Raw genomic sequence first — 57,671 nt, forward strand, 5'->3', positions numbered from 1 at the left:
CGGGTGCGACGCGGGTCGACTCGGACGAGCTGACGGGTGCGGCCGGAGCCGTCTCTGGCGGGGACACGCCGTCGGCCGCCGCCGTGGAGTCGCCGTCCGAAGTCGACGGCTCGGCGACCCGTGACCAGCGCACCCGGCATCGCCGGATGGCTGCGGAGTTCGAAGCCGACTCGGCGGCTCCCTCCGCGCAGCAGGAGTCGCAGGTCGAGCCCACGCCAGGCCAACCTTCGGCATCCGCACCCGAGGACCAGGCGCCGGAGGCCGAGGCACTCGACGTGCCGGCCGGGGGCGGTTCGCGACTGCTGCGGCGGTTCCGGGTCGACCTGCCGTCCGAAGGCTTCGGGTCCAGACCACCCGCACAACCTGAAATCGATGTGCGCTATCTCGCCGACAGGGTCGAGCATGCCCGGCGCTCGATCTTCAGTGAGTCGAGTGACGGGGGAAGCGTCCGGCGACCCGTCTCCGCGCTGTCGCACGTCTCGGCCCAGCCGTCAGTGGTTGAGGCCTCGATCGACGACGCGTCCGTCGACGATGGGACGGCACCGTGGTACATCGGGCACGGTGCCAGCGGCGCGTTCAGTGTCCAGTCGGCCGGCTGGGAGAGCGAAGCCGCGCTCGCCCAGGAGATCGTGGGGGAGCTGCCAGCTCTGCCGGAAGGGCTCCCGGGGGGCACCGACGCCGAGGAGACGACGCTGCGCCAGGGGATGCAGGACCAACTCGCCGCACTGCTCCGGGTCGAACGGCCGGCGGTTGACGCCCAGTTGGACGCCACGGCCGAACCCACCGCGCCGGACGACACCGACGCGAGCACCGTCGCCGACCGGGCACTCGGCGAGGAGAACACCGAGAAGTGGCGCGACCTGCTGCGCGAGGGCTGGCTCGGGGTGATTTCCGACCGGTTGGTGCGGATCAGGCCCAGGCTGCACGCCCCGAGGGCGACGACGGGCGACGCGTCGAGCGGGAGTCAGCTCGACCTTCCCCGTACGTCGACCACAAGCAGCACCACCAGCAGACGGCAGGCGGTACCGCGCGGCGTCGCCGGAACGTTGAGTACGGCGGCCAGCTTCGCGGTCAACTATCTCTCTCCGCTGCCTGGTGTGCGCCCGGGAACCAGCAGCACGGAGCACCGTTCGACGGTCGAGTCGTACGCGATCATTTCGGGACGGAGTCTCCGTGCGGACACCGCTGTCAGCTTCGTTAGCGGGGTGGCTTTCGAGATCTCAGTGGACGGAGTCCGCTGGGGCGAGCCGGTGCCGGTGCCGGCCGAACGTGGCCTGCTGATCGTCGATTTGCCCGAGCAGAGAGCTGGCCAGGACCCCCGACTGCGCCAGGCGCCCCTGGTCGGGCCTGCCGACGGTGCGCGGCCGGGGCCAGCGGTGGCCCGCGAGACATTGACTGCTATCAACTTCGCGAATGCCGAGCGACACCTGATCGGGAGGTTGCGGGAGGGCGGCCTTTCGGCCGCCTCCACCGCGGAGATCGTCCGACAGGTCGTGAGCCAGTTGCTCAACGAGCAGACCGCGAGCGAACGCAGCCGTTGGTTGCTGAGCGGTGTGGACAGCACTGATCTGCTGGTGGCACCGGTCGAGGGGGGACAACAGTTCCAGGGGTACGTCACCGTCGAGCTCACCCTGCGGGAGCTGCAACGTCTCGGTGCGACTCCGGACGGCACGGTCCAGGACGATCTGGGAGTCGCCCGCGGGGTGTCGGCGGGCTGGGATGAATCCTCCTCCTTCGCCGTCACCGGGGCACTGGGCTTGAACACGACGGGTGCGGGCGGCGGCGTCGAGGGTGGTTTTGGCCCGCGCGTGAACAAGAAGTGGGGACGCGCGACGGCGCAGGATCTCAGCATCGAGGGCATGAACCGCACGCTGCTCAGCCGGATGACACCGCAGGTCCGCTACCGGGCGTCGGCAACGGTGCGGGTCAGCGTCACGTCGAGCACCCACCGGTTCGACCCGGTGACCGCACCCACCGAGGCCGAGATCAGGGTGCCGGCGACCGAGACGGATGCCTTCGAGCGGGCCCACTTCGGCGCACCGATCGACACCGGGGCCGTGCCGGTTCGGTTCCGGCCACTGATCACGCCGATCCTGGAGCAGCCGCCGGCACCGACGACGGCGGACCAGATCGCCCAGCAGTTGGGCCCGAGTCGCCCGGACGCGCCCCAGGTCCGCGTACCGTACCGGCTGGCGGTGCCGCAGCCCGACGAGCCATTGATCCTGGCTGCGCGCAGGGGCGACGGCCCGGGCACCACCAGCAGCCTGCCCGGCGGGTCGCGGGTCGCGCCGCTCGTGCTGGCGGTGCTGCGGGCCACGATCGATCCCGGCGCCGTCACCCTGAACCCCGACCAATGGGGAGAGGTACAGCGAGGCGTCTACCTCCACTACGGGACGCCCGCGCTCGAAGGTGCCCCAGGGCGGCTCCGGACCGGCATCTTCGCCACCTTCGAGGTCGGCGGGAGGCGGCACTCGGTGCTCGTCGTCGGGTATCCGAGGCAATGGCTCGACAGCCAGTCGTACCGGATGACGATCAGCAGGGAGGCGATGCGCGCGGCCGGATCGGGGGCCGGGGTCACCGTCACGCAGTCGGCGGGTGTCGGCCTCGCGGCGGGTCTCACCGTCGCGGCGGGTGATGCCAACCCAATCTCGCTCAACGCGCTGCAGACCGACCTCTCGCTGGTACAGAGCACCGAGCGCTCGCAGTCTCGGGTGGCCCGGAGCTATCGGCGTACGACGACCAACGGCATGGTGCGGGAGCACACGTACGAGATGGTCTACGAGGTCGTCGTACGGCCGGACGGCGGCGAACGGTCGACGTGGCTGATCGACGGGCCGGACGTCCGCCAGCAGGTGGTCGTGGCCGAGGAACACCTACCGCAGCAGCGGGTCACCGAAGCGGCGGCGGCAGCAGTGCAGACCCGGACCTACCTGCCCGGCACACCGCCACCGGTCAGCGCACCAAGGGTTCCGCTCGACACACTCGGCATCTCCGGGGTCTTTCCGCGCTTCGCGGATCTGCCGGAGCTGGCGGCGCTGGTGGCCCGCCTCTACGGGAGGCTCCACAACCGCTCCGAGAGCTGGTATCTGGAGCCGATGAACTGGCCCGAGGCGGTGTGGAACCTGGGGGTGTCCACCGAACTCGAGGCCAACCTCGCCGCCTTGGTCGGGCGGAGCTCACCCTGGTTCGTTCCGCTCGGGAGCCTGGACGGCTGGGAGTCGGCGGCCGAGATCTCGGCCGAGGTCTCCGCGCCGGAGCACCTGCGGCACAGCGACAGCATCGTGCTCGAGCAGTACTCGCAGTTGAATGCCCACTTCGACGTGATTCAGCGGACGGAGCTGACCGGTTCGGCTGGCTCCAGCGGCAGCGGCGTCCTGCCGAGCGACTCCGCGGCGCTGAACTCTCCCGACCTTGGCTTCTCCGGCGGCACGTCCAGCAACCGGGCCACGGCCGAGGCGGTCAGATCCGGTAGCAGCGGCATCACCGGCGCCACGTACGGCGATGTTGTGCGGGCCTACCGCGCCGGACGGGTCCGATTCACCGTGCGGCTGGTCCGGTGGAACGCCTCCACCAGCGCGGACCTGCGGGCGACTCTGGACCTTGAGCACGGGCTGGAGTTCGTGGTACCGGATCGGCTGGCCGCAGATCTCGGCCTGCCGAACGCGAACCCGGTCACCCAGCCGGACCGACCCCTGCGGATCGACGTGGACCCGGTGCTCGGCACGGCGGCGAGCCGCTTCGAGCGGTTACGCGCGGACGGCCTGCGGGAGCGGATCCACGCGACGCTCGTCGAGCGGAGCCTCATCTCGCGCGACGACGACCGGCCGAACGAGCTGTGGCGAGGTATCTCCCGGGCCTTCTCCTCGGACGCGCTCGAGTCGTGGGCGCCGGCAGACCTGTTCGGATCGGGTGTGCACGGCTGGTTCCTGGCACCCGGGGCGTTGAACGGGATCGGTTTTGTCTTTGTCCGGATCACCGGGCACCTCGGTGCGCCGCTGTCGGACCACAGCCGGCCGGAGACGAGCCTGACCATCCACGACGAGGCGATCGATGCCGTGGAGGAGAGCGAGTCGTCGGGGTGGTCCGCTCGGGGAGGGCGTTTCGGGCTGACCCGGCGGTTGGGCGGCGGCCCCGGGGGCGGTCAGCGTACGAGCGTGCGGAACACCTTCCGGTACGGCACGTCGGGCTCGCACGAACAGCACAACGCCGTCACCTTCGTCGTCGAGATCGGCTACTCGGCCCGAATGCCGGAGGCGTTGCAGACCGTTGGCGCGGGTGCCCGATCGGTGCTCGTGGGCGTGGCGGGCTGGTTCGGGGCCGACCGGACGATGCGTACCTTCCTCGACCAACACCAGCCGTTCGTCTGGCACGAGGTGCACGAGATCGCGGGCGGTTCCGTTCGCCGGCTGCTGCCGGCGCACCTGACCAGGTCGGCGCAGGACACCAGCGAGCGATGGCTGCACCTGCTGCGCGTACCGGGGTCCGACCTGCGGCCGACGGACGCGTCACCGCCGGCCACCTCGCCGGAGTGGAACGCTCCGCCGACGGGACCGAACCTCAACACGTTGGTCTCCCAGGACCGGACCTTCGTCCCGATGGGTCTACCGGCGGCCCGCGACCTCGGGGCCGGTCTGCTCGACGCGCTCAATACGCTGGCGTCGCGACCCGAGGGGACGAATCAGGGCGCGGACCCCGCCGCCGACGTGCCGCAGGTACTCCAGGGCAACGACTCGACGTCCCGGCTGGCCCGGCTCCTGCACCAGTACCTGATGTCGGACACCGGGTTTTCGCTCGGAGACGTCCTTGTCGACCCCGCGCAGTTCACCGGCGAGCGAAACCTGCGTCCCCGCCTGGCGCAACTCCTCGCCCACCGGTACGAGCTGCCCGGCACCGGAATCCGGCTCGGCGCAGTCCTCACCGAGGTGTCGTCGCTGCTCGATGAGAACGGTCGACCGCTGCGGGCAGAGCTTGACGGACGCGGTTACGGCCAGCGGGAGACCAGCCAGATCACCATGGCCGACCCCTCAGCGGGTCGACCGGCGACGCTCGATCCCGGGCAGCGCTCGGGTCGGGGCCTGGGCGACATCATCTCGCGGGGCCCGGAGGACCGAGCGGGTTACACGTACTACCGGTACGGGATGACCGTGGTGGCGTATCTGCCGAACGGGCAGGTGGTGAACTTCGCCTATCCGGAAGGCCTGTACGGCATGAGCCGCCGACCGGCCGCCGAGTTGCTGGCGGCCCACGACCCTCGGCGGGACCGTCCCGATGCGACGGCGGATGCCGGTCCGGCGGATGCCGGCCGGGTGGAGTTGGACCGACGGTTGGTTGACGCGGTCGCTGCCCTGCCAGAGTGGGACGGACGTACGCCCGACTGTGTGATCCGGGTCGACCGGGTGTTGTCGGGGCTTGGTCTGTCGGGAGCGGTGTCCCGTGACGACGCTGAGCCTCCGGTTGATGTGGTGGCGCAGCGTCTCGGGGGTGTGTTCGGGCCGGCTGGTTTGGGCGGGTTGGCCGTGCTGGCGGCGGGGTCGGCGACGGCGGTTCACGTGGAGCGGCCGGATCGGCCGCGGCATGTGGTGTTGGTGGCGCGTCAGGTTGATGGCCGGTTGGTGTTGGTGGAGACCCAGGCTGACCGGAGCCGCCGCCTTGTGGGAGTGCGGTTGCCGGAGCCGGGTGGCGCGCCTGTCACTCTGCCGGAGGCGTTGCGTGGGCCGGTGCGGCTCGTGCTCGACGACAGCCGACATCTGCGGCAGGTGGATCTGACCGATGCGTCCGGACCGGCTGTTCATTCCAGCCGGGACGTGGTCGGCACATCGCTCACTGATGGGCTGCTGGAGGCGTCGAGCACGCGCCGAGCCGGGATGATGACCGGATCAGATGCCCACGCGAAGCTGCCAATGGAACCAAGCCGGGAAATCCGTCGCGGGGTGCGACTGGTGCCCCCGCCTCGGCGCAGCAGGGTGTCCCAGACTGAGCTTGAGCGTGCCCTGCAGGGAATTCCGGCCCGACAAGCCACGTTGCTGGTCGGCGCGGTGCTTCCGCCACCTGACGCGGTCCACGTGGAGCAAGACGAGCTGCTGTTTCTGGGTGCGGACTCTCAAGGCCACGTCCTCGCAGTGAGCGACCTGTTCGAGCATCTGGGAGCAAGCAGGATCAGCAATCAGATCCTGGTGCTCTACGTGCACGATGCCGACCGCACGCGAATGGAGTCGATTGCTGGTGCGATCCAACGATTGATCGACAACCGGCGTCTTAGGGGGAGATTGGTTCCTGCGGCGTTGGTGTTGTCCGGGCCGCCTTCGTGGCTCCGCAGCGCCGTGGCGAACCTCTTCAGTGGGCGGCAGCCGAGTGAGCAGTGGTACGTGCCCGAGCCGTTGTCCCACAATGTCAGCCACTTCGGCACGGTCGACGACGCCTTGGCCGCGGCCCGGCACCACGTGCGTCCGGCGGTTGACGTCTTTGATGAGGTGCGCCGTCGGCTGCGGGGTGAGGAGAATCCCTACGGCTTCACCGATGCCATTCTGGCAAGCTACCTCGACAGCGAACTCATCCCGCTGTTCCCCGAATATTCGGGGGAAGTGGTGAACAGCAGGCACGGCCCGACGGTTCGGGTACCGGTCGGTGAAGCGGCAACCTTCGCCGAACGAATCCGTCTCGTTCGGAACTGGCTACGTACGGGCGTGGTGAGGAGGGTGCCGGCCCAGGACCAGGCCGCGGTCGAGGTGCAGGTGCCAGGTCGGTTGCCCGGTGGCGTGGTCCGGCTACCAGCTTCCCGCCTAGGGCCGGAGCAGCCTGTCCTGGTTGTGCCGTCTCTCCACGTTCCGATCGGTCACGAGGCACAGGATCTGGACCTCTGGGTCACCGGATATGCCGGGAATCAGTGGGTGGCCCACGAAGTGTCCGTCGGGCTGTGGAACTATCTGATGACGAGCATCCCGCCGGACTCATTCGACCGGGTCGTTGTCGAATTGGGCGATATGAACCTAGATAGGGTTGACGGCCGACACGACCCGGGCACATTGGTGAGACCGTTGACCGACGGTCGCTGGTTCACGGCCGAGCAGTACGCGAACGAGCTGTTGCCTCCGCGTGGATTCGGACAGGGTTGGCCTGTCGTGGTGCTGCCGGACCTGCCGGCTGGCATCAGTTGGTTCGAGACGCCTTTTCACCGCGATTTGCAGCGGCACGCCATCGTCGTGACCCAGCGTCATGGTTACCTGTCGATTGGGGAACTTGAGGCCAACAGATATTGGCAGTCGGATCAGATCGAGCCGTCGCCGACGGGCAGCCGGTACTCGATCAGCTCGTATCGGCATCTGCGACTGGCTGACCTGCTCACCGAGGTGACCGGTGGCACTCGGCCCGGCGGTAGGGCGGTCACTGAGCAGGCTGCCATCCTGGCGCTCGCGGGAGAGGCTGTGTTCCCCGACGGGACACTGTCCCCGCCGCCAGAAGTGCTGGCCGCGGCGCGCCGTGTCTTCGATCGGGCGACGCCGCCGAGGAACAACCTGGTTCGCTGGTTGCCGCTGCCCGTTCACGGGGGCCAGGTGAGCGATTGGCTCGATGGCCAGGAACTGGCCGTGTTGCGACCAAGTGGGCACTTGGTTGATTCGGAGATCGGCGTGCCGGGTCGTTATGTGCGAGACGTTCGGATGGGGGGTGAAACGTATCCGGTGGTGGACCTCGCCGCCCTGTCTGCCACCGCGCCCCGGTTCGTCCAGGTCGAGCCGCTACGCCACCTGGTGCTACCAGGCGAGCCGGCCCGAGTCGAGGGTGACGGTGGTGTGGGTGACGGGCCTGCGCCGCCGGCTTTCGCCGACCTCTATGAGCCGCCGTCGTATGTCGAGTCGCCTGCCGATGTGGGTCGGGTCGATGCCGCGGAGTACGGACGGGTGGGGCGTGCGGAGCAGGCGCGGCTGCGGGCCGGGTTGCAGGCTTTGCCGTATCCCCTCGGGGCGGGCGATGGCACGGATTCTGGGCCGTCGCGGTCGGGTTCGCAGTCGCAGTCGCAGTCGCAGTCGCAGTCGCCGTCGCCGTCGCGGTCGGGTTCGCAGTCGCAGTCGCAGTCGCAGTCGCCGTCGCCGTCGCGGTCGGGTTCGCAGTCGCAGTCGCAGTCGCAGTCGCCGTCGCCGTCGCGGTCTCGGTTGGCGGGGTCTGTTGGGGATGGGTTGTTGCCGGTTGCTGATGATGCGCGGGCGTTGGCGAGGCACGGGCAGGGCCGGTCGGGAGGTGCGTACCCAAGGAGTTTGACGCGCGCGCTGGCCGACCCGCCCGCATTGACGGGTGCTGCCGCCGAGGCTGACCCTGGCGCGAGCGCGGACTTTTTGCGGCTTTTTGCGGCTGCCACGAGTCTCGACGATTCGCCTGGCGTCACGCGGGACCCCGTCCTGCACGTGTCCGGGTTGACGGTCTTCGCTGGGGTGAGTGCCGGGCTGCGTGCGGGCCCGGACAACCCAGGGCGTACCGACTCGTTGGTGGCTCCGCCGATGGTGCCGCTTCCGACGTCCCCGTCGACGCAGACGCTGAACTGGCTCCGGGAGCAGGCGAGGATCCTGGCAAGCGACGCCCGCCTGGCTAGGCTCTGGCCCGTCGGTCCGAACGTGATGTGGACGTTGCCTGGGTTCCCGTCCGGCGGTCCGGACCTGACGAAGCGGTTGGCGTTCGAGATCGTGGTCGCTGTTCAGGGCGATCGCGAGACGCAGGAGACCGTGGCCCAGCGGTTGGCGAGCGTGCTCAACCGGGAACTCAACCAGCGCCTCATCCGTTGGGGTCAATGGCAGTCGGTCGCGGTGAACGTGCCGGCGGCGAGGGTCACCTATTCCCTTGCGGACTCCTCAGCGGACTCGTCGACCGATTCGGTGCGGATCAGGGATCTCGGCCTGGAACAGGTGCCGCCGGCCAAGCCTCGGGAGTTGCGTGACCAGCGCAGTGACATCCGCGCCGACCGGACGGTGGAGTTGACTCGGACTCAGCGCACGTCGCAGCCGAGCGAGGAGGACCAACAAAAGATCCGGGAGACGGCCGTCGAGGTCGCGCACCTTGCCGTGACGGCACACCGGAACGGCGTCCGGGCTCCACGGGTCGAAATGGACCTCGACTACACAGAGCACCACAGCGACGAGCGCTGGGTCAATGAGTGGGGCTCAGCGGTTCAGGGCTTGTTCCATAGCGACCTTGAGTCGGCCGTCCGTGAGCAGCTTGCGCCGGAGAGCAGCATGGTCGACGCCGTCGTCAAGAGCGTCAGATTCACGCGGGCCGGTTTGCTGATCCGGGTCGGGTCGGCTGACCAGCCCCCACCAGCGGTGCTCAGGGTTGTGCTGCCGCCAGGGCTGCTGCCGGCACCGGTCCGTGACTCGGCGAACCCGGTACCGGACTATCTGAGTACGTGGTTGACGCACCCCGCGCTGGTCGACCAGGAGGGTTGGTGGCGGGCCGAGTCGCCGTTGCTCCAGGTGGACCAGATCGCACGGGCTCTGCCGGACGCGTCGTTCCGTTCGGTGCGTACCGAGTTGCGCGACGTCGCCGATCCGATCGGTCACGCCGAGTTGCTGATGGCGTACCAGACGCCGGTGGCGTACGACGTGGCCCGGGTCATCGTCACGCAGGTCGACGAGCAGGGTGTGCGGGTGAAGACACCAGTGCGGATCTTCCGCTTGCGCATTCATCTCGTTCCCGAGCCCGGGGTCCAAGATCACCTGGTGCGAGCGTTGGGATTGCGCGCGGTGTCCGCGGTGCGCAGGCTCAACGAGCGGTTGCGATTGCCCGGTGGGGACCAGTTCCATCTGCTGCTGGAGTTCACCGAGCGGGACCGGGCGCACCACGTCGTCGCCGTACCGCGCTCGATGAGCCCAGGGGTTAACGCCGATTCGGCGCACTGGCCGGTCAGCCTGCTCCGGCCCGACCGAGCCGGTGTCAACCGGTCCGCCGAAGCGACCCTGTTGCACGAGACGATGCACCTACTGGGTCTGCACGACGAGTACCCGTCCGGTCGCAGCCGCGGGCCTGCCGCTTGGCCCGTACGCGTCTTCGCCACCCTCCTGCGGCGTGCTTCGGGGGTCGGGCGGATGCCACGCCGGACTGACCTGCCGGTGGCGTTGATGGGTCATTTCACCGACGACGCGCCCGAGCTGATCGCGGTGCGGTACCTGGCGCGCATCTGGCAGATCCAGGAAAGTCAGGTCCGCGCTCCGGAAACCACTGTGGAACGCACTGCCCAGCGGATCGACGTGATCGCCCCACCGGACGGCAGCCGGTTGGAGGGAGCGCGGGCGGTGGCCTCGACTTTGCGCTGGCTGGTAGCCATCGACCCGGGCGTGCGAAACCTGCGGATTCTGAGCGACCAACCCTTCCGGGTGGAATTTGTCGGTGCGCTTCGGGCAGTTTCCGAAGCTGGTGGGCTGCAGCCGTACACGGGTCGGGTGTACACCGTGGTGCGGGCAGCGGACGAGGTCTCTTTCGTCAGCATGTTGAGGAGGCCCGCGGAGCTGAGGCACCCGGTGCTGGCCAGCCCCGAACCGTTCGTCACCGTACCCGCGGGGCATAGGCAGCTCGCAATCGACGTGAACGACTCTGCGCTGGACCTGGGCGACGGCGCCGGGCAGCCGGCCGTGCTGGTCAGGCCAGGATCGGTGGTGTCGGTCGAGCCGCAGGACACCGCCCCGCAGGACACCGCCCCGCAGGTTGCGGTCTCGGTCCGATCGGGGGGGACGTCCAGGTTGGACCGAGCGCCGGCGAGTGAGCGGCACCCCGGTGCGTCGAAGCAGCCAGCAGCAATTGCTGTTCCGCAGCTCCTGCCTGGGGTACGAATGGTGCCCCCGCCCTCGGGTAGCAAGGTGTCCAAGGCCGAGCTTGAGCAGGTCATAAGGGGACTTCCGCACCGACCACATACGTTGCTGGTCGGCGCGGTGCTGCCGCTACCTGATGCGGTCCACGTGCAGGCCAACCAGCGGCTGTATCTGGGTGCGGACACTCCCCTTCAGACCCTCACAGTGGACGGCCTGTTCGAGCAGCTGGGCGAATCCGGGATCGGCAATGAGATCCTCGTGCTCTACGTGCATGATGCCGACCAGCCGCGAATAGAGGAGATTGCCCGTGCAGTCCAAAACCTGATCGACAGTCGGCGTCTTGATGGGCGGTTTGCTCCTGCGGCGTTGGTGCTGTCCGCGCCTTCCCCACCGCCCGCGCCGCCCTCGCCGCTCAGGAGCGTCTGGACGAGGGCGGTCGGTCAGCAGCAGCCGAGTGAGCCGAGTGAACAGTGGTACGTGCCCGAGCCGTTGTCCAGCAAAGTCAGCCGCTTCAACACGATCGAGCATGCCCTGGGTGCGGCCCGGCATCACGTGCGTCCGTCGGTTGACGTCGACTATGAGGTGCGTCGTCGGCTGCGGGGCGAGGACAACGCGTACGGCTTCACCGATGCTCGTTTGGCCCGCAACCTCTACGACCGAGTGGCAGAGGTCCCCGCATACTCGGGGGAGACGGTGAACATCGTGCACGGCCCGACGATTCGGGTACCGGTCGGTCGAGCGGAAGCCTTCGCCGAACGAATCCACCTCGTTCAGGACTGGCTACGTACGCGCGTGCTGAGAGAAGTTCCGGCCCAGGACCAGGCGACCGTCGAGGTTCAGGTGCCAGATGAGTTGCCTGCTGGCGTGGTCCGGCTACCGCGTTCCGAAACGGATCCGGAGCAGGATGTCCTGGTCGTGCCGTCCTACCTGGAACGAGGTAGGGAGACGGACCTCTGGGTCACCGGATACGCCGGGAATCAGTGGGCGGCCCGAGCGCTGCCCGACGACCTATGGACGTACCTGAAGGGGAGCATCCCGCCGGACTCGCTCGACCGGGTCGTTGTCGAATTGGGCGATCCGAACCGTGAAAGGGTCGATCAACACCCACGGCTCAGCCTGCTGCGACCGATGATCGGTGGTCCCTGGTTGACCGCCGAGCAGTACGCGAAAGAGTTGCTGCCACCGCGTGAAATCGGGCAGGGGCGGCCAGTCGTGGTGCTGCCGAACGTGCCGCCCAACGTGGATTGGTTCGGGTCGCCGTTCCACCGCGAGTTGCAGCGCTACGCGATTGTGGTGACTCAGCATCGCCGTAACCTGTCGAATCGAATCGATGAGGACACCTTCTGGCGGTCCGATGAGATTCTGCCGTCGTCGATGGGCTGGAGGGAACCGGTCTCGACTGAACGGCAGCATCTGGCTGCCCTGCTCACCGAGGTGACCGGTGGCCCTCGGGCCGGCGGCAGGGGGGTCTTTGGTCCGGGCGCCATTCTGGTGCTCGCCGGGGTGGCCGAGACTTTCGGCGGGACATCGTCCCCACGTCCGGAGGTGCTAGCCGCGGCGCGCCGTGTCTTCGATCGGGCGACGCCGCCGAGGAACAACCAGGTTCTCTGGTTGCTGCTGCCCGTGCCCAGGAGCCAGGTGAGCGATTGGCTCCATAGCCAGGAACTGGCCGTGTTGCGTAAAACTGAGCGCTTGGTTGATCCGAAGATCGGCGTGCCGGGTCGTTATGTGCGAGAGGTTCGGGTGGGGGGTGAGACGTATCAGTTGGTGGACCTCGCGGCCCTGTCTGCCGCTAGGCCTCAGCTCGTCCAGCAGAAGCGAAACCGCCTACTGGTGCTACCAGGCGAGTCGGCCCAAGTCGAGGGTGTCGGTGGTGTGGGTGACGGGTCCGCGCCGCCGCCTTTCGCCGACCTCTATGAGCCGCCGTCGTATGTCGAGTCGCCTGCCGATGTGGGTCGGGTCGATGCCGCGGAGTACGGACGGGTGGGGCGTGCGGAGCAGGCGCGGCTGCGGGCCGGGTTGCAGGCTTTGCCGTATCCCCTCGGGGCGGGCGATGGCACGGATTCTGGGCCGTCGCGGTCGGGTTCGCCGTCGCAGTCGCAGTCTCGGTTGGCGGGGTCTGTTGGGGATCGGTTGTTGCCGGTTGCTGATGATGCGCGGGCGTTGGCGTTGTATCCGTGGTTGGGTTCGTTGAATGCGTCGGGTTCGGTGACGAACTGTGTGCTTTTGGCGATCTCGGTGGATGTGAATCTGGATCCGGATGAGACGTTCACGGTGCAGGAGGTTCCGGATGAGGATCTGTTGCCGGAGGCGTATTTGGTGGCGCGTCAGGGTCAGTTGTTGGGTGACCGGGCGCGGGTTTATCGGACGGATGTGGAGTCTGTTCGGGCGGTGTTGGCGGTGGCTCCGGTGGGGTCCCGGGGTGTGGTGTTGGTTCGGGATGGGGCGTCGGGTGTCGGGGTGGGGGCCTCGCATGCGTTCAACGTGGTGTTCGACGGTGGTGAGGTGCGGTTCCTTGATGCTCAGCGGGGTGGTTGGGCTCGGCTGCCGGACCAGGTCGGAAAGTTGTTCTTCCTTCCGATGAGCACGGGGATCGACGCGCCGGAGGCCTCGGATGTGGTCGACCCGGCGGCGTTGACCGGTGACACCGGCGGCGTTGCCGGCGAGGCCGAGCTCCGGATAGTTGTGCGGGTACGCCCCGACGTGGATCCCGGGTCGAGTCCGATTCTGGCAAGGCGCCGCGCCACCTCGGATGTCGAGACGTACGACATGAACGTGACTGTGGACAGGGCGTACCTGACCCAAACCAACGACGGACTCTTCCAGAGCCACCGAGCCTCTGCACCGGGAGGGAGAAGCGTTTCGGTCTTCATCCTTGAGCACAGGATTCACCCGACGATGGCTGATCAGCGCACGGACGAGGGGCTGCCATCATGGGACAACGCCCTTGCGCAACTGCGTGCGGTGGTCGAAGGGGCGACGCGGGCACCGCTCTGGAAGGGCGATTCGGATCGCGGTCATGGGCTGCCGCTGCAGGAGATCTATCGGCCCGAAGATGGATGGGAAATCACGTCACGGGGGTCGGGCGCGGAGGTGTTCGTTCCGTTCAGGACGGACACCAGCATGTACGTCCAGTGGACTGTCGACGTGCCCCTTGGTGATGGGCTCGGGCTGGCGGAATGGATCGCGGCGGAGCGCGGGCGTGATGATCAGTCGATCTACACGGAATTCCTGCGTGATGGTATCGACTTCGGTCGAGATGTTGTCGCCAGATACCTCGGCGTCGCGCCAGCTCAGGCTGACGCGCACCGGAACCTGCCGGAGGTCATGCAACTCTGGGACTTCATGACCCATACCTACACGCATGTCTCCGCCGCAGCGCAGTACGCGGCTCTCAAACCGAGGAAACTAGCGAAGAACCTGCTCCTGATCGGCCTTCGGAATCCACTATCGCTGGTCCGCGCTCATCTGCCCGAGCCGGTGCGCTTGTTCCTCGGGGCTGCCGCTTTAGACATCTCGGCTGTATGGAGTGAACGGCTCCGTGCACACCTCACCAGGTACTTCCCCGACCACGTCCAATTGGCGGAGGTAGACCTACTCGAACTCAACGGAAATCTGACGTCTCGGGTAGACCCGTTCACGATTGGCGATTATCTCAACCAAGCGCTGCTCGAGCAGCCTGGCATGGAGATTCACCAGTACGACGCAGTTGGCCTGAACAGCGGAACAGCCGATCCGAACGCGTTCACACAGCTTGTCGACAACCAGGGCCGGATGAAGACGTCCGCCGTGTACGAGCTTCGGAGGCTCAGGCGCGGGCGGCAGACGTTGGAAGGCATGGACCACGATCACAGCGCGATCGTTCACATGCTCAGCGAGCTGCGTGCCGCGGGCGAAGACAGGGAGAGGCGCGACCGATCGCCAGAGGCGGATCTGGCGTACCGGCTCAGCTCTTTGCTCGGCGTGCTGGAGGAGTGGGCATCGCCGACGGACGAGATAGGCCCAATCACCACAGGCCAGCTGACGGAGATCCTGCGGCAGGTCGGCGCAATCTCCGTCGGCTCGACCCACCCGTCGTGGCCGAAACCACTGCAAGTGGTCAGGGCGCAACTGGAGGTGGTGGCCGGAGGACTTGACACCTATGTGGAGACGCCGGGGGCCCACAGCCGGACTCCGCAGTGGCAGCAGAGCATCGGGGACATCATCGGGCAGATCGACGCCCTGCTCCGGCGCTGGCACGCTCTGGTCGAAGGAAACGCTGCCGGCGTCGCCGGGCTGGCTGCGCCCGTGAACGTCGGTAGGGGCGGCCCCACTCGGGTTCGGCGGGAGTGGCAGCTCGATGCCGGAGAGCAGAGTGGCCGCGCTCGCCGCAGTAGGCAGCAGCAGCCGTACCCAGCCGGGGGGAGACCCGGGCCGTCCAGCGGTGAGGAGCGTCACCGCGCCCGATCGGTTTCCGGGTACCCGAGTGGTTCGACGTCGCTGGCAAGCGGATTTGCAGCGCTGACGATGGGCGGTGCCGACTCCGGGACGACGTCTACCCCGGTCAGTTCCTCGTCGGGGACCTCGGTCGACGGCGCGCCGCTTCGGGTGGCTGGGCTGGCGGCCTTCGCCGGGTCGGTCGGTGCGGCCGACCCGGGCGGGGCGGTGCGACAGACACTGGACTGGCTCACGTCCCACGCGAGGTCTCAGACCAGCGATGCGGCCCTGTCGAACCTCTGGCCGGACGGGCCGGATCCGGATGAGCGTCTGGCCTTCGAGATCGTGGTCAGCGTTCACGGTGACCTTGAGACGCGGGAGACCGTGGCCCAGCGGTTGGCGAGCGCGTTCAATCGGCAGCTCAACCAGCGCCTTGTCCGTTGGGGTCAGTGGCAGGGGGCAGCAGGGGATGTGCGGCCGGCCAAGGTGACGTATCTCCTGACCGACCCGTCGGCGGATTCGTCGACAGACTGGGTACAGGTCGTGGATCTCGGCCCGGAAGAGGTGCCGCCCGCCTCGCCTCGGGTACTGCGCGGCCAGCGGGCGAACGTCTTCGACGGTCGAACGGCGGTTCTGCCGCCAGGGCTGCCGGCACCGGTCCGCGATGAGGCGAACCCTACTCCGGACTATTTGAGTACGTGGATGACGAGCCCCGCGCTGGTCACCGAGGACGGCTGGTGGCGGGCCGAGTCGCCGGTGCGGCGGGTGGACGAGATCGCTTGGGCTTTGCCGGAGGCGTCATTCCGTTCGGTGCGTACCGAGACGAACGACGTCGCCGATCCGATCGGTAACGCCGACCGGATGCTTCAAAGTTTCGTCTCGCCGGTGGCGTACGACGTGGCCCGGGTCAACGTCAGCGACGTCGATCAGCACGGTGCGCGAGTGGAGACGCCGGTACGGATCTTCCGTCTGCGCATCCATCTGGAGCGCGAGTCGGGTGTGAACCGAGGACACGTAGAAGTCCTTCAGGAGCACGCGCTGACGGCGTTGGGTTGGATCAACGAGCGGCTGCGGTTGCCCGGTGGTGACCAGTTCCATCTGCTGTTGGAGTTCACCGAGCCGGACCAGGCCCACCACGTCGTTACCGTGCCGCTAGGAATGTTCGAGGAAGGGGACTTCGCCAACCACGGGACCTGGCCGGTCGCGCTGCTGATAGGCCACCCGGCCAATCGTGGGCCCAGCGACCAGTACACGCAGTCCGTCCTGCTGCACGAGATGCTGCACCTACTGGGTCTGATCGATGAGTATCCGTCCGTGCGTAGATATGACCCGGACGCGGAACCTATTCGGATCTTCGCCGCCTTCGTGCGGAGCGCGTCGGCGGATCCTCGTTCGCAGGCGTACGACGCGTCGGCGGTCGAGCGGATGCCACGCCGAACTGATACGCCGGCGTTGATGGGGAATCTGCCCAACGACGCGCCGGAACTGATCGCGGTGCGGTACCTCGCGCGGATCTGGCAGGTCCAGGAGAGCCAGGTGCGTGCCCCGGAGACCACGGTGCGACGCACCGGCCGACGGATCGACCAGATCGACCCGCCGATCGACACCTGGACCCCGGGAGCGCTGGCGGAGGTTGAGCTGCGTCGGTTGATGCGCCTCGACCCGGGCGTGCGCAACGTGCGGATGATGGACGATGGGCGTTTCGCGGCTGACACCTCGCAGACCGCCGCCACGGTGATTGATTCCTTCGAACTGGAGTTGTATTCGGGCAAGGCGTACACCCTGGTGCCGACCGCGGACGTGGACGATTTTGTCGCGATGCTGAATGGTCCGCCGCGCTTTTGGCCCACGGTGCTGGCCAACCCCGAGCCTTTCGCCCGGATACCAGAGGGCCACACCCAAGTGGCCTTCGATCTGGACTCCGCGTATGACGTGAGCGGCGAACCCGGGCAGCCGCGGGTGCTGATCCATTCGTCCGCCTCGGACGCGTTGCTGTGGGTCGAGCGGCGGGGCGACGGTCCCCCGGTAGGTTCCGGGACCGAGGCCGACTTGGTCGGGGCTGGTGGGGTGATGTTCGCGCGGGAGATTGCGGGTAACCCGTCGGATGACGAGGTGCTTTCGGTGTTCCCGGGGTTGTCGTCGGTTAATCCGTTGTTGACGGTGGATCGGGGCTCGGGCCGTGGGTTGGCGGACAACTGTGTGATCGCCGCTATCGCCACTGACTGGTATTTGCGGGATGGGGAGCGGTATCAGGCTGGTGGGGCGGATCCGTTGCCGGTGGGGCATCTGGTGAACCATCAGCGGGAAGAGTTGGGGCTGCCGGACGATCATCCGGGGTTGGTGTGGCGGGTCACCGGGCCTGAGTCGGTGCGGGCGGCGTTCGAGCGGTCGCAGGTCGGCTCTCGGGGCATCCTGTTGGTCCGTGACAGGTTCTCTTCGATCGCGCATGCGGTGAACGTGGTGCGTACGTCGAGCGGTGTGATGTTCCTGGATGGTCAGCAGGGTCGGGCCGCGCGGCTGCCGGAGAATCTTGCGGGCCTGGAGTTGCTGCCGATGACCGCGGATGTCGCGGTTCCGCAGGACGCACAACCCGTGTCCGGCCTGGAGGCATCGGACCTCCAGGTCGGAATGATGGCGATTTCTGAGGAGGCCGATCTCAGGGGGTTCGTCAGGATTGGGGGGGGTGCCAGTCTTGGCGGCACCTATCAGGGGGCGGATGGTCGCCAGTGGAACGTCAAGGTGGCGAAGACAGATGTCCATTCGGCGAACGAGATTGCCGCGTCGGCGTTGTACCGCCTCGCCGGGGTGGACACCCCGCAGGTGCGTCGGGGCCGGAACATTCCTGGACTGGGCTCCCTGCGGGTGACCTTCGAGGCTGTCGTGCCTGGTGCCGTTGCGGATCTTCGAATGCGGATGTACGACCCGGGCTATCTCGAAGCCGTGCAGGCCGGGTTCGCGGTTGATGCCTGGTTGGCGAACTGGGCTGTTGTGGGTAACACCTGGTCCAACATCATTACCGACGGTGACGGACGCCCGCACCGTGTCGATCTTGGCCGTGCGTTGCTGTTCCGTGCTAGGGGAGTGCCGAAGGGCGATGCCTTCGGCGAGGTTCCGAACGAGCTTGAATCGTTGCGTGACCCTGTGAACGCCGAGACGGCGAAGCTGTTCGGGCAGATGACCGATGAGCAGCTGCGCGATTCCGCCAGGCGGCTCGCGAAGGTCACCGACGAGGCCATCACCGGCATCGTGACCGCGTCCGGTCTCGACGGCGACGTCGCCCGTCTGCTGATCAAGCGCCGCGATCACATTCTCGAATGGGCCGATAAGCCAGGGCTGCTAAAAGAGCCATCCGCCTTGGACGATTCGGCGGTCCCGAAACCAACGTACTTCGCGCCCAACGTCCTGAAGATGGATACCGGGTGGTATGCCCTGTCGTTCCCGGAGAAGGAAGGCAATCTCGACCCGGTACTCAACGGGATCGTCGGCATCGGCAAGGTGCTGGCCCGGTACGCGGTTGCCCAGCGCGATGGGCGACTGCCGTCTGTGCGGTTCACCGCCTACCCTCAGCCGCAGGATCACCGAAAGCGGGGGTGGAAGCCGATCGAGGTTGCTGAGCGGGTCCGGCAGAAGTTGACCAGGAGACTGTCGGGTTGGCTGGAGAAGACGTTGCGGGCACAGCCCGGCCTGGCCGGGGACGAGGCGGGAATTGTTCGCGTGCGTAAGCGGCTGGCCCGTTCTCTGGTTATCGCCGAGACCGCTGAGCGTGGCCCCGTGCAACGATTGTCGGACCCGGGCGGCGAGCTTACGTATCGCATTGATGTGCACATCGACGGCATTGAGCCGCAGTCCGATAAGTCTCTCGCGGTGACCTCAGCGCAGCCTCTTCCTGTTTTCGAGGTGATGGTGCGGCAGCATCTGGCCGAGCTGCGCGGGCTGCGGGACCAGCTGATGATGACGTCCACGACCGAGCCGGAGCACGGTGGCGACTCACCCCTGATCACGTTGCTGAGAAGCTTCAGCGGCGGGGTGTTGGACCTCCTTCAACGGTTCGCTTTCATCGCCGATGCTGGCGGTGACGCGTTGGCGGACGTCGGGGGGTTGCGTGGGCCGCTGGCGAACTGGTCGGCCGCGCTGCAACAGTATTCCGGCTATATTGCTGAGTTCGCCAGGTGGGAACGGCGCGGCGTGTTGGATGGCGCCGATATGGTTCGCCGGGCCGAGCGGCTGGTGGAGCTGTTCGACGAGTCCGCGTTGGACTGGACGCGGATCCCCTACCCCGACGACCATCTGATCTGGTACGGCAACGGGAGCGACCCCAGACACCACTTCCTTACCCTTACGAAGGCCGTGCCTCGCCGAGTCTCGGCGGACCCGCCCATCGATCCGTTCGCGGTCGCGGTGTACCGAGACAGCAACCTCGCTGAACTGCGAATCGCCGAACACTCGGACGACGGGCGCGATGTGATGATGTGGCGGACCGACCGGGAGCCGCTCTACCGGCTCGACGCACGGGACCCTGAAACGATCATCATGAGTGATGGCTTCGGGTCGTGGAGCTCCCGTGCCCCGGAAGATCTTTTCGATTACATGCTGTTCCTCGATAGGACCGCCCTGGTGTCGACCACCCGATCGAAGTCGTTCGCGGCTGAATTCGGAGGCGGTTATGTGTATGAGATCGACGCACCGGGTGGCATCGATCTGAACGCCACCCAGCGCAGATACGGCATCACAGTTCAGCTTGAGGTGGTCTTCCCGGGCGGGATCCGGTCTGAGTTCATCGTCCGCGCGTGGCAGGTGAACGCTGACGGCGAGTTGGTCGTGGCCTGGGAGAACCCCGGGTATTCGCGGGCGCGGATTGATGCGCTGGCTGCCGAGGTGCTGCCGGTGGTGCCGGTTGTTGCGGGCCCGCCGGCTGGGGATGGTTCGGGCTCGGTGGTGCCGGTGGTGGTGTCGAGTCGTCCGGGGTATGCGGGGCCGCATGATGGTGTGAGTGAGTTGCCGGAGGTGGTGCACCGGGGTGAGTTCGAGGTTGAGCATCACGATGGGTCGCCGTTTGTGCGGGTCTACACGGTGGTGTCGAATCGGCAGAATCTGCATGGTGGTGATATTGGCCAGGGTTCGGCTCAAGCTGATGTGGCTGACGTTGCGCAGGATCCCGAGTCGGGCAGGATCTTGTTCGCTGAGGGTGAGCGCCGGCGGCCGTTGACGGTTATTGGTGGGCGGCCGTTGGCGGCATTGAAGTTGGTGGGGGCGATGGCTCGTTACCAGCGGGCGTTGGGGTTGCCGGAGGGTAATGAGTCGGCGCCGTTGGTGCGGTCGTTCCTGTTGCCGTTGTCGGCGTATGAGGAGTTCACCCGCAATGCGGTTGGTGTCCCGGCGTGGGGTGCGGATCTGACGGGCGTGGCGGGCATTCGGGGTGAGTTGGAGCCGAACGTGTTCGCGGTTTCGTTCGATCAGGTCGGTGAACAGCTTGCTGCGCACGCGGTGGCTGGTTCGTTGCGGACTTTCACTGATCATCCGCGTTCGTTGCCGACGGTTGGTTCCCAGGCGGGGGCTGCCGGGGTGGTGGAGTCGTTGGGTGTGTTGCGGCAGCGGTTGGGTGTGCCGGAGCGTGAGCTCAACGCGGAGTTCGATCCGTGGCCGAGTGTTTCGGAGGTGCAGGAGGGGTCGGTCGACGCGGGGCGGCCGGCTCGGATCGCTGGTGAGTTGCGTGGGTTGTTGGTGACGTGGTGGCAGTCGCAGCAGCAGGAGTTCGACCGGCGTCATTACGCGTTGACCGAGGGTGATGACCTTCCGGTGTTCTTCCATCGGCGTCGGGCGTTGGATGGGTTCCTCGCCGCGCATGGGGTCGACCAGGCTCACGATGGTGATGTGGCGGCGTTCATGACCGCGGTGGTGGAGCCGTGGGCGGCGCAGGCGGCGATCGCGCACACCCTTGTGCAGGAGTACGAGCGGCTTCGGCAGGATCTGAACGTCACCGACGAGGTGCAGGTCGTGGACTTCACAGCCCTGCGGTTGCGGGCGGAGAGTCGCGCCGAGGCGCTCCGCCAGTTGGGCGCCGAGCTGGACCGGCTGTGGCGCGGCAACAGTCCAAGCTCGGTGCTGCAGATGGTCGACCAGCTCAGGGGGGCGCTGCCGGAGTTGTCCGGCCGGTTCGACGAAATCACGGTGTTCAACGAGTGGTATACGTACGCGGAACACGTGCAGATGGTGTTGGGGCAGTATCGGACGCTGACTGCTGCGGAACTCGGTAGCAACCCGCGTACGGCGGTGATCGCGAAGGCGATCCTGTTCCACGACATCGACAAGGTGAACGCCAAGCGGCAGTACGGCGATGACCAGGACCGGCACGATGCGGAGCCGGAACACATCCTCGCGGTCGAGTTGGTCCGGCGGTACGCGCCGTTGTTTGGTGACGAGAGTGATCTGCGGTTGGTGGTCGGTCTGGTCGACTCGGATCCGTTCGGGTTCTACCTGCGCGGGTTGCACGGGCCGCGGGAGGTGTTCTCGTACATTGCCCGGCTCGCGTTCGAGGTGGACGGTCGGGACGCGGTCGACGGACCGTTGTCCGATGGTGACGTGGTCCGGATTCAGCAGGTGTATCGGGCCGCGCACCAGTACTACCAGGCGGACTTCTCCTCCTACACCCGGCACAGCTCGTATTTCCCCAGCGGCGGTGGGCCGCAGCGCTCGGGGGAGTCAGCGTTCGACCGTTACTTCGCCGAAACCGCGGATGGGCGGTTGCGGTTGGTCGATGGTCGGTTCGAGTACGCCGGCGCGTACGCGCAGCGGATGGCGGTGTTGGATGCGGCGCTGGCCGACCCGGAGCAGATTCGGTCCTGGTATGCCGAGGTGCGGGCCGAGCAGGAGCGGGCGGCGGCGGTCGCTGAGTTGGTGTCGCGGTACGAGTTGGCTGATGACCCGCTGCGTTTGGTGACTCAGCCGGTGCGGGGCGCGCAGGGTGCCGCGTTGACGGTCGCCCGGGAATATCTGGGTGGGTCGGCCGCAGGCACCGCCGGGTCGTACACGGTCGATGACGTGGTAGCTGATTACGCGGCCCGCGACCAGACGAAGACCGAGGCGGACCTGCGCGAGCGAAGCGTGCCGGCCATCATCACCACCGCCCTGGTGAACTCGTCGCTGGCGACGGGCTCCGGCACGACGGCCCGCCCTCCGGCCGTCGGGGTGTACCCCTGGTTGGCGTCGGTGAATCCGGACAACTCCAGAACGAACTGTGTGCTCGTCGCGATTGCCGCGGACATGAGCCTGCAGCCGGGTGAGACGATGACGTGGGCGGCTCCGGACGAGAGCGCCAGGCCCGAGTCCGACCTGGTGAACTACCAGCGTCAGCAGTTGGGTCTGTCCGACGACGACGTTGCTCCGATCTACCGAACGAGTGTCACGTCGGTTCGTGAGGCGATGGCGGCGGCCCCGGCCGGGTCGCGGGGTGTGATGCTGGTTCGCCCGCGCTCCGCAGACGCGGGGGTGGGCGCCGCACACGCGTACAACGTGGTGGTGCGCGGTGACGGCGTCGTGGACTTCCTCGACGTTCAGCGCGTCGACTGGGCCCGGGAGCCGAACGAGTCCGAGCAGTCCTACTTCCTTCCGCTGAGCAAGGAAGTCGGCGTGCCTGAGGAGTCGCAGGTCGTTGATCCGGCCGAGTTGAACGGCCTCGCCGGAGGGCTCGGTCCTGAGGTCGAGCGCTCGGCAATGGTCATGCTGCGCAAGGGAGTGAAGCCCGGATACGGTCTGGTGCTGGCAAGGAGGATCGCCGACGAAGGGGTCGAGACGGAGTACGACATGGAGGCCACCCTGGATACCAAGAAGTATTTCCAGGGTGCGGACCTGCTCCTCTATCCAAACCGGGAATCGGCACCGGTGCAGGTGCGCGAAGGAGGTGTGGTTAAAAATTTCTACATCATCGAGGAAAGATCCCATCCGACGGTGGTGGATCGTCATGGCGGGGACGAGGGGCGGCCGTCCTGGGACAGCATTTTACAGGAGACGATCGACGTGGGAGACCGGTTGAAGTCGGCGCCTCGCTGGCGTTCAGCTTCAGCTGTCCGCTTGTTGGCGATTGAGGACGTCTACCCGGCCAGGGCGGGATGGGAAATCCTGCCCGAGGGCATGGGTGCGAAGATTTTTGCTCCCTACCCCGACGAGAGCTTGTACGTCCAGTGGAACGTCGGTGTGCCCATTGGTGACGGACTCGGGGTGGCAGAGTGGCTCGCACTGGACGAGAATTCCGTTTCTCCGGAAACGCAGGGAATCCTGCTCGACGGCATACAGTTCGGCCAGGACGTCGTCGCGCGGTACCTCGGTGTCACGCCGGCCGAGGTGAAGTCGTACCGGCACCTGCCGGAAGTTGCGCAACTCTGGGACTTCATGGTGCATACCTACACGCATGTCTCAGCCTCGGCCGAAGATGAGAGCGTCCGGCTGATAGGACTGACAAAGAACCTGCTCGCGGCCGGCCTTCGGAATCCGCTGTCTGTGGTCCGCGCGCAGTTGCCGGAATCGGTGCGTCTCTTCCTTGATGCCGACGCTCCGACCATCAGGCAGATGTGGGTCGATCAATTCCGTACGCACATCACTCAGCGCAGCATCTACCGCGAGGTTCAGCACCGAAAGCGGGATGACCTCGAAGTCGTCGACTTCCTCCAGCTGGAAATTAAGTCCGGCACAATCGGTCGTTATCTCGATAATGCCCTGCTTGACAACCCTCAACAACACATCAGTCAGTATGACGCCGTGGGAATGAACAGCGGGTTGTCGGAGGGCTCGAAAGTTTTCGACCGTCTTGACGATAATGAAGGTCGATTGAAGAAGTCCGCCGTATACGAGCTCCGCAAGATTCGGAGGGAACGGATATCGGTGGATGAGATGGGTGCGGACCATGACAAGATTGAAAACCTGCTCGGTGATCTGCGCGCCGAGGGTGAGCGCAGGGATCGGGTCGCTGAGACGCCGTCAGCGCGGCTGACGAAGGACATCACCGAGTTTGTTCGCGTTCTTCGTGGTCCGGCACCCGGCACCGGTCATCTGCTGGGCGAGCGCCAGCTGAACGAGATTTCCCGGCGACTGGGAGGCATCCTCGTCGGCGCTGCTCACCCCGCTTGGCCGCAACCGCTGCTGCAGACCAGGCGGCAGTTGGGGGAGGCGGCCCAGCAGGTTCATCTCTACGCCAGGACGCCGGGTGCTGACAGCACCTTCGCAGCAAGTAGGGCGCGGGAGGTTCGCAGCATTCTCGGCAGAATTGACGCGCTGCTCGCGGCCTCTCCCGCCAACGTCGCGGGGATGTCGACCGCGTTCGCCGGTCTGACCACGAGTGGTCGGCCAATCCGCTACGCCAGCCAGCCACCGACCCGACAACTGCCGGGTCTCCCGGCAGCCGGCTCCAGCGCGAGCCACGTCCCGCACACCGCCCGCTCGGGCCTTCCGGGGCATCCTGGGTCAGCTGCCCAGCCGCCACGGACGCCGGGCGAGATCGCCCGCGAGATGTGGGGGCCGCTGCCGTACCGGGGGCCGCTGCCGTACCGGGGGCCGGAGCCGTACCGGGGGCCGGAACCGTACCGGGGGCCGGAGCCGGACCCACGCCAGCGGCCGAGGCGCTGACTTCCGGCACGGCGGATGTGATGACAGGCCGTGAGATGTTCGTGACGGAATTGAACCGGACCACGTCGGCGGACGTCGTCCCGTCGCGGAGATGCTCCGGTCGGGTCCGGTGCCGCCCGACGCGCCGAGGGAAGGACCACACGCTGCAATGAGCCAGACAACCGAGAGCCGGACGGATCAGACCGGCGCTTTCCACCAGCTGTTGCTGCGGATGGCCGGCCGGCTGCCCGACGAGCTGATCGTCGAGACCCGACGCTGGCTGGCCGAGGGCGAGTTCGTGGAGATCGCCCAGGCGGTGGCCTTCGCCGCGCTCGCCGGTCGGATCGCGGTGACCGAGGCCGATGCCGCGCTGCTCACCGACGTCCTGCGTGCCGCCGGCGAGGACGTCGAGGCGCTGGCCGCGCTCGAACACTCCGATGCCGCCTCGCAACCGCTGTACGGGGCGGCGCCGGTCAGCCCCGAGGTGCTGGAGCAGTACGGCTCCGCCGTCCCGTACAGCATCGACTTGACGGTGCCGTACACCGGACCGGGCGGGATGGACGAGGTCGACGCCGCAGCTGTCGCGGCGATGGCGTCGCTGGCCACGGACGCCCCGGTTCGTGCGCTCTGGCGCGTCTGGCGGTTCCCGTCGATGGGCATCCAGCAGCCGCAGGCTCGTCGGGTGTTCCTGCTTCAGGCCGATGATGAGACGGCCCTTCCCGGGCTGGCCGTCAAGCTTCAGGACGTGCTGGCCGTCGCCGGGGAGAGCCACCCGCAGGTGGAGGCTTTTGTCGACCCCGACACGATGCCGCCCTACCAGCGGACCGCCCTCGGCTTCGCCGCGCTGCTCTGGACGGCCACACCGGGGGAGGCACCACTCGTCGTGCCGGTCTTCGACGCCGTCGAAACTGGTGCCGAACCCGGCTTCGACCCGACGCACCCCCGGCTCGACCAGGCCGAAAATGATCGCGTCGCGGACTACCTCGACGCGGGCGTGCCACTGCTGATCACGCCGGACCACGCGCCCGACGTACTCGATCCAGAGCGGCCGGAGGTGGTGCCGGCGGTGGTCCGGACCGACGGACGGTGGATCTGGACCGAAGCGACCGCTTACTACCTGCGGAGCTACGGCCTGGCGCCCGCCCCCGACCTGCTCGACGAGATCCGGGCCAACGACTATCTTCCGCCCGAGGTCGACGCGGTGGCGCTGCACCGGGCGTTGTCGGTGCTTTACGCCGCGGCCACCGAGGTCGCCACCGCCGACGACGCCGAGGTGCCCGGCGATGCCGCTCGCCCGGACGAGGCCCGGACCGAGTCGGTGGAGAGCGCTCGCGTGCACTAGTGCTCTGCTCGGGAACGTTGTGATGAGGAGGGCCAGATCGGTGACCGGGGCCATAGCCCGATCCTCGAACTTTCCGGTGTTTCCGCGCATCGTGCCAACTGTGAACGCGTGGACGGTGGACCCTGAACAGCGGGGATCGGCGTCCCGCAACCGACAACAGGGGGTTCTGATGACGGAGAATGATTCAACCGCGAAGGCCGCACTCGCCTTCCAGGCAGGCATCGAAGATCTGGCGGCGGCGATTCCCGGCTCATACCGCGAGCGGAGCGCGAACGGCACTTTGCTCGCCCTGACGCGCGCGATGGTTCCGGCGCTGAATCCCATCCTCAGTGCCGCCGCCACGCCCGATGCTGCCGAGATCGCCGCGTTGGCGGAGGTCGCCGACCGGGAGTCCGGGCCGGCGCCCTGGAGCATCCGGCTGCGCGGGGAGCCGGGCCCGGAGATCATGGAGACGGCGACGCGGTACGGCCTGACCACCACGTCCAAGCAACCGTTCATGCTCGTGTCGCTCGACGGGTACGGTCCGACGCGGCCCGAACCCGTCAGCGAGGTGCGGGTACGTCGCCTGTCGGGAGACGAGGCCGCGATCTTCGCCGCCGTACTCAGCGCGGGATTCGGCGCCCCGCCGGAGATGATCTCCGCCATCTACATGCCAGCCGTGCTGGACAGGGCCGGCACCTCGGCGTACGTGGCCGAGAACGACCGGGGGGAGGCCGTGTCGGCCGGAGTCGCATTCCTCAACGACCAGTACCTCGGCCTGGCCAACATCTCGACGGTTCCCGCATTCCAGCGTCGGGGGTACGGGCGTGCCCTCACCGAGGCGATGCTCCGCGACGGTCACACGGCGGGCGCCCAGGCCGCGTACCTGCACGCGGATGAGCCGTCCCTGCCCTTCTTCGAGAGCGTCGGATTCCGCACGACGGAGTACTGGACGATGCTCAGCGCCTTCTGAGGTCTGCGGAGAGCCGGGAGGAATCTGCACGGTCCTCCCGGCTCTCCCAGCCGTCAGCCGCGCCTGGACAACGTTGCCCCGGCGTGTCACCCAACCCGGCCAACGTTCCCGGTCAGGGCACTGGCGGCTCTACCCGCCGTGTGCTGGTCGGTGCTGGTGACCGAACCCGTCACAGCGACGGCCGGCCCGGCCACGGAAGCGCCCATGTCGGAGGGTCGAACGGCCGGACCGCGCCTGTCTCCAAATTTGCGGCCCACCGGAATTGAACCGAAGGCCGGTTTGCAGCGTCGTCGGAACGGGTGCCTTGTCGGTTTCAACGACAAGGCGTGTCACGAGCGTGTGGCGAGGCGAAGGGGGCCGCCGGTGACGGCGAAGGTACGGGCCTGGTCGAGTGTGCTGGGTTGTCTGGCACTGTTGGCGGTGCTCACGCAGACGACCAGGCCGGGTCAGGCTGAAGGAGCGGTGGCGAAACCCTGGCTGGTCCAGGTGGCCACCACGCCGTCGGCGGCTACCCCTTCCGCGTCGACGACGGCCGGTGGGTCGGCGGCGACGCCTCGGCCGACGGCCACCAACACCGTCGGCGACGAGTACCTCAAGTACTACCCGGTGACCGCCGCCGACCAGGGGGCACCGAAGAGCCTGACGGAGATCGCCGGGCGGCTGCTCGGCACCACCGGTCGGGCTAAGGACATCTACCACCTCAACGTCGGCCGGATCCAGCCCGACGGGCAGGCGCTGACCGATTCGATGCAGTTGCGCGCCGGCTGGTTGCTGGTGCTGCCCTGGGACGCGGTCGGCGAGGGTGTCCAGTACGGCCTGCTGCCCACCGAGGCACCCGTACCCGCAACAGCCGCCCCGTCACCGCAGGGTGCCGCGCCGTCGGTGGCAGCCTCGGCGCCGAAGCCCCCCGCCGGTGGCTCGTCAGCACCGCAGTCGCCTGCCGCCACCCAGCCGAGCCGGCCACCAGCGAGCGTTGCACCCCCGGCGAACCCGCCGGCCAGCGCTGCGCCGGCTCCCACGAAGGCACCCGTCCCGGCGGCTCCTCCGGCGTCCTCGCGGCCACCTGCTCCGGCGGCTCCGCCGGCTTCCGCCCCGGCGGCTCCGCCGGCTTCCGCGCAGCCACCTGCTCCGGCGGCTCCGCCGGCCTCCACCCCGGCTGCTCCACCGGCCTCCACCCCGGCGGCTCCGCCAGTTACCGGCACCCCAGGCGCGGGTGCGAAGCCGACGCCGAACGAGCACTGCACCGTGTCGCCGTCGACCAGCACCAACTCCGGGTGGGCACACGAGCGGATGGCGGCCGACCAGGCCTGGGGTCGTACCCAGGGTGAGGGTGTTCTGGTCGCGGTCATCGACTCGGGCGTCGACGCCAACCTGCCGGAGTTGTCCGGCCGGGTCGCCGTCGGCGCGGACATCCCCACGGGCAGCGGCCGGGGCAACACCGACTGCCTCGGTTCCGGCACCGCGATGGCCAGCATCGTCGCCGCCTCGCCCGGCGCGGCGGCCCCGAGTAACAAGATGGCCGGGATGGCGCCAGCGGCGACCATCCTGCCGCTGCGGGTGGTGCACAACTCACCGAAGTCCGCACCGGCTGACGCGGCAACCGCGATCGAGGTCGCGGTCTCCGCAGGTGCCAAGGTGGTCGCACTCGGGTCCTACGTGGACCTGTCCGACCCGGCCGTCCGGGACGCGATCGAATCGGCTCTCGAACATGACGTCGTGGTCGTGGCGTCGGCGCCTACCGCGGAGACGAACGCGTCGCCACAGCCGGGGATGCCCGGCCTGCTTCGGGTCGGTGGGGTCGGCGCCGAGGGCCAACCGGCGGCGAACTACCGCGCCTCCGAGGTCGACGTGACCGCACCCGGCATCGACGTGGCCAGCCTCGGGGTCAGTGGCTCGGGCCTGCGCGCCAGCAGTGGCTCGCAGTACGCGGTCGCCTTTGTGGCCGGTGCGGTGACCCTGGTCCGGTCGGCGTTCCCGAACCTCGACGCCGGCCAGGTGGTACAACGGATCAAGTCGACGGCAGACCGTGCCGGGCATGACGACCCGGATCCGGTCACCGGCTGGGGCATGATCAACCCGAACGCGGCCGTGACGATGGTGCTCGCCTCGGAGGCGCGGCCCCTCGATGCTGACGGTGGGTCCGGGCCGGGTCCGATCCGCGTTCTCACCATCGCCATGGTGGTCGTCGTCGGGCTCGCGGCTGCCGCGCTTCTCGCCCGCCGCCCGTCGGCGGCAGCAGCGGCAGCAGGGGAGGCCCCGCCGACTGCCCGCGCCGTGGGTCGCGTCGGCGTGCCGATGGAAGCGGATACGCCAGGTGGGGACGGCGCCGCATCGAAGACGGGCAGCCTCGGTGACCCGGATGGCGTACCGGACGCGGGCAGCCTGGGCAAAGTGGACGCGGCAGCCGAACCAGCGGCTGACCCGGCCACTGCGCCAAATGAACCGCTCGTCGTGCCGAAACCCGGCGCATCGAGTGGGGTGAACGACCGTGACGAACTGCGGCCAGGGAACGAAGGGACCGGTCCCAAAAAGCATCCGACCCCGTGACCGGGTGCGGTGGCGCCACCCGGACAGGGTCGGGTGGCGCCACCGCACGGAGTCCCGTCGGCCTGGGCCAGACGGGCGATAGCTGGCGCGCTGTTATCGCAGGTCAAAGGCAGAATGCTCCGGGCCTGAGGGCTGGTGGAACCGCTCCCGGTCTGTAAAACTCTTCGGATCTGAACGAGGCTGGCCGGAGGGGTTGAAGGCGGCACGAACCGATCCGGTCGGCGACAGCGTGAGGGCCATTCCGTCAAGGACGGTGTGGCCCTCGGGACTTTGACGGGAGGAGGCGTTCGTCATGGCCATCGAAATGTCGGACGGCGGCGCCGAACTCCTCAAGTGGCTCACGGGCGAGGAACTTCCCGCGACCAATCCTGACAAACTGCGTCTGATCGCACAGGCTCACCTCGACGCCGCTGATGGCGTGGAGGACGTCATACCGATCCTCGCTGCCGCGGTCGCCAGCATCAGCAGTGGTGTGGTGGGCCAATCCAGCCAGGCGTTCGTCGACATGTCGAAGGACTACCTCGGCGACGACGGCTACCTGATGATCGCGTCCCGGTACGTCCGCCGGTTGGGTGACGGTCTGGACGATACCGCCAACCAGCTCGACTACACCCAAATCATGATCGTCCTGACGATCGTCGAACTGATGGTCACCCTAGCGATCGCCGCCGCGATCGCCTGGTTCTATCCGGGCATCCTGGAAGAACTGGCGATGAGGCTGCTGGTCGACAAGTTCAAGATCGCGGTCTGGCTGGCCCGCCTGATCATCGCGGTGGCGCTCGGTCAGGTGGCCGGCGTTGGTCTGCAGGTGTTGATGGACGTGATCGCGCAAGCCGAGCTGCGACGGAGGGGCCACCAGCACGGCTGGAACTCGCAGTTGACGAAGAACGCCGCAGCGGTTGGCTCGTGGACCGGGCTGATCGGTGCGGCGATGGGCGGCGCCGGCGGGGTCCTCGGCGGGCTTAGCGGTCGGTTCCTCCGTGATGCGGCCGGGCGGGCCAGCCAACGTGTCCAGGATGCTGCGCGGGGGGTGGCCGGGGGCGCGGCGGACGGGGGCAAGGCGGTCGGAGGCGCGGCGGTCGGAGGAGCGGCGGCCGGGGGCGCGGTCAAGGGGGCATTGGGCGCTGCGGCGGATTCCGGGGCCCGGAGCGCGGCGGATGCGGTGGCCAATCAGGCCAATCGGAGCGTGTTGCACGAGTTCGTCGACAATGTTTTGTCCGAGGGGGCCGTCGAGGTCGTCGGCGAGGGCACCTTCAATATGCTCACTGGAGACGGCTGGCAGTGGAGTACGGTGCCGGTCACCGCCGTCTCCGGCATGCTCTCCGGTGCCGTTGAGGGCGCGGGGGACATCGGCGGCAGCAAACTTCGCCAGATCACCCATCCCGATGCCACAACGGATCGCAACCAGACCCGCAATCAGGGCGACCTGCCTGAAAAGACGTTGCCTCCGAGCAGCGCCCCGGCGCCTGATCCTGGCGGTCCTGGGTTTGGTGAGCCTGGTCCGGGCGGGTCCGTTCCTGGCGGGTCCGATCCTGGCCTGCCCGGAGACACCGGGGGCACGACGACCGGAACCGGCCCGTCCGCCATCCCGAGAACCGGCCCGGAGCTACCGGTCGGTGGTCGTCCCACGCCAACCACCACAGGCGACACACTCCCGTCGGGCGAACCCACCCAAGACACCACCGGGCCGACCCCGATCGTCCGGACAACCCCCAACGTCTCGGGTCCCTCGACCAGTCCGGCGACTACGACTGCCCCGACGCCGCCGTCGACGCCGACTTCACCTTCGGCGGTGGTGTCGCCGCCGTCGTCGCCGACTTCACCTTCGGCGGTGGTGTCGTCGCCGTCGTCGCCGACTTCGCCTTCGGTGGTGGTGTCGTCGCCGGCTTCGCCTTCGGCCGTGGTGACGCCGCCGTCGACGCCGGGGCAGCCTTCGGCGGTGGTGTCGCCGTCGCCGTCGCCGTCGCCGTCGCCGTCGCCGTCGACTTCGCCTTCGGCGGTGGTGTCGCCGTCGTCGTCGTCGACGCCGGCTTCGCCTTCGGCCGTGGTGACGTCGCCGTCATCGCCGGGGCAGCCTTCGACCGCACCGACGCCACCGCAGTCTCCGTCCGCGCCAGCATCTTCGGTCAACCCGCCGGCGCCGGGCGCTTCAGCGACCCAGGCGGGCACGTCGGCCGCGGCGGGCACGGCGGGCACGTCGACCCCGGCCAGCCCGGGGACCGCGACGGGTGCAGCCGGCATTGCCCGCCAGGACACCGTGCCAGCGCCGGTGCGCGGCACCACCGAGACAACGTTAACCTCGGATCGCTCCGCCGGGCCACAGCCCGTCACCAGCCCGGCAGCGCAGGCAGGACGTGCCCCCGCACCGGTGAGTCCAGTGCTGAGCGGCCCGACGAGCGCGACGGTCCCCGGCTCCGTCGCCGCCGATACCCCAGGGGCGTCGTCAACCTCAGGTACGTCGTCCACCATGGCCAGGTCGACAGCATCGGTGACGCCGCTCGTCGACGACGCCGGTCGTCCGCTGCCGTCGATGGATCAGCCGATCGCGCCGACACAGCCGATCACTGCGGCGGAACCCCACCTCACGACGGACGCGGTCACGTACGTTGATCCGGCGCAGAGCGGCTCGGCCGTCTCGACTGTGCCGATGTCCGCGCCACTTACCGCTGCGGTGACCGAGCTGGACCACCTGTCGCCGGAACAACTGGACACCCTCGACGCGTTTGCGGCCACGGTGGCGTGGGAGGCGGTGCGGCAGGCCGGCACCAGGGCGGACCCGCAACCCGTCCAGGTGAAACCGGCCCGTTCGGACCGGCCCTCCGGTCGCCCGCGTACCGCCCGAAAAAGACTGCGGGACGAGCAGGTGGCCTGGCGTATTCAGGCCGACCTGAAGGTGTTGGTGGACGCGCACCTTGCGACGTTGCGGCGCGACGGATTCGCCGGCCCGAACGTTCAGGTGTGGATGGCTGACGCCCGGGGGCGGTTGGGGACACCTCCGCAGAAGCCAACCGACGCCGGGCCCGCTTCGCCGCTCTCCGCGTGGGGGTGGGAGGTACTGCGTTCGGCCGCCGCCGAGGTGTACGTCGCGGACCGGACGCCACGGCAGAAGTCGCTGCCCCGGCTGGCCGACTGGCTGGCCACGGTCGACCCGTCGGCCGTGGCCGACACCGTTGACCAGGTCGCGGCGGCGCTCGCCGTTTTCGGCGTGCTGCACGGGCGGGTGGCGAATGGTCCACTGCCGGCGGGTCTCCTGGATCAGCCCCAACCGGCCGCGTTGGCGTCCGCCCTCGGTGGGGCGCTCACGCCGATGGGTGACGCCCGCATGGTGTTCGGCGCGGTGCGGCGTACGCCGGGCGCGATGGCCCTGATCGAGACGCCGGGCGACCCGAGCCGGGTCTTCTGGCTCCTGGCCGATGACCGGACCGGCACGGTCATCCCCCGGTACGTCGACCCGGCCGCGCCTGGATCGCTCGTCCGGGCAGCCCGGGCACCGGGACCGGCGTCCGACGGATGGGGTCGGGCGATGGCGCTGCCCGGCGCCCGGGTGCTGGTACTTGATCCCGCCGGGCGGCCGACCACTTCTGCGGCACTGCTCGCCGCCGTGCCCACCCCGTCGATGAACCGGTCAGAGCGTGGCGGCTTCGGGCCGGACCGCACCCTGGACGCGTTGCTCATCCCGAGGCTCGCGGGGGCCGTACCGGGAGCTTTGCGGGTCCGCTTTCCGGGGCGGCCGGCGCGAACGTTCCCCGAGGATCAGCCGTCCGCTGGCCGTCCGGTCGTCGCTCCCGAGCCGCCGACGATCCCACCTGCCCCCCGCGTCGTGACCCCGGCGCTCGCGCCCACGGTGCTGTCGGCGGTGCCGAACAGTAGTGCCGAGGCGGCCGTACCGGCGACGACTTCGCCCCAGGGGCTCCAGGCCGGTGCGCAGGAGACGACACCGGAGTCGGTCGCCCCCGCCCCGGTGTGGTCGTTTGTCCGCGCCGACCCGACAGAGGCGAGTCAAGTTCGGAGGACCGTTTCGCGGGCGGTGTGGATGTTGAACATGCCGGCCACCCCGACTGACCCGGAAGGCTGGTCCGCAGGGCTGGTCAACCGAACTCGGGAGCTCATGGTTGGGGCCGGGCTGCCCGTTGACGACGACCATCCGATGATTCGGGCACTGGCCGAAGAACCGGAGACGTTCCTGCAATCGCGGCGCGCGTTCGACGTGCGGGTTCCGCACCGCGGTTGGTATGGGCGGGGAACGTTCCAGACGGTCTGGGTCGAGTTGGTACCCCGTCCTCAAGGCGACGACCTGGTACGCAAGGACGTGCGATCCGCAGTGGACCGGTACAGCCGGGACCGCGTGGCCAATGAGCAGAACAGGGATCCGGGCGAAGGTTCGATGTGGCACGTCGCAGTGCCGCTGCAGGCTGCCGGCGTACCGCTGACACTGAATTTTGGGGTGAGCGACGCGGGGATGCACCACGGTGCCAGTACGTCGGCCGCGGCCGTCGACTATCAGGTGGTGTACGGCGACAACGAGTCGTTCCTGGTGGAATCGGAGCTGGACCTGGTCGTTCACCGCGGCCAGATGGACGGCCCGCCCATCATCCAAGAGTCGGTGGGCAGGCACTGGTTCCGGGTCAGCAAGCGGCTCGCGCTCATGGACCTGGACGAATCCGGTGCCCCCCCGATTCAGCTGGACGACTCTGCGCGCAGCCTGTTGGCGACCAACATGGCCGCGTTGCAGGTGATCGACGACGGTGCGGCCGCCCGGCAGGCGGTGAGTTTGTTGAGCGATGTGCCGGTCGTCGAGCCGGGTAGTGACGGCCGGCAGGATGTCCGTAACCAGTGGTCGAGCCTGCAGCTCAGGCGGCTGCTCAGCGGCACCCTGGCCCCGCAGGCGGTCGCCAGCCGGGAATGGTTCGGCATGCCGCGGGCCGCCGGCGGGCTGGTCGCGAAGGTCCGGTTGGTCTCCATGCAGTCGGTCGGCACGCCGGGTGGACCCACCCGTCTGCGGCAGCAGCCGATTTTCGGCAGCGACTCCGGAACGAGCATGGAGAGCGGTTCGGGTGGGCGGGCGCGGGCCATGGTCAGCGCGTTCATACCCTTCGTGCGGTTCTCCGTCGGACCGGTCGTGACCCGTGGCAGCTCGGTCAGTGCCGGAACGTCGTCGGGTAGCAACAGCCGGGTCAGCCAGGAGGCGCAGACACCGAGCGTCGTCGTCAGGACCAAGTACGAGCTGACGCTCGCGCGGGCGACCTTCCGCAACCGGCTGCGTTTCTGGGTCAGCCGTGGGCCGACACGGGGGAGCGAGACGGTCACGTTGAACGTGATCGAGGAGGTGCCGGCCGGTGTCTACCGGGCGGCGGCCACACCACCGGCCACGCTGGCGAGCGTTGCGACGGACTCCGATACCGCGGCGGAGCCGCAGGTGGAGCCGTTGACGGAGACGTCCGAGAGAGCCGGACCATTGCCGCCGGCGGCAATGCCCACGGTCCCACGCCCTGCTCCGCCTACCACGCCCACGGTGCCGACGCCGGACCGGTTGATGGTCGATCGGGTGCGGACCATGGCGGTGCGCGAGGAGGCCCGGCACCTTCCCCGTTACATGTGGAACGACGATCGGTTGCGGGTCGGCCAAACCACGTTGTTGGGCGCGCGGGAAATCTCCGACCGCGTCGCCGAGGCCGTGCAGGACATCCTGGCGCTGCCGGAGAACGCGGAGTTCCGCGATCTGCTGCCCGACTGGAACCTGCCCAAGACCAAGAAGAGGGTGATCCGGCAGGTCCTGCAGGCGCTGACCAACCAGGAGAGCTTGGACCTGCAGAGCGGTCCGACCAGGATCGCCGCCGAGGTGCTCACCTTCACTACCGACCAGGTGGTCGTGCGGCTGGAGATGCCGGACAACAGCATCCGCCGAAGCTTGGCCGTGGTGATCTCTGCGCGTCGGACTCAGCCGGGCACCGAGCCGGAGTATCTCGGCGTACGGGACGAGAACCAGGAACCGCCCGCTGCGGGAGAGCCAGCAAAGAGGACACTCGAAGCGATCAAGGAGGCGGACGAGAAGTCCGCCGATGTTGACGCCGAGAGTGCAGACGCCCTGGTCCAGCGAGTGAAGCCGGTGGTCCGTATCCTACCGCCGGCTAGACAGCGCCATCGACGGGCGAAGTGGGGCTCGTTCCGGCTCAGCGGGGGGATGTCCACCGCTGTCGGCGTGGACCTCGACGTCCGTGCTGCGCGACTGATCAATCTCGGCGCCCGCGGACGCTACACACAGGCGCGTAGGACCACGACGAGCAGCGGTAGCGAGGAGGTGTTCCTGGACTACGGTGACGCCGCCCAGGCACTCTTCGCCGACCAGCAGGAAATCACGGTCGAGGTTCACGCGCTCGACGAGGTGACCGGGACGGTTCGGAACCTGTGGCGTCGGGCACGCGGCAGCACGCCCACCGCCCGGCGGATGACCGGTGATGGGCTGGGCCAGTTCCGGCACTGGTTGGTCTTCGAGGTCTCGAAGGACATGACCCTCGACGACGCGCGGATGGTCAGCGCACCGCCGATCGAGTTGCAACGGCCACAGGTTCAGGCAATCCAGACCCAGGGGCGGGGGGCGCAAGTCTTCGGTCTACCTCTGGAGGTGCCATCCGCGGATCTCGTCGTCAACTGGGACCACGTCTCGTACGTGCATGGTGCCGAACAGCTTCGTGCCGCGGTCGCACAGGTGATCACCGAGGCGCGGGACGCCATGGTCGCGGCCGGGGCGATCGCCCGTGGTACCTCCGTCGGGGTGGCCACGCCGGGAAGCAGTTCGCACCTGCAACTGAATCGGCAGATCAACGCGGATCGGCTGGCCGCCGCCCTGCCCAGCATGTCCCGACAGGCAGTCCAGTTGTACGACCTGGGCGAAATCATCGGCGATCCGTCGATCCAGGGCACTCTTTACGTCCGGGCGATCGTACGCAAGACCAAGACCAGGCCGGGCCCACAGGGAGTCGTGCCGCACGGTGGTGAGCACAGTGTCACCGGCTCGCTGAGTATCAGCGGCTCCCGTTCCAGGGGTGGCCAGGTCGCGGCTTCCGGTGGCCTCAGCTATGGGGACAGCGTTGGGTCGGCATCGCTTGGCGGGGCGGTAATGCAGCGCCGTACGCTCCGGTACAGCACGACGAAGACACTCGGGCTCGCTGGTGAGATCGAGCGGAACAACACCTGGGACCCAGGTTCCGGTGTTGCCGTACCCATCATCGCGGAAGAAATCGAGTTCGAGGTCTACGGGACGCTGTTCAACCCGAAGTGGCGCGCCCACGATCGGCCCTTCTCGGCCAGCCGACGCGTCACCGGCGTGACGGCGATCGGCATGATGATGGCCGACACCGCCCGCCGTGGCGGTGTTCTCGACCCGCTGCTGGAACCTGCCCCCAACGAACCGAAGATGAGCCTGCCGAGACTGCTCAATTCGGATTCGCAACAGGCACTCACCCTTCCGGCCGGCCCGTTGCCCCTGCCGCCGCGCAACCTCGGCGCTGGCCAACCCCTCAATCTGCGCCCGCTGGGCATGGAGGTGGTCAAGTGGTTGAGCGAGATCAAACTGCCACAGACAATCGTCTGGGGCGATGGCGTGCGCCTGATCGAGAACGACGCGGTTGGCCGGGAGAACATCGCGGTCATTTTGAATCACACCAGTGTCGAGTACCTGGCAGGGCACTGGGGCACGATCACCGACGGTGGTGTGTCGTTCCTCCTGACCTATCCCGGCGCGGTTGCCCGCGATCACGTGCAGGTGATCATGCAGATGGTGGCGGCCCAGGATGAAAACGGGAGGGCGATCGAGCCGGAGATCCATCGGGTGTTCGCGAGTCCGCTGAACATCGAAATGGACGTGTTCGGAGGTGTCTCGCGCACCAAGAGAACCGGTTTGGGTCACACCAAGGTCAACATCGCCACCTTCGAGCCAGGCGGGTCGGGAGGGGAGAGCGGTGCACGTTCCGGTGGCGGTGACGTGTCCGCACTGAGCGGGACGTCGCGCTACACGGGTCGGATGAAAAGCGTCTCCGATCAGCAGATGACCATTGTCGAGCTCGGCGGCGCGTGGGCCGAGATGCGGCAGCACGCAAAAATTGAGCTGCGGGCGTACCACGCCGGCAGACTACTCGGTGCGCCGCTGCAGATCGACCAGGATCTGCAGTTGGACCGCTTCGCCACTCACCTGTCCACGCGGGCCCCCGGGCCGGCGGAGGTGCTGCCGGATCCCTCCGTGGTGCTGCTGCCGCGTGCGCCGAGCCTCGAACAGGCAGCGGATTGGCAGTCCGGAACAGTGCCGCTGCCAAACGAGCAGTCCACTGCGATTGGGTTGCCGGCGCAGTTCCAGGTGCTCGATTTCCGCGGAGCGATGCTGGTCCAGGCTGCCGCCGCGTTCGCCTTGAGCGCGGCTGGCGCTCCGGACCGGGTAACCCGCCTTGGCGGCCGTACCGCCCACCAACTGATCACTGCGCTCGGGCAGCCGCTGCTGTGGGGTTCCGCCCACCAGCGGATGGCCGGTGCGGTCGAGATTCCGATCGAGGACCTCCACATCCTCGGATCGCGGATGACGATATTCGCGTACTCCCGGGTGGTGGCCGCCAAGCTGAAGGGGATCTCGCCGCCGGCCTACATCGACTCGCATCGGTTTGCCAGGACGATGACCGGCATGGATGCAGGGATGGGCCGGATCGACACGCTGGCCGCCTCCGCTGGCGGCAGCGGCAAGCCGGTCGAGGACACCCCCGTCAACAGTAGTGCCGAGCAGGCGCCAGGTCAGAGCGTCAAGGATCCATTGGCGCAGTGGGGCGGCAGCGATCTTCGGGACCCGACCGCGCAGCAGTATGGCGGCGGCGGGATGTGGTGGGGCGGGTCTCCGGGCGGGAAGGACGCCGGCGCCGCACACGGTGGCTTCAACGATTTCACCATGTCACGCGTCGGTGACCCGACAGCGCTTGTCGAATGGACCGAGGAGATTCTCCTCGTAGCCGAGGTCCCGCATGTCCTGGGCACCAGGCATGCTGCCGTGAAGGTCACCCTGCCAGAGTCCACACCGGTCCTGATGAACTTGCTCGACGCGTCCGTCCACCTCGGTTTCGCCGACAATCAAGAGGCGAGGGTCCAACTGGCCCGGGTCAATTCGGCCGGGATGGCGCTGCATCAGGCGTTCACCGAATGGCAGGGGATCAGTCGTCAGTTCGAGAATGCGCGGCTTGACATCGAACTGGCACGGCGGGCGAACGGCGGTGACGCGGTGGCCGGCCCCCAATCCGCGTCGACGTTCGACGAGCAGGACGTAACCAACGGGCCGTTGGCCAAGGCCTACCGGGCGCGACAGCAGGACTGGTACGCCAAGAAGAAGGAGTTGGACGAGCAAATCGACCGACTGCGCCAAATTGTCGAGCAGTGGGAGACACCGGCTGAGGCCGTGCCCCCGGCTGAGGTCGTGCCGTCGACTGACGTCGTGCTGCCGGACGAGCCGGACCTGTCCGCCGATTCTGCTGCCGGATCTGACCAGGATCTCGACGGGGACGTGCTGCGGCATCGGGACATGCCCGCGTCCGCTGGTGAAGCACCAGCCGAAAGCCGGCCCGCAGCGGAGGCGGAGCCCGTGCTGCCGGAGCATCAGGCCGTCGTGTCGACGCCGCCGGTACCTGTCCCAACGGTGGTCGAGGGAAGTTCCGCCACGGAGGCTGCCGAGCCGCTGCCGCTGCCGGAGTCCGCCGAGCCGCAGCCTGCCGAGCCGCAGCCGGAGACCGCCGAGCCGCAGCCTGCCGAGCCGCAGCCGGAGACCGCCGAGCCGCAGCCTGCCGAGCCGCAGCCTGCCGAGCCGCAGACCGCCGAGCCGCTGCCGGAGCCTGCCGAGCCGCTCCCGGAGTCCGCCGAGCCGGAGCCCGAGCCGGAGCCTGCTGAGCCGCAGGCCTTGCAGGGGCCTCCTGCGCCGCGGGAAGAGCCTGTTGCGGAGGCTTCGAACGTCCCGTCGACGCCGCCCGTGTTCGTGCCAACGGTGGTTGATGAGGAGAGCGTCGACAGTCAGCCGCCGCCGATACAGTCGCCTCCCGCCCCGTCGGAGCCGCCCGCCAGGCCCGACCCGTCCGAGCCGCGCTCGCCTCGCGTACCGGCGAGGACACGACCGGCGTTGAGCCCGCCGTCCCATCTCTTCCCCGGCCTGGTTCGGATGTCGGCGCCCTCGACGGCCGTCGACACGTCCTCGGTGACGGCTTCACCTGCCCGTGTCGTACCGGCTGAGGCTGGCAGTAGCGTCGCCAGCCAGGCGCAGCCGGTCGCGTCGACGAGCGCGCAGACGTCCGCCACGGAGACTTCGGTCCTGCCCGGGATGCCGTCGGAGCACGTGTCCACGGCCTTGCGTCGCGCGTCCCGGTTGATCCCACTGCAGGCGACTGAGCAACCCACCGCTCCTGATCCTGACCGTCTGCAGGCGTGGGTTTCCGAGGTCGAGCGGAGTGCCACCACGCCGACCGGCGCGCCACCGGAGACGATCCTGCCGGACTGCCTGATCCGGGCCATGTCCGCGTACCAAGCACTGCATGGCCGTTGGGCGAACACCACGGTCGACGCCAACTTCTTCGTTGCGCCGCTCCTACCCGAGCTGGTGTCTGCGCTGGGCGGCACTCTGGTCGGGGCCCCTGACGTGAGCCCGGACCGGTTGTGGCAAGCGATGCTCCGTACCCCGAACGCGATGGTGCTGGTCCACCTGCGGCCGACGAATGGGCCTGGACATGTGTTCTGGCTGTTCGCCGACAACCGGAGCGGCACGGTGGTGCCACGAGTGGTCGACACCCAGGTGCCGGGTCAGTTCGACAACGAAGCTCTCCTGAACGAGGAATCCCGCTCCCAGCTGACGCATCCGGGCACCCAGCTCCTCGTCCTCGACGGCCAGGGGCGGCCGACCACCGTCGACGCCTTGCTCGAAGAAGCGGCAGCTCCGACGAATGACGACGGCACGGTGGACGCGAACACGCCCCCACCGCCCGGCCCGAAGCAGCCCGGCCGGGCGAGTCAGGCCCGTCCCGCTGGTAACCGCTCGGATCGGTTGACCGTGGCGGCGATCGCCGCCACCTACCGGGCGACATTGCCCTACGCCGCCGCGCCGCAGCAGGTGACCGACGCGGTCCGTGCCGCGGTGGAGACCAGCACCGACCACCAGCAGGCGGCGACCGTCGCCGAGCGAGTCGGCCGCGGCCTCGGGGTCTGGCCGGCGGACCTCACCGCGGCGCCAGCCGGGCGAGGGGCGGGGCCACGTCCCTACCGTGCGCTTGACGACATCGGCGCCGGCCGAGGGCGGTTGGGCGCCAACGAGGTACGACTGACCGCGGAGGAACTGTCCACCCTGGCCGACGAGGTCGTCACCAAGGTGGGCGTCGACACCGACCCGAACAACTGCCTGCTGTTGCTCGACGAGGCCCGTTGGCGGCTCTTCCCCGACGGCGTGCGGGCCGCCACCTACACCGACGACATCATGATCGGCACCCGGCGGGGCACCGAGCACTTCGCCAGCCCGGGTCGCTGGCCGCTGGCCGACTCCCGGGCGGCGGTGGAACAGGCGGTACGCGACGCGGGGCCGGGCGGCGCCGGCTTCCTCCTGGTGGAACGCCCCAACCTGCGGCGTGCCCACGCGCTGTTCTACTACCACACCGCCGACGGTGAGGTGGTCCTCGTCGACCCGTGGGCGCCGAGCGGTCAACGGATGCGGGTGGTCGATCCGGACTCAGCCGAGCCCGGCTGGCCTGCTCTCAATCCACTGGAATCCGATATCGCCATCCGGACGCTGGTGGTGCGACCGGGCGGGCGCGTCGACTCGCAGGCCATCGTTCCCGCGACGGAGTCCGACCGGACCGCTCGGGCACTCGTGGACCGCACCCCCTACCCACAGATCGGCAGCTCTCACCTTGAGACGGAGTTCGCCCGCCTCAACGTGGCGGGCCCGATCACCACCGAGTCAGACCAGACTCCGGTGGATGACGCCGTGTCCCCGGCGGTGCGGGACGCTCTGGACGGGCTGCCGCCCTGGACGGCCGAGGCCGACTGCGTCACCCGGGTCCAGGACGTGCTCGGCGGGCTGGGGCTCGCCCGTGGGGTGCGGGATGACGGCTCCGGCCTCCGGGCCGTCAACCGGCTCGGTGCCGGGCTGAACGGCCGGTTCCGCCAGACCGACCTGACGTTCCTCACCCACCTCGAACCAGGCGCGGTGACCCCGGTATGGATCACCGCGCCGAACGACCCGATGCACATGGTGCTGGTAGAGCGTCAGGTGGACGGACGGTTCGTCCAGGTGGAGACCCAGGCCGCCGGGGTCGACCGGTTCACTGTCTTCGACCCGGCCGACCGGCGGCCGGACGATCTGCGCGTGGGACACCGGGGGCCGGCCATCCGCGGTGGCCCGGTACGGATGGTGGTCACCGACGACGGCGGCTTGGGCCAGTTCACCCCGGCCGCCACGGCGGAGTGGATGCGCCAGGTCGAGTCGGGCGACTGGCTGGCACGCGTCGACGCAGACCTGCGCTATGGCCAGCTCGCCGGCCCGAACGTGGTAATTCCGCAGGAACGCGACGACGTGAACGATTTGCGTCTCAACCCGTTCTGGACGCGACTCGAGGATCTGTCGCCGAAGGTCATGGGGGTGCACTCGGCGGTCTGGCTCTTCACCGTCGGGCAGGACGGTGACATACTCCTCGGTTCCGACAGCGCCGGACCGCTGAGTGCGGCGGACTGGGCTGAACTGATCCGCGATTTCGGCTCCGCCGAGAGGGCGCTGGAACTCAGCAGAGGCATCGTCGGACGCGGGCATCCCACCGTCGCGGCGCGGTTCGACGCCACCGGCCGGACCGTCGCGGCACCGGCCCGGATCAGCGGCGAGCTCCGGTGGAATCGGGATCTCGGCCGGTGGCAGGTGGACGACCACTCGGGCCGCTACTCCCAACCCAGCGTGCGGGGTTCGCACTCAACTCGGGATCGCACCTGGTGGTTGCAGAATGTGGCCCATCGGTTGAGCGTTCACCTCGGAATCCCGGTCAAGGCGGCGCCCCATGACCCCGACGGCACGGCGAGAAACACGTACGCCAGCGCTGAGCAGATCGAACGTCAGGTGCGAGCGATCATCGCGCCGTACGCCGATCCGACCCGGCCGTACGTCCTGCAAGAGGCCGTTAGCATGGCCCGCTCGGCGCTGGGAAACTCACAGACTCCGATAACTCGGGTCATAGCCGACGTCGCGCGGGAGGCGCGGCGGTTGGGGCTGGTCCGCGCGCCGGCGGTGCGGCTGTTGGAGCGGCAGGGGCTCGTCCCATCATCCCGGGCGGAACGGAATCGGGCTCGGCAACGGCGGCTTGCCACCGCACGGTCCTACCTCGGCGCGGAGGACTTCGACTGGGCCGAGCAGCACATCTACACGCAGCAGCGCCCGGCACCCGGTTACCTGAACGAAGAGTGGGAGTGGGTGGCAGCGAGCAGTGCGCTGCTGCGCGGCTACCTGTGGTTCGACATGCGCCGGGTGGCGGACAACGCGCTCGACCCGACAAGCGACTCGTGGGCGGCGGCCACAGCGACCACCCAGATCGTTGCCGAGGCGCTGGACAGCTTCGACGAGTTCCCTACGTACGTGGGCGACGCCCATGTGCGGCTCTCCGCCACCAGCTTCAGCCGGATGCGCCTCAATAATGGTTTCCGACTTACCATCCCGCTGGTCGCGAGCGCAAGGGAGCGAACTCGTCAGCCCTCGGGGGGCTCGGTTCTGATTCGCGTCACCACCCGCTCGGCGGTGGACCTGAGAGGAAGCAAGCCGGACGCGGTGATCTTGCGACCGGGCACGACGTACGAGCTGAGAATGGCCCTCGGACCGCAGGGCATGCGGGTCCACCTCACCGAGCAACCTCCCGCCGACACGGCTTCCGCCGACGCGGTCATCGACCCGTCGCTCACGAATCTCCCCGGCATGATGCGCAGGCAGCAGCGGACTGACGCCCTGCCCGCCGCCGCCGCCGACAGCGGCGGCACCTCTCAGCCGGCCCGCTCGGTGGAGACCGACACCGGCATCGAAGCCCAGCCGCAGCCGGCTCCCGGGTCGGCGCGGCGGATGCTCGACGGTGTGCCGCTGGGCGGGATGTCCGACCCGCTGTCCGAACCGAAGCCGACGTCGGTACGGCGTCTGGCGAACGGTGTCTGGTTCGTACCGCCACCGCAGACCGGGCATCGCCCGACCGACGCGGTCGAACGGGCGGCGGCCAACCTGTCGGTACCGGACGGGGCCGTGGTGATCGCGGCGACGGTGCCACCTGTGGATTCCAGCACGAATCCTGAAGTTTCCCTGCGGCGGTCCGTAAACGAGGTGACCACACAGATTCAGGTGATCGATACGCTCATCCGCAGATCCACGGCGACGTCGACGAACGTCCGCGGCCTGAACTCCGCTGACGTCCTGGTGTTGAACCTCTACGGGGGCAGGTGGGAACAGACCGGCCACTACGCGGCTCGTGTGCGCACGTTCCTCGACGAGATGGCCCAACAGGGGCAGCAGGTCCCCACCGGGCTGGTCGTCTCGTCCACCGTCGAGCCCACCATGCTGGACTGGTTCCGGTCGCCGGATCCGAACCCCACCCGGTGGACGGTGACGATTCCCGGGCAGCGGCGAGTCCTCGGAACCTTCGACAACCTCGCCGACGCGGTCGACCAGGCACAGCGGGGCACCCGGCCACCGATCGATCTCCATGGTGCCGTTCGGCAGCGGTTGGCTGGCGGGATCGGCCCGCACGGTCTGCACGATGCGACCCTCGCCCACCTCCTGCTCGATCAGATGCCGGTCGTGCCGGCCTACGAGCAGGACGTGCCGCCCGTTGCGCCAGTCGGCCGGCTCGGGCGGGTCCTACGGGTCCCGGTCGACCCCAACTGGTCGCTCACCGAGCAGATCCACGAGGTTCGGCGGTGGGCTCGGCTCGGCACCGTTCGGGTCTGGCCCGATCACGGCCCTGCGACGGTCGACGTGCAGTTGACCGAGGAGTTGAACAGCGGGGTGGTTCGGCTGCCCGAGTCCGATTCCGACCGGGCACTGGACGTGCTGGCCCTGCGCGCGAAGCACCGGCAGCGGGACGGGCGGCGGTTGGACCTGTGGGTGAACCAGTACGCCCACGGGACGCTGCGGGCCGTGCTGGTGCCCGCGGAGTGGCATTCGACGCTGCGCGACGAGATCCCGCCGGACGCCGTCGACCGGGTCGTGGTCGAGCCGGCCGACCTGAACGCACGGCGGATCGGCAAGTATCGGGAGGGGGAGCTGATCGCCTCGCCGACGGGGGAGGGCCGGCTCACCGCCGAGCAGTACGCCGAACTGCTGCCATCGCCGAGCGTTGACGGAGCTCCGCCGGTCGTGGTGCTGCTGTCGGACACGCCACTGGCCCGAACCCCTTTGTTCGCCCGGCAGCTCAACCGGCACGCCATCGTGGTGGTGCGACGATTCGCCGGGGCGGACGGTCCGTCGGACGGCGCCCACTGGCAGGCCTCCACCTACGACGCCGCGGCCGACAGGACGGTGACCTGGCCGCAGCGGGTGGATCTGGGAGAGCTCCTGACCGACGTGACCGGCGCCAGCTGGGCGATCCCTCGTCGTTTCGCGGTCGCCGCGTTGTCGACACTCCCCGATCCGGTGCCGTCGGAACTGATGAATTTGGTACGGCGGGCTTTCGAGGACTCGCCGATTCCCTCCTCCGATGCCCGCGTCTCCACGCCGTTGCCGGCATCGGCTGGTCACTCGGTCGAGTCGATCCGCCGCTGGTTGGGTAGCCGGGAGATCACCGCTGTCTCGCCGAGCGACCTGTGGTCCGATGGGCCGCGGATCAGCATTCCGGGCCGATACATCCGGGACGTGGAGTTGCCCGGCACCGAGGGCCAACCGGTGACGTACCGCCTGATCGACGGTGCCGCGCTGGCCGGGCACCGGTGGACCGTGCGGCTGCGGGAGGGCACCTGGCGGGTGACCGTCGACTCGGCGGCCGAGCGGGTGATCACCTGGCCCGGTCGGGTGTCCGACCCGGTGCCGGCCTACCAACCGCGCGACCCCGCCCCGTCGTATGAAACTGATGTTGATTCCTCGCCGGAGTCCGCTCGGCCGGGACACCCTCGCCACGTCATCTCGGACGAGCAGGCGCGGGCCGCGCAGGAGGCGATGGTCAACTCGGCCGCGCGCCTCTCGCCTTCGGCGGGGTCCGGCCCGGCGGGACCGTCGCGAACGGGACCGCTGTCGCGGCTCGCGCCGACGCGTCCCGGGCCAGCATCCGACGGCGTCGAAACCGGTGATTCGCGGTGGGACGCACAGCAGTTGGCTCGGCGGGATGTCCCGGCGATGCCGTATCGCCCGGCGGTGGTCCCGGCGCAACCCGCGTCAGCCGACATCTATGAGCGGTTGTTCGCAGCGGTGTCCGCTCTGCCGACCTGGGACAGGGTCACACCGGACTCTGTGAGCCGGGTGGACCAGGTGGTGACGCACCTGGGGCTGCCGGGGACGGTGTCGCGTGACGATGCCGACGGCGGTGTCGACGTGCTGGCGGCGCGGTTGCGGGGGACTTTCCATCGGGCGGGGCTGGGTGCGTTGTCGGCGCTGCGCCCGGGTGCGGTGACGGTTGTTCACGTGGAGGCGTCGAACAGGCCGAGACATGTGGTGTTGGTGGCTCGCCGGCCCGATGGCCGGCTGTTGTTGGTGGAGCCGCAGGCGGGGTTGGCTCGGCGGTTGATCGCGGTGGAGTTGCCGGCTCCAGGTAGCCCGGGTAGCACCCTTCCGGCGGCGTTGCGCGGGCCTGTGCGGCTCGTGCTCGACGACGGCGGACGGTTGCGGCAGGTCGACCTGACCGGCTCGGGTCGGCCAGTGGTGGTTTCCAGCGGCGAGGCGGTGGACACCACCTCGTCGGGCGGCGTGCTGCTGGACGCGTCGCTTACGAGGCGGACCGGCATGATGACCGTGAACGACGTGAACGACGTGACCGACGCGGTCGGCGGGGAGGCGCGGCGGACGCCGGAGGAATTGGAAGCTGTAGCGGACTCGTTGCCACGTGATGGGGTGGGCGGGTCCGTGGCTGAGGTGCGGTCCTTGGTGGACTGCGCGGACCTGGTGGGCGGGTTCGTCGGGAAGTTGCATCCGAATGTTCGGTCGTTCGGGTCTGTGGATGACGCCGTGGTGGGCCAGGGTGGTGTGGCCGGTGCTCAGGCGCGTCTCGTGCCGGGTGGTGGTTGGGGCTTGGTGGGCTCGGTGGATGGGCTGTTGGCCGACGTTGCCCGGCAGGGGTCGACCGCGGTGGTGTTGTTGAGCTTCCGGAAGGGGGAAGGACACGCCCTGGCGGTGCACGGGTCGTCGGATGGTCTGCGGTGGTTTGATCCGCAGTTGCCGCGGGCTCGTTGGGTGACGGCTGAGGAACCTGCGGTGGTGCGGGCGGCTGTCGACGTGCGGGTGGTGGTGCTCGACGCCGATGGGCGGGTGGTGCGGCCGGGATCGTGGTCGGCGCCCGGGTCGTCCAACGTGGTGCAGGTGATGTCGGATCCGCCGCAGCGCCATGATTTCGCCTCACGCCGGCCGGACCCGCGCCGGCAACCGGCGTCCACCGCTGGCGGTCCGCGATCGGCTGCCGGGACACGCGCAGTCGCCACAACGATAGACCCCCAGGTCGACCAACGTTTGCAGGCAGCGGCATTCCGCGCGGTCTCGAATTGGAAGCAGCGCGGCAGAGGAACATGGAGAAACATCTTCTACGCCTGGATCAGTAAGGCCTACGCCTCCAATAACCAAATTCCGATCGACGATCTGGCAAGTATTTTCATGGGAGTTCCCGTCGCTCGTACCCGGTTGGATCGAACGGTTGACCCTGATGAAATATTGGCCATGTGGGTGAAGGGCGAGAAGGAAGGGGGGCAGTCGCGGGAGCACTTCGCTATGCTTGCCAAGGAGCCGAGGCTCCTCGGTCTGATGTTGATGCATCCGCAGCTCGCGGTGACCTACGCCGAGAACTTCCCCAACCTCTTCGACAAGCTGCTGGCCCTCGAGGCAGCCGATCCGATAGACGTCGATCGGTTGCAGTATTTCGTCGACCAGGGGCGTGATTTTCTCAATGCGCTCGAAGAGGATTATTTTATTCGCGAAACTCATTTCAATAACGGGGGGCTGGGAGCCGCGAAGCGCTTGGGTTCCTGGTGGCACCTGATCCCGTCCCATGGTCCGGGCCTGCCCCTCAAGGACGTGCTTGCGGTAACGTCTCTCGGTGAGGTGATTGCTAGTCTGCAGGACCCGGACGCAGCGTTCCGCGATATTACCCGTTCGCCCGGTCTAACGGATGCGCTGATTACCGGGCCGATCTATTCTCGGCCGAGGAAGCAGTACGAACTTCTGTTCCAGAACCCCCGGCTCCTGGATGTGTTACGGAGTAATCCGGCAGCTGTTAGAGCTGTCGTGCAAGTGCCGGGGATGCTTGCGGCGGCGGTCAACAATCTTGATGTTGTGCAAGTGCTGAACAGCAACCCTGAGCTTGCGGACGTACTGATTGACAGCCCGGAACTGGGTGAGCGTCTTGCGGGGTCGATCGATATGCTTCGGGCGGCCGCCGAGAACCCGGCGGTGGCCCCGCTGCTGTCGAGGAATCCGGCACACTTTGACTCAAAGTCTTCTGCAGAACTGCTGGACGCGTTGCGTGCCGCAACCAGCCCCCGTCCAATCGGTCCACTGCGGAAGGAGCCCACGTCTAAGACGGAATTGGCAGTGTCCGTGAACTCGGTGCTGCGGGCTGCGGTGTTGGACCCGGCCTTGGCCAAGGATGTTCAGCAGCGGCGGTGGACTCTGTTGAACAAGAACCCCGAGCTGGCGGACTTCCTGGCCGCTAGGCCGGACCTTCTGAGCCACCCCCATGAGTACGGGCGGTTGCTGGATGACACCGACGGGCTGTGGCAGCAACTGCTGAAAAATCAGGAAGTAATCGCTCCACTGCTCCCTGCCCTGCTGCGCAGTTATGCCCTGCGCGAAGAATTGTCAAGGGGAGGAAGGGTAGCGTCGTGGCGGCGGGTGGCCAAGGAGGCTGAAGACAACACAGAATATCGAAAGACGCTTCTGCTCAGCGGTGGCCTGCGTTTGCTGCTCGCGCAATCTCTCGACCCGCTGGGCATGATCGTCCTCGAACTGCCGGAGCTGGTCAAAATTCTGGCGCGGGATGAGCGGATCCTAGCTATTGCCCCATTCAGCTTTGCGGGGTTCTGGAACATTCTCTTCAAAGCAAATGTTGGGCAAATGATCCTCGACGAGGGTGAGGGCCTGCTGCGGTTGCTGGCGCAGAATCTTGCGCTTGTCGATCTGTTGGTTGACGAAGCCCCATCTGGTCGGGCCGCTGAACTCCTGCGTAACAGCGTGCAGAGGCGTGGTGAGCTTGCGCGGCTGCTCGCGGCGAAGTCGGATCTGCTACCGACGCGTGGCCACTGGGATGCCTTGCTGTCGGCGCCGGCGTTCTTCGACTATCTCGCCGCCGATTCCGAATTGCGGCTGGCCGACGTGATCGTCGGGGAGCCCGTGTTGTTGTTGGAGGTGGCGAGTCGACCCATTCCGAATTCTGTGGATGTGTTGGCGGCGATGTTGGACGGGCCGGTGCGGGAGAGCCTGGCGCTGCGTGACGACGGGTCGAGGGACTGGCTCGGTCCGCTGCGGGTAGGTATCGAAGGCTTCGGTGGGCGGTTGCTGTCGCCGGAGGGCGTCAAATTGAACCCGGGGATCGTGCCGATGGCCGAGATTCTGCGGGATCCCGACGATGAGAGTGCGCGGCAGGCGGCGGTCGGCCTCGCTGACCTCTCCTCGGAGGAGTCGGCAGAGCTTCTGTCCGAACGCGAGAGGGTGCGGCACCATCCTCGGTTGGCGGCCTTGATAGAACGTCACCCTGCTCTTGCGGTGATCTTGGTTGAAGAACCGCAGCTGATCAACGTGCTGGACAAGTTGCCGGGATTGCTTGACCTCCTGGACGGGTCTGAGGCGTCCGATGTGTTGCTAGGTATGCAGAGTGGGCCGAAATACTTCGAAGCCCTGCTTCAGTCTGACGACTTGTACCACTTCTACCAGACGGACAGCAACGTACGTAGAAACGTTATCTTCGACGGCGACGCGCTGGCCCGCAGCGCGTCGGCAGTCCGGCTAAGTCGGGAGAGGCATCAACTTGTTCGCGAAATCGGCGCGATCGACGGCCTGAGTGATCTGATGTACATATTCCCGTCGGTGGCGGAGGTGCTTCTGGCTCATGGGCGCCACGCCTTCGAGTTTTTGGCGCGGGACGGTTTCGTTGCTCTGTTATATGCTCAGGAGGAAAAGGTCGTTGATGCGGCGGTGAGCCATCTGTCGCTGCTGCGTTTCCTGGCGAATGATCCTGGTGAGCTTTCCACGCTTGGGTCTGTGCCGGCATTGGCGGCAGCGTTCCGTGAGCATCGTTATGACTTGACTGATGGCGAGTACGAGAGCATTTTCCGGGGTTCGTTGACGCGTTTGTTTGATTCGGATCCTGGGTTGGTGGAGAAGGTTTTCTCGTCGGTTGATGTGTTGCGGGCGGTGGTCGCGGCTCCGGTGTTGGCGTCGGCGTTGGAGGATCCGGCGGTGTTCGATTTGGTGCGGGGTAGGGAGGATGTTCGGCGGTTGATCGGGCAGCAGCCGATGGTGGCTGAAGTCCTGGTGGAGCGGGCCGGGGATTGGGTGCCGGCGTTGCGTGGCCGGGAGTTGGTGCGGGTCATGACCGAGGTGCCGGCGGTGAGTGGCCTACTCGGTGCGCATCCGTTCCTGCTTGCTGCGGTTCGGGACAATCGCGCGCTCTTGCCGGCTCTTGCCGCGGACTCGCAGTTGCGGGAGGCGTTGGGTCGTAATGAGGTGCTGACCGGCGCGCTTGGGTCTAGGGCGTTGAAGCGGCTCCGGGACCGCTCCGGTGTGGTGGGCGTGTTGGCGGGGAACACGGCCGAACTGGACGCCGCGTGGTGGCCGGCTGTGTTGGCTGACATCAACCTGCTGCAGATGTTGAACGCCTGGACGGGTTTTGCCCAGAGGTTCCTGACTGAGCCTCAGTTCGTGTCGTCGTACCGACGCGACTCGGACCGTTTTGTGGGATTTGCGCGACGGTTGCAGTCGCAAGGGCGGGATGTTTCGACTCTGACTGTGGAGGATTTCGAACCGGCTGTGGCGCCGGGCGCGAAACCGTCGCCGATGGTGGCGGGGGTTGGCGCGTCACGTGCGGTGGAGTCGGTGGAGGGTGTTGCTGGTCGGGGTTCGGTGTCGGATCGTGGTGGGCATCGGGTCGCCGTGGCGTCTTCGGTCGGTTGGTTGGCGGCACGGTTCAACGCGTCCGTGGAGATGGGGGCACTGATGCGGGCCCCGCACCCCGTCCTGCTCGGGGCGATGGTCGCGGACGAGACGATGGTGCCGTTGTTGCTGGCCAGGCCCGACGTCGTCGATCTGCTGGCGGATAGCCCTGACGGGGTCGGTGACTATTCGTTCCTCACGTTCTTGACGTCGGTTGATGGTGTGCGTGATCCGCAGCAGCCTCGTCGGGTGGGGTCGTTTGAGAAGGAGTTCGACGACTGGCTGGGGATCACCGGTCTGTGGTTTGAGGGTGAGTCGAGGGCCGCGGTGCGGGCTGCCGCTCGTGCTGTTTGGTCGCGGTTGGCTGCTGAGCAGGGTGAGCGGGACAAGCAGGTTGAGGCGGACCGTCTGGAGCGGTTGGCGCGGCTGCTCCCGCATCAGAGGAGCACGTGGCAGTTCAGTGGGAAGGTGGAGTACGCCCGTTCGCTGGGGAGCTATCCGTTCTCTGCGGAGGACGTGGCGGTCCTGGCACGTGCCGCCCAGGGGGACGGCATCCGGGAGGATCACCTTCAGTTGCACCATCCTCTGCATGTCCATCTTGGTGGTGGCAGTGGAGGTGCCTCGCTCGTTTTCCTGGTGGATGAAGACGCCACGGTGTTCCCGCTCGTCTACGCCGTCAGCGAGAGTCGGTCGCATAACGCCTACCGGTGGTTCGGGGCTGGCAGTAGTTATCTGAACGGTCCGGCGCCGATCGGAGCCGCGGTCAGGGATCACCCCGCCTTCGGCACGTCGGAGCGGATGGTCGCGTCAGTGCCCGACGCCATTGCCGCTGCTGGGCGGGGTGGATCCGAGGTAGCGACGGCGCCGCCGGTTCGGCAGGTTCGTTCGGTGGATCCTGACGTCGTGCTGCGGGCGGCGATCGGTGAGTATCTCCAGGCTAGGCGGGCGTTGGATGAGCTGGGCTCGGCCAACGCGCCCGCGTCGTCCGCCGGGGGCAGTAAGAAGAGCAAGAAGAAGAACAAGGCCAAGATTGGTTCCGCTCAAGTGCAGCCCAACGATGGGCGGGTCGAACGTGAGCGGACGTTGCAGGACGCGCGCAGGAGACTCGAAGACCTCGGCGCGTGGCCGGAGCACACGCAGCGGGTGGTCGGCGGTGAGGCGCGTCGGACGCCGCAGGAGTTGGTGGCGGTGGCGGATTCGTTGCCGCTTGATGGGGTGGACGGGTCCGCGCCGTCCTTCGTGGACTGTGTGGACCTGGTGGGCGGGTTCGTGGGGGCGTTGCATCCGGGCGGTCGCCGGTTGGTCGGGTCGGTGGATGACGCGGCGGTGGGTCGGGGTGGTGTGGCTGCTGCTCAGGGGCGTCTTGTGCCGGGTGGTGGTTGGGGTGTGGTGGGTTCGGTGGATGGGCTGTTGGCCGATGTGGCCGGGCAGGGGTCTACCGCGGTGGTGTTGGTGAGTTTCCGGGAGGGAGAGGGCCACGCCCTGCTGGTGCATGGGTCGTCGGAGGGTCTGCGGTGGTTTGATCCGCAGTTGCCTCGGGGGCAGTGGGTGACGGCTGAGGAGCCTGCGGTGGTGCGGGCGGCGGCTGTCGAGGTGCGGGCGGCGGTCCTCGACGCCGATGGGCGGGTGGTGTCGCCGGGGTCGTGGTCGACGCCCGGGTCGTCCAACGTGGTGCAGGTGATGTCGGATCCGCCGCAGCGTCACGATTTCGCCTCGCGCCGGCCGGACCCGCGTCGGCAAGCGGCGTCCACCGCTGGCGGCCCGCGATTGGCTGCCGGGGCGTCCGGCCGGGCGAGCACTGTCGCCGCGGCGATAGCCCCGCAGCTCGACGAACGTCTGAGGGCAGCAGCACAGCGCGCGGTCGCGAACTGGGCTGACAAAGACTCGGCGACGAGCACTGTCTACCGATGGTTGCGGGACGGCTACGTCGCAGATAATCGGATTCCGATCGACGATCTGGCAAATATTGCGCGCACGGCACTTCCGGGCTTTGTGCAGCGGGTGAGGAGCTGGCCTGATCTTCCCAAGGGGCTCGGTGAGATAACGAACCTCTGGGCGAAGAGTGAGGCGGAAGGGGGACTGGCGCGGGACCAGTTCGCGATGCTCGCCAAGGAACCGAGGCTCCTCGGTCTGATGTTGGTGCGCCCGCAGCTCGCGATGACCTACGCCGAGGGCTTCCCCAACATCCTCGACAAACTGCTGTCCCTGGAGGATCACGCCCCGATCGACGTCGAGCTACTGCAGTACTTCGCCGATCAACGCCGCGATATTCTCGATACTTTCGAGGGTGACGCTTACCATCGCGAAAGCTTCTTCGTTCCGAATGAACTGGAGGCCATCAGGCGTCTGGGTGACTGGTCGCATCTGGTCTTCGCCCACCTTCCGACGTCTCCATTCACGATGGTGCTTTCGGAGTCAGCACTCGCTGAAGCGATTATCAATTCGCGGGATCCGGCTGCGGCGTTCGTTGGTGTTAACCGCTCGCTCGGTCTGACGGATGAACTGTTTAGCGCGCCGGATGTGGTCTCATCTTGGTCGGCGGAACAGTTTGCTCTTCTCTTCCAGGATCCCCGGCTTCTGGGTGCGTTGCAGGATGGTCCGGCAGCGGTGGGAGCCGTTGTGCGAGTGCCGGGGATGCTTGCGGCGGCGGCCGGAAACCTTGAGGTTGTGCGAGAGTTGGACGGCAATCCTGATCTTGCGGACGTGCTGATGGGCAGTCCGAAAATCGGCGAGCGTCTTGCGGGCTCCATCGAACTGCTGCGGGCGGCTGCCCGGAACACGGCGGTGGCCGAGTGGCTGTCGAGAAATCCGGCGCACTTTGACTCGATCTCCGCCGACACGCTGTTGGATGCGTTGCAAAACGCAACCCCTCCCCCTGCGGTCGGTCAATTTCCCGGGGTTCCCACGTCTCCGGCCGACAAGGCAGTGGCCAAGAACTCCGCGCTGCGGGCTGCGGTGTTGGATAGTTCCTTGCCCTCTGACGTTCGCAAACGCCGGTATGGTCTATTGAAGAGAAACCCCGATCTTGCGAACGTCCTCGCTGCCAACCCGAATATTCTGAGTCGCCCCCACGAGTACGGGCGCATGCTGGACGACCCCGAAATGATATGGCAGGAACTGGTCATCGACCAGGACATGGTCGGACCCCTGCTCCCCGCCCTGATGCGCAGTCTTACCATGCGAGAACGGTTAATCCGCAACGATGGGAAGAAGTCGTTTTTGCGGCGGGTGGCCGAGGCTGCTAGGGATAATCAAGCGTATCGAAGGGTGCTCCTGCGCAGTAGCGGCCTGCGTCTGATGACGGCAGAATTCGTCACCCCTCTGGGTGTGCTGGCCATCGATTCTCCCGAAATGATCGAATTGCTGTCACGAAACGACCGGATCCTGGCTATCGTTCCGCTCAACTACGTGGACACGTGGCCGCAAATGTTCCTGCGCGCGAAGCTTGGGCCAGTGTTCCTCAACAACGAGGGCTTGCTGCAACTGCTGGCGCAGAACTTCCAGTTTGCCATGCTGTTCGCTGAAGAGGCTACCTATGTTCGGGCCTCCGATTTCCTGCGGCGTAGCCGCCTGTCGAGGCACCCCGAACTTGCGGGGCTGCTCGCGGAGGCGCCGCATCCGCGGCTGACGAGTGCTCACTGGGATGCTTTGCTGTCAGCGCCGGCGTTCTTTGACTATCTCGGCGTAGATTCCGAGTTGCGGTTGGCCAGCATGCTCGTCGCGGAGCCTGATCTGTTGTTCGAGATCGCGAGCCGACCCATCCCGAATTCTGTCGGTGAGTTGGCGGCGATTTTCGATGGGCCGGTGCGGGAGAGCTTGGCGCTCCGTCACAGCGGGTCTGGGGAGTGGCCCGGTCCGCTGCGGGTGGGTGCTGAAAGCTTGGGTGAGCGGTTGCTGTCGCCGGAGGGCGTCTTCATGGAACCGGAGATCGTGCCGTTGGCCATGATTCTGCGGGAGCCCGACGATGAGAAAGCTGGGTCGGCGGTCCGTCGCGCTGGTCTCTCGCCGGAGGCGTCGGCAGCGCTTCTGGACCGACGCGAGCGGGTGCGGCAGCATCGTCGGTTGGCCGCTTCGGTAGAACGTCACCTTGCTCTTGCGGTGATCCTGAACAAGGAACCGCAGATGGTCGACGTGCTGGAGAAGTTGCCGGATTTGCTTGACTTCCTGGGCGAGCGGGACGGGCACATCGTTCTCCGAAGCATGAGGACCGCGCCGAAAGTCTTCGAAGCCATGCTTCAGTCCGACCCCCTGTACCACTACTACGTGACTGACGGCGCCGTGCGCGAGGAGGTATTCGGCGAGGGCGACAAGATGGCTCGTCAGGTGTCGATTCTTCAGCTCCGGCATGAGAACGGTGATCTGATTCTCCAGATCGGCGCAAACGTTCAATTGTACAGGTTGATGTACGATTTCCCGTCGGTGGCGGATGTGCTGCTGGCTCACCAGGATCGGGCGTTTGAGCTTTTGGCGTGGGAGGGTTTTGCTGGTGTGTTGGCTGCGCAGGGGGAGGGGGTCGTTGATGCGGCGGTGAGTCATCTGTCGTTGCTGCGTTTCCTGTCGGCTCATCCTGGTGAAGTGTCCACGCTCGGGTCGGTGCCGGCGTTGGCAGAGGCGTTCCGTGAGTATCGTTATGATTTGACTGATGGTGAGTATGCGCGCATTTTCCAAGGCTCGTTGAAGGATTTGTTGGGTTCGGATCCCGGGTTGGTGGAGAGGGTTTTCTCGTCGGTTGACGTGTTGCGTGCGGTGGTTGCGGCTCCGGTGTTGGCGTCGGCGTTGGCGGATCCGGCGGTGCACGAGTTGGTGCGGGATAGGAAGGACGTTCGGCGGTTGATCCGGCGGCAGCCTGCGGTGGCTGACGCGTTGGTGGAGCGTCCCGGTGACTGGGTGCCGGCGCTGCACGGCCGGGAGTTGGTGCGGGTCCTGACCGAGATGCCGGCGGTGAGTGATCTGTTCCGTCAGCATCCGTTCCTGCTTGCGGCCGTCCGGCGTAATCGCGCGCTCTTGACCGCTGTTGCCGGCGACCCGCAGTTGCGGGAGGCGTTGGGTCGTAACGAGGTGCTGACCGGTGAGCTCGGGTCCAGCGGGTTGAACCAACTTCGGGGGCGCTCTGGTCTGGTAGGCGTGTTGGCGGGGATCACGGCCGAACTGGACGCCGCTTCCTGGCCGGCGGTGCTGTCTGACACCAATCTGCTTCAGCTACTGAACGTCTGGACGGACTTTGCCCAGAGGTTCCTGACCGAGCCTGAGCTCGTGACGTCGTACCGACGCGACTCGGATCGTTTTGTGGGAACTGCGCGGGCATGGCAGTTCCAGGGGCGGGATGTTTCGACGCTGACGGTGCAGGATTTGGCGCCGGTGGTGGTGCCGGGTGCGCCGCCGCGGCCGGTGGTGGCGGGGGTGGGCACGTCACGGCCGGTGGAGTCGGTGGGGGGCCCTGCTGGTCGGGGGTCGGTGGCGGGCGATGGTGGATCGCGGGTTGCTGGGGCGTCGCCGGTGGGTTGGTTGGCGGGGCGGTTGAACGGGTCTGTGCAGGTGGGGAAGTTGTTGCGGGCTCCGGACCCCGTTCTGCTGGAGGTGGTGCTGGCGGATGAGTCGGTGGTGCCGTTGTTGCTGGCCCGGCCTGACGTCGCTGAGATGTTGGCGGAGCGCCCCGATGCGGTGGGTGACTACTCGTTCCGTACGTTCCTGACGTCGGTTGATGGTGTGCGTGATGTGCAGCAGTCTCGTCGGCTGCGCCCGTTCGCGCAGGAGTTTGACCGTTGGTTGGAGGCCACCGACCTGTGGTTCGACGAGGAGTCGGGGGCCGGGGTGCGGGCTGCGGCTCGTGCGGTGTGGTCGCGGTTGGATGCCGAGCAGAGCGAGCGGGATCGGCAAGTGGAGGCGGCACGTCGGGAGCGGTTGGCGCGGCTGGTGCCGAATGACATGGGCACGTGGCAGTTCGCTGGGCGGGTGGAGTACGCCCGTTCGCTGGAGAATCATCCGTTCTCGGCGGACGACGTGGCGGTCTTGGAGCGTGCCGCTGAGGGGGTGGGTGTGCGGGAAGATCGTCCTCAGTTGCACACCCCGTTGCATGTTCATCTCGCTGGTGGCAGTGGAGGTGCCTCGTTCGTCTTCCTGGTGGATGAGAACGGCACAGTGTTCCCGCTCGTTTATGCGGTCAGTGCGAGTCGGTCGGGTAACGCCTACCGGTGGTTCGGCGCTGGTAGTAGCTATCTGAATGGTCCGGCGCCGATCGGGCCCGCGATCCGGGAGCACCCCGCCTTCGGCACCTCCGAGCGGGTGGTTGCGTCAGGGTCCGACGTCGTTGCTGCTGCTGAGCAGCGCGGGTCCGGGGCGGAGCCGCAGGCCCGTTCGGTGGATCCTGATGCGGTGTTGCGGGCGGCGATCGGTGACTACTTCCAGGCCAAGCGGGCGTTCGATGAGCTCGAATCGGCAAGCACGTCCGCGGCGCCCGCCGCGGGCAGTAAGAAGAGCAAGAAGAAGAAGGCCAAGAGCGGTCTGGTCCAGGCGCAACCCGGTGATGGGTCGGCCGAGCGTGCGCAGCGGTTGCAGGATGCGCGGCGGAGGCTCGAGACCCTCGGTGTACGCCTGGACGACGCGCAGCGGGTGGTCGGTGGGCGTGCGCCGGGGGACCTGGAGGCGGTGGCGGATTCGTTGCCGCTTGATGGGGTGGACGGGTCCGCGCCGTCCTTCGTGGACTGTGTGGACCTGGTGGGCGGGTTCGTGGGG

Annotated in this window: 7 protein-coding genes (1 of these 7 running past the window's edge); 5 read left to right on the forward strand and 2 right to left on the reverse strand. The window is 67.7% G+C overall.

Features of this window, described 5'->3' with window-relative positions; genetic code table 11:
- Window positions 1–491: 491 nt before the first annotated feature.
- Together C7C45_RS33695 and C7C45_RS33700 are read right to left on the reverse strand one after the other, a co-directional pair.
- Complete coding sequence (locus tag C7C45_RS33695) at window positions 492–926, reverse strand: hypothetical protein (protein WP_146247379.1); 435 nt, start codon at window positions 924–926, stop codon at window positions 492–494.
- 974 nt (window positions 927–1,900) lie between these two features.
- Window positions 1,901–2,317: a hypothetical protein gene (locus C7C45_RS33700; RefSeq protein WP_146247380.1), complete on the reverse strand. Its 417-nt coding sequence runs from the start codon at window positions 2,315–2,317 to the stop codon at window positions 1,901–1,903.
- A gap of 964 nt (window positions 2,318–3,281) precedes the next feature.
- On the opposite strand from C7C45_RS33700, the gene C7C45_RS23110 reads away from it, so the two are divergent.
- The 5 genes from C7C45_RS23110 to C7C45_RS23140 form a co-directional block, all read left to right on the forward strand.
- The gene (locus C7C45_RS23110; RefSeq protein ID WP_208641267.1) at window positions 3,282–24,818 is read left to right on the forward strand and encodes a scabin-related ADP-ribosyltransferase; all 21,537 of its coding nucleotides are present in this window, start codon (window positions 3,282–3,284) and stop codon (window positions 24,816–24,818) included.
- Between the two features lie 148 nt (window positions 24,819–24,966).
- On the forward strand, window positions 24,967–26,139 hold the full coding sequence (locus C7C45_RS23115) for a hypothetical protein (protein ID WP_110565801.1): 1,173 nt from the start codon (window positions 24,967–24,969) through the stop codon (window positions 26,137–26,139).
- A 169-nt stretch (window positions 26,140–26,308) separates the two neighbouring features.
- Window positions 26,309–27,091, forward strand: a complete 783-nt coding sequence (locus C7C45_RS23120) for a GNAT family N-acetyltransferase (RefSeq protein ID WP_110565802.1) — start codon at window positions 26,309–26,311, stop codon at window positions 27,089–27,091.
- 363 nt (window positions 27,092–27,454) lie between these two features.
- Window positions 27,455–29,638: a S8 family serine peptidase gene (locus C7C45_RS34205; protein ID WP_167454803.1), complete on the forward strand. Its 2,184-nt coding sequence runs from the start codon at window positions 27,455–27,457 to the stop codon at window positions 29,636–29,638.
- 292 nt (window positions 29,639–29,930) lie between these two features.
- Window positions 29,931–57,671 carry the 5' portion of a WXG100-like domain-containing protein gene (locus C7C45_RS23140; RefSeq protein ID WP_146247385.1) on the forward strand. The gene runs 5,403 nt beyond the window's last position, so 27,741 of the gene's 33,144 nt are visible here — the first part of the coding sequence; its start codon is at window positions 29,931–29,933; its stop codon lies off the right edge, out of view.

Source organism: Micromonospora arborensis, assembly GCF_003205615.1.
GTDB lineage: Bacteria > Actinomycetota > Actinomycetes > Mycobacteriales > Micromonosporaceae > Micromonospora > Micromonospora arborensis.

Bases quoted from the DNA above. Each gene is read 5' to 3' on its own strand.
- C7C45_RS23120 (WP_110565802.1), top strand. From the start codon at position 26,309: ATGACGGAGAATGATTCAACCGCGAAGGCCGCACTCGCCTTCCAGGCA.
- C7C45_RS23115 (WP_110565801.1), top strand. From the start codon at position 24,967: ATGAGCCAGACAACCGAGAGCCGGACGGATCAGACCGGCGCTTTCCAC.